Source organism: Phenylobacterium hankyongense, assembly GCF_003254505.1.
In the GTDB taxonomy this organism is placed as follows: Bacteria; Pseudomonadota; Alphaproteobacteria; order Caulobacterales; family Caulobacteraceae; genus Phenylobacterium; species Phenylobacterium hankyongense.
Map to the genome: position 1 here is coordinate 3,720,001 of NZ_QFYP01000001.1, position 56,098 is coordinate 3,776,098.

The 56,098-nt window shown below is 70.7% G+C and carries 51 protein-coding genes and 1 tRNA gene (2 of these 52 running past the window's edge); 28 read left to right on the forward strand and 24 right to left on the reverse strand.

The features are described from left to right. From pyrC to rpmG, 10 genes are all read left to right on the forward strand, one after another. Positions 1 to 734, forward strand: partial view of a dihydroorotase gene (gene pyrC / locus DJ021_RS17850; RefSeq protein WP_111458818.1) — the 3' portion only. The gene continues 556 nt to the left of window position 1, outside the view; 734 of the gene's 1,290 nt are visible here — the last part of the coding sequence; its start codon lies beyond the left edge, outside the window; its stop codon occupies positions 732 to 734. Positions 735 to 776: 42 nt separating this feature from the next. Continuing rightward, on the forward strand, positions 777 to 1,427 hold the full coding sequence (gene plsY / locus DJ021_RS17855) for a glycerol-3-phosphate 1-O-acyltransferase PlsY (protein WP_111458819.1): 651 nt from the start codon (positions 777 to 779) through the stop codon (positions 1,425 to 1,427). Then, entirely contained in the window at positions 1,424 to 2,518 is a 1,095-nt protein-coding gene (dprA, locus tag DJ021_RS17860; RefSeq protein ID WP_111458820.1) for a DNA-processing protein DprA, read from the forward strand. Before plsY ends, dprA begins: the two co-directional genes overlap by 4 nt. A 92-nt stretch (positions 2,519 to 2,610) precedes the next feature. Further along, positions 2,611 to 2,874, forward strand: a complete 264-nt coding sequence (locus DJ021_RS17865; protein WP_111458821.1) for a hypothetical protein — start codon at positions 2,611 to 2,613, stop codon at positions 2,872 to 2,874. Positions 2,875 to 3,090: 216 nt separating this feature from the next. Continuing rightward, on the forward strand, positions 3,091 to 5,736 hold the full coding sequence (gene topA / locus DJ021_RS17870; RefSeq protein WP_111458822.1) for a type I DNA topoisomerase: 2,646 nt from the start codon (positions 3,091 to 3,093) through the stop codon (positions 5,734 to 5,736). A gap of 35 nt (positions 5,737 to 5,771) precedes the next feature. Next, positions 5,772 to 6,581 carry an alpha/beta fold hydrolase gene (locus DJ021_RS17875; RefSeq protein WP_111458823.1) on the forward strand — a complete coding sequence of 270 codons (810 nt, stop codon included), beginning with the start codon at positions 5,772 to 5,774 and terminating at the stop codon, positions 6,579 to 6,581. Positions 6,582 to 6,613: 32 nt separating this feature from the next. Then, positions 6,614 to 8,941, forward strand: coding sequence for a ribonuclease R (gene rnr / locus DJ021_RS17880; protein ID WP_111458824.1), 2,328 nt, complete (start codon positions 6,614 to 6,616; stop codon positions 8,939 to 8,941). A gap of 55 nt (positions 8,942 to 8,996) precedes the next feature. Then, complete coding sequence (locus DJ021_RS17885) at positions 8,997 to 9,707, forward strand: NUDIX hydrolase (protein ID WP_111458825.1); 711 nt, start codon at positions 8,997 to 8,999, stop codon at positions 9,705 to 9,707. Positions 9,708 to 9,795: 88 nt separating this feature from the next. Next, complete coding sequence (locus DJ021_RS17890) at positions 9,796 to 10,659, forward strand: SDR family NAD(P)-dependent oxidoreductase (protein ID WP_111458826.1); 864 nt, start codon at positions 9,796 to 9,798, stop codon at positions 10,657 to 10,659. Between the two features lie 98 nt (positions 10,660 to 10,757). After that, a complete protein-coding gene (gene rpmG, locus DJ021_RS17895) occupies positions 10,758 to 10,925 on the forward strand; it encodes a 50S ribosomal protein L33 (protein ID WP_111458827.1) in 168 nt (55 codons plus the stop codon). Between the two features lie 58 nt (positions 10,926 to 10,983). On the opposite strand, the gene DJ021_RS17900 is transcribed toward rpmG, so the two are convergent. Further along, positions 10,984 to 12,348 (reverse strand): PleD family two-component system response regulator, encoded by a 1,365-nt coding sequence (locus tag DJ021_RS17900; protein WP_111458828.1) that lies wholly within the window; start codon positions 12,346 to 12,348, stop codon positions 10,984 to 10,986. Between the two features lie 4 nt (positions 12,349 to 12,352). Next, complete coding sequence (locus DJ021_RS17905) at positions 12,353 to 12,718, reverse strand: response regulator (protein ID WP_111458829.1); 366 nt, start codon at positions 12,716 to 12,718, stop codon at positions 12,353 to 12,355. Positions 12,719 to 12,828: 110 nt separating this feature from the next. Here DJ021_RS17905 and DJ021_RS17910 point away from each other — a divergent pair, with 110 nt between their 5' ends. The 5 genes from DJ021_RS17910 (at position 12,829) to clpA (ending at position 18,223) form a co-directional block, all read left to right on the forward strand. Beyond that, complete coding sequence (locus tag DJ021_RS17910; protein WP_243626087.1) at positions 12,829 to 13,512, forward strand: HAD family hydrolase; 684 nt, start codon at positions 12,829 to 12,831, stop codon at positions 13,510 to 13,512. Positions 13,513 to 13,563: 51 nt separating this feature from the next. Further along, positions 13,564 to 14,046: a hypothetical protein gene (locus DJ021_RS17915; RefSeq protein WP_111458830.1), complete on the forward strand. Its 483-nt coding sequence runs from the start codon at positions 13,564 to 13,566 to the stop codon at positions 14,044 to 14,046. 93 nt (positions 14,047 to 14,139) lie between these two features. Beyond that, on the forward strand, positions 14,140 to 15,414 hold the full coding sequence (locus DJ021_RS17920) for a DNA polymerase IV (protein WP_111459172.1): 1,275 nt from the start codon (positions 14,140 to 14,142) through the stop codon (positions 15,412 to 15,414). A 148-nt stretch (positions 15,415 to 15,562) separates the two neighbouring features. Next, positions 15,563 to 15,892 (forward strand): ATP-dependent Clp protease adapter ClpS, encoded by a 330-nt coding sequence (gene clpS / locus DJ021_RS17925; protein ID WP_111459173.1) that lies wholly within the window; start codon positions 15,563 to 15,565, stop codon positions 15,890 to 15,892. Positions 15,893 to 15,898: 6 nt separating this feature from the next. Continuing rightward, entirely contained in the window at positions 15,899 to 18,223 is a 2,325-nt protein-coding gene (clpA, locus tag DJ021_RS17930) for an ATP-dependent Clp protease ATP-binding subunit ClpA (protein WP_111458831.1), read from the forward strand. A gap of 71 nt (positions 18,224 to 18,294) precedes the next feature. Here clpA and DJ021_RS17935 read toward each other — a convergent pair whose 3' ends face one another. Then, positions 18,295 to 18,732, reverse strand: a complete 438-nt coding sequence (locus tag DJ021_RS17935; protein ID WP_111458832.1) for an HIT family protein — start codon at positions 18,730 to 18,732, stop codon at positions 18,295 to 18,297. Between the two features lie 56 nt (positions 18,733 to 18,788). Here DJ021_RS17935 and DJ021_RS17940 point away from each other — a divergent pair, with 56 nt between their 5' ends. Next, on the forward strand, positions 18,789 to 19,364 hold the full coding sequence (locus tag DJ021_RS17940; protein WP_111458833.1) for a DUF4287 domain-containing protein: 576 nt from the start codon (positions 18,789 to 18,791) through the stop codon (positions 19,362 to 19,364). On the opposite strand, the gene DJ021_RS17945 is transcribed toward DJ021_RS17940, so the two are convergent. The 4 genes from DJ021_RS17945 to DJ021_RS17960 form a co-directional block, all read right to left on the reverse strand. Next, the gene (locus DJ021_RS17945; protein ID WP_424444148.1) at positions 19,361 to 20,527 is read right to left on the reverse strand and encodes a GNAT family N-acetyltransferase; all 1,167 of its coding nucleotides are present in this window, start codon (positions 20,525 to 20,527) and stop codon (positions 19,361 to 19,363) included. The genes DJ021_RS17940 and DJ021_RS17945 overlap by 4 nt on opposite strands. Next, positions 20,524 to 21,270, reverse strand: coding sequence for a glycerophosphodiester phosphodiesterase (locus DJ021_RS17950; RefSeq protein WP_111458835.1), 747 nt, complete (start codon positions 21,268 to 21,270; stop codon positions 20,524 to 20,526). Before DJ021_RS17950 ends, DJ021_RS17945 begins: the two co-directional genes overlap by 4 nt. After that, on the reverse strand, positions 21,267 to 21,728 hold the full coding sequence (locus DJ021_RS17955) for a RidA family protein (protein WP_111458836.1): 462 nt from the start codon (positions 21,726 to 21,728) through the stop codon (positions 21,267 to 21,269). The genes DJ021_RS17950 and DJ021_RS17955 overlap by 4 nt, the downstream gene beginning before the upstream one ends. Positions 21,729 to 21,828: 100 nt before the next feature. Next, positions 21,829 to 22,263: a phasin family protein gene (locus tag DJ021_RS17960; RefSeq protein WP_111458837.1), complete on the reverse strand. Its 435-nt coding sequence runs from the start codon at positions 22,261 to 22,263 to the stop codon at positions 21,829 to 21,831. Between the two features lie 304 nt (positions 22,264 to 22,567). Here DJ021_RS17960 and DJ021_RS17965 point away from each other — a divergent pair, with 304 nt between their 5' ends. Beyond that, the gene (locus DJ021_RS17965) at positions 22,568 to 23,887 is read left to right on the forward strand and encodes a D-alanyl-D-alanine carboxypeptidase family protein (protein WP_111458838.1); all 1,320 of its coding nucleotides are present in this window, start codon (positions 22,568 to 22,570) and stop codon (positions 23,885 to 23,887) included. Positions 23,888 to 23,961: 74 nt separating this feature from the next. Here the strand turns inward: DJ021_RS17965 and DJ021_RS17970 are convergent, their stop codons facing one another. Beyond that, positions 23,962 to 24,384 carry a J domain-containing protein gene (locus DJ021_RS17970; RefSeq protein ID WP_111458839.1) on the reverse strand — a complete coding sequence of 141 codons (423 nt, stop codon included), beginning with the start codon at positions 24,382 to 24,384 and terminating at the stop codon, positions 23,962 to 23,964. Positions 24,385 to 24,388: 4 nt separating this feature from the next. Next, positions 24,389 to 25,222 (reverse strand): division plane positioning ATPase MipZ, encoded by an 834-nt coding sequence (locus tag DJ021_RS17975; protein ID WP_111458840.1) that lies wholly within the window; start codon positions 25,220 to 25,222, stop codon positions 24,389 to 24,391. Between the two features lie 160 nt (positions 25,223 to 25,382). Here DJ021_RS17975 and panC point away from each other — a divergent pair, with 160 nt between their 5' ends. The 3 genes from panC (at position 25,383) to DJ021_RS17990 (ending at position 32,000) form a co-directional block, all read left to right on the forward strand. Beyond that, positions 25,383 to 26,240, forward strand: coding sequence for a pantoate--beta-alanine ligase (gene panC / locus DJ021_RS17980; protein WP_111458841.1), 858 nt, complete (start codon positions 25,383 to 25,385; stop codon positions 26,238 to 26,240). 365 nt (positions 26,241 to 26,605) lie between these two features. Continuing rightward, complete coding sequence (locus DJ021_RS17985) at positions 26,606 to 28,744, forward strand: family 16 glycosylhydrolase (protein WP_111458842.1); 2,139 nt, start codon at positions 26,606 to 26,608, stop codon at positions 28,742 to 28,744. Positions 28,745 to 29,222: 478 nt separating this feature from the next. Then, the gene (locus DJ021_RS17990) at positions 29,223 to 32,000 is read left to right on the forward strand and encodes a type I secretion C-terminal target domain-containing protein (RefSeq protein ID WP_111458843.1); all 2,778 of its coding nucleotides are present in this window, start codon (positions 29,223 to 29,225) and stop codon (positions 31,998 to 32,000) included. A 58-nt stretch (positions 32,001 to 32,058) separates the two neighbouring features. Here the strand turns inward: DJ021_RS17990 and DJ021_RS17995 are convergent, their stop codons facing one another. Together DJ021_RS17995 and DJ021_RS18000 are read right to left on the reverse strand one after the other, a co-directional pair. Continuing rightward, positions 32,059 to 32,469 (reverse strand): DUF1489 family protein, encoded by a 411-nt coding sequence (locus DJ021_RS17995; RefSeq protein ID WP_111458844.1) that lies wholly within the window; start codon positions 32,467 to 32,469, stop codon positions 32,059 to 32,061. A 69-nt stretch (positions 32,470 to 32,538) separates the two neighbouring features. After that, a complete protein-coding gene (locus tag DJ021_RS18000) occupies positions 32,539 to 33,384 on the reverse strand; it encodes an enoyl-CoA hydratase-related protein (RefSeq protein ID WP_111458845.1) in 846 nt (281 codons plus the stop codon). A 116-nt stretch (positions 33,385 to 33,500) separates the two neighbouring features. On the opposite strand from DJ021_RS18000, the gene DJ021_RS18005 reads away from it, so the two are divergent. Next, positions 33,501 to 35,291 (forward strand): patatin-like phospholipase family protein, encoded by a 1,791-nt coding sequence (locus DJ021_RS18005; protein WP_111458846.1) that lies wholly within the window; start codon positions 33,501 to 33,503, stop codon positions 35,289 to 35,291. A gap of 287 nt (positions 35,292 to 35,578) precedes the next feature. Here the strand turns inward: DJ021_RS18005 and DJ021_RS18010 are convergent, their stop codons facing one another. Continuing rightward, positions 35,579 to 36,595: a fimbrial biogenesis chaperone gene (locus DJ021_RS18010; protein ID WP_111458847.1), complete on the reverse strand. Its 1,017-nt coding sequence runs from the start codon at positions 36,593 to 36,595 to the stop codon at positions 35,579 to 35,581. Between the two features lie 262 nt (positions 36,596 to 36,857). Between DJ021_RS18010 and DJ021_RS18015 the strand changes: the two genes are divergently transcribed. Beyond that, positions 36,858 to 39,035: an acylase gene (locus DJ021_RS18015; RefSeq protein WP_243626088.1), complete on the forward strand. Its 2,178-nt coding sequence runs from the start codon at positions 36,858 to 36,860 to the stop codon at positions 39,033 to 39,035. A 7-nt stretch (positions 39,036 to 39,042) separates the two neighbouring features. On the opposite strand, the gene DJ021_RS18020 is transcribed toward DJ021_RS18015, so the two are convergent. Next, positions 39,043 to 39,720 carry an anti-sigma factor family protein gene (locus DJ021_RS18020; RefSeq protein ID WP_111458849.1) on the reverse strand — a complete coding sequence of 226 codons (678 nt, stop codon included), beginning with the start codon at positions 39,718 to 39,720 and terminating at the stop codon, positions 39,043 to 39,045. Then, complete coding sequence (locus tag DJ021_RS18025) at positions 39,720 to 40,202, reverse strand: RNA polymerase sigma factor (protein WP_243626090.1); 483 nt, start codon at positions 40,200 to 40,202, stop codon at positions 39,720 to 39,722. Before DJ021_RS18025 ends, DJ021_RS18020 begins: the two co-directional genes overlap by 1 nt. Before the next feature lie 124 nt (positions 40,203 to 40,326). Here DJ021_RS18025 and DJ021_RS18030 point away from each other — a divergent pair, with 124 nt between their 5' ends. The 3 genes from DJ021_RS18030 (at position 40,327) to DJ021_RS18040 (ending at position 43,536) form a co-directional block, all read left to right on the forward strand. Next, entirely contained in the window at positions 40,327 to 41,892 is a 1,566-nt protein-coding gene (locus DJ021_RS18030) for a S8 family serine peptidase (RefSeq protein ID WP_111458851.1), read from the forward strand. 88 nt (positions 41,893 to 41,980) lie between these two features. Then, positions 41,981 to 42,571, forward strand: coding sequence for a hypothetical protein (locus DJ021_RS18035; protein ID WP_111458852.1), 591 nt, complete (start codon positions 41,981 to 41,983; stop codon positions 42,569 to 42,571). A 164-nt stretch (positions 42,572 to 42,735) separates the two neighbouring features. Continuing rightward, on the forward strand, positions 42,736 to 43,536 hold the full coding sequence (locus tag DJ021_RS18040) for a helix-turn-helix domain-containing protein (protein ID WP_111459174.1): 801 nt from the start codon (positions 42,736 to 42,738) through the stop codon (positions 43,534 to 43,536). Here the strand turns inward: DJ021_RS18040 and DJ021_RS18045 are convergent. The 6 genes from DJ021_RS18045 to DJ021_RS18070 form a co-directional block, all read right to left on the reverse strand. After that, the gene (locus DJ021_RS18045; protein ID WP_111458853.1) at positions 43,533 to 43,943 is read right to left on the reverse strand and encodes a DUF3574 domain-containing protein; all 411 of its coding nucleotides are present in this window, start codon (positions 43,941 to 43,943) and stop codon (positions 43,533 to 43,535) included. The genes DJ021_RS18040 and DJ021_RS18045 overlap by 4 nt on opposite strands. Continuing rightward, the gene (locus DJ021_RS18050; protein WP_165837261.1) at positions 43,940 to 45,106 is read right to left on the reverse strand and encodes an isovaleryl-CoA dehydrogenase; all 1,167 of its coding nucleotides are present in this window, start codon (positions 45,104 to 45,106) and stop codon (positions 43,940 to 43,942) included. The genes DJ021_RS18045 and DJ021_RS18050 overlap by 4 nt, the downstream gene beginning before the upstream one ends. Before the next feature lie 48 nt (positions 45,107 to 45,154). After that, positions 45,155 to 46,465, reverse strand: coding sequence for a glycoside hydrolase family protein (locus DJ021_RS18055; protein WP_111458854.1), 1,311 nt, complete (start codon positions 46,463 to 46,465; stop codon positions 45,155 to 45,157). Between the two features lie 84 nt (positions 46,466 to 46,549). Beyond that, complete coding sequence (mgtE, locus tag DJ021_RS18060; RefSeq protein WP_111458855.1) at positions 46,550 to 47,980, reverse strand: magnesium transporter; 1,431 nt, start codon at positions 47,978 to 47,980, stop codon at positions 46,550 to 46,552. Between the two features lie 61 nt (positions 47,981 to 48,041). Then, a tRNA-Leu gene (locus DJ021_RS18065) sits at positions 48,042 to 48,126 on the reverse strand. A gap of 84 nt (positions 48,127 to 48,210) precedes the next feature. Continuing rightward, positions 48,211 to 48,522 (reverse strand): FliM/FliN family flagellar motor switch protein, encoded by a 312-nt coding sequence (locus DJ021_RS18070; RefSeq protein ID WP_424444215.1) that lies wholly within the window; start codon positions 48,520 to 48,522, stop codon positions 48,211 to 48,213. Positions 48,523 to 48,546: 24 nt separating this feature from the next. Between DJ021_RS18070 and lipB the strand changes: the two genes are divergently transcribed. Further along, positions 48,547 to 49,272 (forward strand): lipoyl(octanoyl) transferase LipB, encoded by a 726-nt coding sequence (gene lipB, locus DJ021_RS18075; RefSeq protein WP_111458857.1) that lies wholly within the window; start codon positions 48,547 to 48,549, stop codon positions 49,270 to 49,272. Here lipB and DJ021_RS18080 read toward each other — a convergent pair. Both DJ021_RS18080 and DJ021_RS18085 read right to left on the reverse strand, forming a co-directional pair. Next, a complete protein-coding gene (locus DJ021_RS18080) occupies positions 49,269 to 49,679 on the reverse strand; it encodes a DUF805 domain-containing protein (RefSeq protein WP_111458858.1) in 411 nt (136 codons plus the stop codon). The two genes, lipB and DJ021_RS18080, sit on opposite strands and share 4 nt — an antisense overlap. Positions 49,680 to 49,722: 43 nt before the next feature. Then, on the reverse strand, positions 49,723 to 51,702 hold the full coding sequence (locus tag DJ021_RS18085) for an acetyl-CoA carboxylase biotin carboxylase subunit (protein ID WP_111458859.1): 1,980 nt from the start codon (positions 51,700 to 51,702) through the stop codon (positions 49,723 to 49,725). 112 nt (positions 51,703 to 51,814) lie between these two features. On the opposite strand from DJ021_RS18085, the gene msrB reads away from it, so the two are divergent. Both msrB and DJ021_RS18095 read left to right on the forward strand, forming a co-directional pair. Then, positions 51,815 to 52,348 carry a peptide-methionine (R)-S-oxide reductase MsrB gene (gene msrB / locus DJ021_RS18090; RefSeq protein WP_111458860.1) on the forward strand — a complete coding sequence of 178 codons (534 nt, stop codon included), beginning with the start codon at positions 51,815 to 51,817 and terminating at the stop codon, positions 52,346 to 52,348. Between the two features lie 563 nt (positions 52,349 to 52,911). Continuing rightward, positions 52,912 to 53,709 (forward strand): phytanoyl-CoA dioxygenase family protein, encoded by a 798-nt coding sequence (locus DJ021_RS18095; RefSeq protein WP_111458861.1) that lies wholly within the window; start codon positions 52,912 to 52,914, stop codon positions 53,707 to 53,709. A 13-nt stretch (positions 53,710 to 53,722) separates the two neighbouring features. On the opposite strand, the gene DJ021_RS19235 is transcribed toward DJ021_RS18095, so the two are convergent. Further along, positions 53,723 to 54,913, reverse strand: a complete 1,191-nt coding sequence (locus tag DJ021_RS19235) for a BON domain-containing protein (protein ID WP_243626092.1) — start codon at positions 54,911 to 54,913, stop codon at positions 53,723 to 53,725. Between the two features lie 92 nt (positions 54,914 to 55,005). Continuing rightward, a protein-coding gene (locus DJ021_RS18105; protein ID WP_111458862.1) for an acyl-CoA carboxylase subunit beta crosses the window boundary here: on the reverse strand, positions 55,006 to 56,098 show its 3' portion. It continues 434 nt past the right edge of the window; the window shows 1,093 of its 1,527 coding nt (coding positions 435-1,527); its start codon lies off the right edge, out of view — the gene reads right to left on this strand; the stop codon is at positions 55,006 to 55,008.

Consider the following 56,098-nt stretch of genomic DNA (forward strand, 5'->3'; position numbering starts at 1 on the left):
CGGCCGATCCCTGGCTGTCGGCCGGCGCGGCGGCCACCTCGGGCGAGTTCGCTTCGCGCATGGGCCTGCCCAGCGTGCCGGCCATCGCCGAGAAGATCATGCTGGAGCGCGACCTGGCGCTGGTCGAGCTGACCGGCGCGCGCCTGCTGGTCGACCAGCTGACCACCGCCGCGGCCATCGAGAGCTTCAAGCGCGCCCGCGACCGCGGCCTGCCGGTGGTCGCCACCACCTCGATCAACCACCTGTCGTTCAACGAGATCGACATCGGCGACTACCGCACCTTCTGCAAGCTGGACCCGCCGCTGCGCAGCGAGGACGACCGCCAGGCGGTGATCGAGGCCGTGGCCTCGGGCCTCATCCAGATCGTGGTCTCCGCCCACGCCCCCGCGCCGGCCGAGGACAAGCGGCTGCCCTACGACGAGGCCGCCCCCGGCGCCGTCGGGCTGCAGACCCTGCTGCCCGCCCTGCTGGCCTTCCACCACGAGGAGCGTATCCCGCTGATCGACCTGATCCGCGCGGTGACCTGCGCCCCCGCCGACCTGCTGGGCCTGCCGGCCGGGCGGCTCGCCAAGCGCGCGCCGGCCGACCTGGTGCTCTGCGACCTCAACGCCCCCCTGGTGATCGACGCCGACAAGCTGGTGTCGAAGTCCAAGAACTCGCCCTTCGACGGGCGGCGGTTGCAAGGCAAGGTGCTGCAGACCCTGGTGGACGGGCGCGTCGTCTATCGGGCGTGACGCCGGAGCCCTGCGGCGCTACCAATCGCGGCAGGGGGATCCATGTTTACAGAGCTTAATCCTGTTCTGATCGCCGCAGCCGTCATCGGCGGCTACCTGCTGGGGTCGATCCCGTTCGGGGTGCTCGTCATGCGGGCGGCGGGGGCCGGCGACCCGCGGGCCATCGGCTCCGGCAACATCGGGGCGACCAACGTCCTGCGCAGCGGCAAGCGGGGCCTGGCGGTGCTGACCCTGCTGGGCGACGGCGGCAAGGGGGCGCTGGCCGTGCTGGTCGCCTGGCTGGCCACCCGCCACGCCGTCCCCCACACCCAGGCCGTGCTCACCGCCCTGGCCGGCGGCGCGGCCTTCCTGGGCCACCTGTTCCCGGTCTGGCTGGGGTTCAAGGGCGGCAAGGGCGTGGCGACCTTCTTCGGGACGCTGCTGGCGGCGGCCTGGCCCGTGGGGCTGGCGGCCGGGGCGAGCTGGATCCTCGTGGCCGCGGTGTTCCGAATCTCGTCGCTGGCGGCGCTGACCTCCGCCCTGCTGGCCATCCTCTTCGCGCTGCTGTTCGGCCGACCGATGCCGATCGCCGAGCTGGCGCTGTTCATGGCGGTGCTGATCTACATCCGCCACATCCCCAACATCCGCCGCCTGATCAAGAACGAGGAGCCGCGCATCGGCGGCGCCAGGAAAGCCGAGGACGCCACGGCGTGAGTCGCGCCCTGACGGACGCCGAGCGGCGCGACTGGCTGCGGCTGGCGCGCACCGAGAACGTCGGCCCGGTCACCTTCGCCCAGCTGGTCGGCCGGTTCGGAAGCGCCGGCAAGGCGCTGGCCGCCCTCCCCGACCTTGCCCGGCGCGGCGGCCGGATGGGCGGGCTGAAGGTCCCCACCGAGGCCGAGGTCGACAAGGAGCTGGCCGACGGCGCGGCGCTGGGCGCGCGGCTGCTGGCGTCCTGCGAGCCGGCGTTTCCGCAGGCGCTGGCCGCGCTCGACCCGCCGCCGCCGCTGATCTGGGCCCGCGGCCGCATCGAGATCCTCAACGGGTCGTGCGTAGCGGTCGTCGGCGCTCGGGTGGCCTCGGCGGCCGGCCAGCGCTTCGCCCGCGGCCTCGCCGCCGAGCTCGGCCAGGGCGGCCAGGTGATCGTCTCGGGCCTGGCCCGCGGCATCGACGGCGCGGCGCATGAGGGCGCCCTGCCCACCGGCACGGTCGCGGTGCTCGGCGGCGGGGTGGACGACATCTACCCGGCCGAACACGCCGGCCTCTACGCCCGCATCGTCGAGGCCGGCTGCGTGGTGTCGGAGAGCGAGCCGGGCCGCACGGCGACGGCCCGCGACTTCCCGCGCCGCAACCGGATCATCTCCGGCCTGTCGCGCGCCGTCGTGGTGGTGGAGGCCGAGCTGCGGTCCGGCTCGCTGATCACCGCCCGCCTGGCCGCCGAGCAGGGGCGCGAGGTGCTGGCGGTGCCCGGCTCACCGCTCGATCCCCGCGCCAGGGGGACCAACGACCTGATCCGCCAGGGCGCAGCGCTCTGCGAAGGCGCCGAGGACGTCCTGCGGGCCATCGAGGGCCTGCGCGGCTTCCGCGAACCGGATCGCGACCTGTTCGCCGGCGCCGGGCCGCTCGACCCCGACGACGCGCTCCGCGAGCGCGTCGCCGCGCTGCTGTCGCCGACCCCGGTCTCCCGCGACGAGATCGCCCGCGCCACCGGCGCGCCGGCCCCTCTGGTGTTCGCCGCCCTGGTGGAGCTGTCGCTGGCGGACCGCTGCGAGCTGCTGCCGGGCGGGATGGTCTCGACGGCGTGAGCCGTCTGTGACCGGACCTCTCAGCTCGGAAATACGCCTGACAGCAAGCTCAGCCAATGTCGCGATCGGAAACGCAACCCGGAGACTCGACAATGAAACTGACCCCGCTGATCGTCCTCGCCGCCCTCGCGGCCGCCAGCGCCGCCTACGCCCAGGGCGGCGGCGGCATGACGCCGGAAATGCAGGCTGCGCGCGAAGCGATGACGAAGGCCTGCGCGGCCGACGCGAAGACCCTCTGCGACGGCAAGGAGAGGCGCGAGCTGATGATGTGCCTGCACGACAACGCCGCCAAGCTGAGCGCCCCCTGCACGGAGGCCATGGCCAAGGCTCCGGCCCGCCCGGCGCGCCCGCAGTAGCCCCACCGGTTGAGCCAGCGCCGCCTAGCCGCGGCGCTGGTTTCGCCCGCATTCCGACCTTGACCGACGCGGCCGACGGCGACGTCCGCAAAAAGAGCCCCTAAGGGGCTCCGCGACCTGCGCCTCCAAGGGGCGTTGACAGGGCCTAGGGGCCACCCCCACTTTCCGGCCTCTTTTGAACCGGGTTCGTCCCGCGGAATCTCAGATCATCCCTGCATGAACGTCGTCGTCGTCGAGAGTCCGGCCAAGGCCAAGACCATCAACAAGTACCTGGGCTCGGACTACAAAGTCCTGGCGTCCTACGGTCACGTCCGCGACCTGCCGGCCAAGGACGGCTCGGTCCGCCCGGACGACGACTTCGCCATGTCGTGGGAGGTGGACGCCAAGGCCGCCAAGCGCCTCAACGACATCGCCGACGCCATGAAGGGCGCCGACCACCTGATTCTGGCCACCGACCCCGACCGCGAAGGGGAAGCCATCTCCTGGCACGTCCTGGAGGTGCTGCAGAAGAAGAAGGCCGTGAAGGGCGCGACCGTGCAGCGGGTGGTGTTCAACGCCATCACCAAGGCCGCGGTCACCGAGGCCATGAAGAACCCGCGCGACATCGACATGGAGCTGGTGGACGCCTACCTGGCCCGCCGCGCGCTGGACTACCTGGTGGGCTTCACCCTCTCGCCGGTGCTGTGGCGCAAGCTGCCGGGCTCGCGCTCGGCCGGCCGCGTGCAGTCGGTGGCGCTGCGCCTCGTGGTCGACCGCGAGATCGAGATCGAAAAGTTCCGCACCCAGGAATACTGGACCGTCGAGGGCGACGTCTCCGCCGGGGGCGACCCGTTCACCGCCCGCCTGGTGAAGCACGACGGCAAGCGACTCACCAAGTTCGACCTCGGAAACGAGACGGCCGCCTTCGCCGCCCGCGACGCGGTCAAGGCCGCCAGCTTCAAGGTCTCGGCGGTCGAGAAGAAGCCCGGCCGCCGCTCGCCGCCGCCGCCGTTCACCACCTCGACCCTGCAGCAGGAGGCCTCGCGCAAGCTCGGCTTCTCCGCCCAGCGCACCATGCAGGCCGCCCAGCGGCTCTACGAGGGCGTCGACATCGGCGGCGAGACCGTCGGCCTGATCACCTACATGCGGACCGACGGCGTGCAGACCGCCCCGGAAGCCCTCGACGAGGCGCGCGGCGTGATCGCCGGCATCTATGGCCGCGAATACGTGCCGGAGAAGGCGCGGATCTACTCCACCAAGGCCAAGAACGCCCAGGAGGCCCACGAAGCCATCCGCCCCACCAGCCTGGCCCGCAATCCCGGCAAGATGCGGCTGGAGGGCGACCTCGGCCGGCTCTACGAGCTGGTCTGGAAGCGGATGATCGCCTCGCAGATGGAATCGGCCCGCATCGAGCGGACGACCATCGACCTCGACAGCGCCGACGGCCGCACCGGCCTGCGGGCCACCGGCCAGGTGGTGCTGTTCGACGGCTATCTCGCCGTCTATGAGGAAGGCCGCGACGATCCGGATGACGAGGAAGGCGGCCGCCTGCCGCAGGTCAACGACGGGGCCGACGCCCGGGTGATCGCCGCCAAGGCCGACCAGCACTTCACCGAACCGCCGCCGCGCTACTCCGAAGCCAGCCTGGTCAAGAAGATGGAAGAGCTCGGCATCGGCCGGCCGTCCACCTACGCCTCGGTGCTGACCGTGCTGCGCGACCGCGAATACGTGCGGATGGACAAGAACCGGTTCATCCCGGAGGACAAGGGCCGCCTGGTCACCGTATTCCTCGAGGAGTTCTTCCTCCGCTACGTCGAATACGACTTCACCGCCGACCTGGAAGAGAAGCTGGACCAGGTCTCGGCCGGCGACCTCGACTGGAAGGTGCTGCTGCGCGAGTTCTGGAAGGATTTCCATCCCAAGACGGAGGAGATCCTCAACGTCAGCACGCGGGAGGTCCTCGACGGCCTGGACGCCGCACTGGCCCCCTTCCTCTATCCGCAGAAGGCCGACGGCTCCGATCCGCGGACCTGCCCGACCTGCGGCTCCGGCCACCTGAGCATGAAGACCAGCCGGTTCGGGCCCTTCGTCGGCTGCTCGAACTATCCGGAATGCCGCTACACCCGTCCGATCGGGCAGGCTGAGGATGGCGACAAGCCGTCGGGCGACCGCGAGCTCGGGGTCGATCCTGACACCGGCCAGACCGTGTACCTAAAGGCTGGCCGCTTCGGCCCCTACGTCCAGCTCGGCGAAGGCGAGAAGCCCAAGCGCTCCAGCCTGCCCAAGGGCTGGTCGGCGCCGGACATGGACCTGGAGAAGGGCCTGCGCCTGCTGCGCCTGCCGCGCGAGGTCGGCCTGCACCCCGAGGACAGCCAGCCGATCCTGGCCGGCATCGGCAAGTTCGGCCCCTTCGTCCTGCACAACGGCACCTACGCCAATCTGTCGGGCGCCGACGAGGTGTTCGAGGTCGGCGTCAACCGCGCCGTCTCGCTGATCGCCGAAAAGCGGGCCGGCCGGGCGAACGGCCGGGGCGAGGCCGCGGCTCTGAAGGACCTGGGCGTCCATCCGACCGACGGCGCGCCGGTGCGCGTGCTGTCCGGCCGCTACGGGCCGTACATCAAGCACGGCTCCACCAACGCCAACGTGCCGCGCGGCTCCGACCCCCAGGCGATGACCCTGGAACAGGCGGTGACCCTGCTGGCCGAACGAGAGGCCAAGGGCGGCAGCGGCAAGAAGAAGCCGGCCCGCGCCGCCAAGGCCAAGGCCAAGGCCGAGCCCAAGGCTGCGGCGGCCAAGAAGGCTCCTGCCAAGAAGGCTCCGGCCAAGAAGAAGCCGGCGGCCAAGAAGCCCGCGGCGAAGAAGAAGGTCGCCGAGGAGGTCTGAACCGCGCCTCGGCAAGCGATGTGGGGAGCGTTCGAGTGCCCGTTGCGCAGGTGAACGGTATCGACCTCTACTTCGAGCGCGCCGGCTCGGGCCCGCCGCTGCTGTTCATCTCCGGCACCGGCGGCGACCTGCGCAACAAGCCCAACGTCTTCGACGGGCCGCTGGCGAGGTCGTTCGACCTCCTGGCCTACGACCAGCGCGGCCTCGGCCAGTCCGACAAGCCCGACGTCACCTATTCCATGGCCGACTATGCCGACGACGCCGCCGCGCTGATGGCCGCGCAGGGCTGGGACGAGGCGCTGGTGATCGGCGTCTCGTTCGGCGGCATGGTGGCCCAGGAGCTGGTCCTGCGGCATCCGCAGCGGGTGCGGCGGCTGGTGCTGGCCTGCACCTCCCCCGGCGGCGAGGGCGGCGCCTCCTTCCCCTTCCACGAGATCGAGCACCTGAAGGGCGCGGCCCGCGCCCGCTACCTGATCCCCATCGGCGACGTCCGGCGCGACGACGCCTGGGCCGCCGACCATCCCGATCAGTACGAGCAGCTGGTCGCCCTAGGCTCCGCCGACCCCTTCGCCGACGAGCCGGGACACGCGGCCGGCGCGCACCGCCAGCTGGAAGCCCGCGCCGCCCACGACACCTGGGACCGGCTGCCTCAGGTCCGCTGCCCGGTGATGATCGCCGCCGGCCGCCATGACGGCATCGCGCCGGTCGCCACCCAGGAGAAGCTGGCCGCCCGCATCCCCGGCGCGCGGCTGCAGATCTTCGAAGGCGGCCACCTGTTCATGATCCAGGACCGCACGGCCGCGCCGGCCATGGCGGCCTTCCTGCTGGAGACGAACCGGGGCTGAGCCGGCGCGTTCAAAAGTGCTAAGCAGCGCTCATGGCCCGACCTCCCCGCCCCTCGAAGACCCGCGTGCCGCAAGGCCTGCCCGACCGCGACACCCTGCTGAAATACCTCAAGGAGACCGGCGAGGCCGACAAGGCCGGCATGGCCCGCGCCTTCGGGCTGAAGGGCGCCGATCGCCGCGCGTTGCGCGAGATGTTGAAGACGCTGGAGGACGAAGGCGCGCTCGGCCGCCGGGGACGCCGGGGCTTCGCGGAGGCCGGCGCCCTGCCCGAGGTCGGCGTCGCCGACGTGGTGGAGCGCGATCCGGACGGCGACCTGCTGGTCAAGCTGACCAAGGGCGAGGACGCGCCGCTGGTGCCCCTGGCGCCGGCCCGCGACGCCGCGGCGGGCGCAGCGCCGGGCCTCGGCGACCGGGTGCTGGTGCGGTTCGTGAAGCTGGAGAGCGGCGAGTACGAGGCGCGCCTGATCAAGACCCTGGGCCAGAGCGCCCACCGGCTGCTGGGCGTGGTCCGCAAGTCACGCCGCGAGGTGCGCGTCGAGCCGGTGGACCGCCGCACCAAGGACAGCCTGCTGCTCACCGATCCGGAGGCGCAGGAGTTGCGCGACGGCGACCTGGTGATCGCCCAGGTGGGCGCGGCCGCCACCCGCTACGGCCCCAAGCGCGGCAAGCTGCTGGAGGTGGTCGGCCGCGAGGACGAGCCCCGCGCCGCCTCGCTGATCGCCATCCACGCCCACGGCATCCCCACAGGCTTCTCGGCGGCCGCCGAGGCCGAGGCGGAGGCCGCGCAGCCGCCGACCCTGTCCGGCCGCGAGGACCTGCGCGACGTCCCCTTCATCACCATCGACCCGGCCGACGCCCGCGACCACGACGACGCGGTGTTCGCCGAGCCCGACGCCGACCCGAAGAACCCCGGCGGTTGGATCGTCTGGGTCGCCATCGCCGACGTGGCCGCCTACGTCCGTTCCGACACCGCCCTGGATCGCGAAGCCCGCGACAAGGGCAACAGCGTCTACTTCCCCGACCGTGTGGAGCCGATGCTGCCGGAGCGGCTCTCCAACGGCCTGTGCAGCCTCAGGGAGGGCGAGAACCGCGCCTGCATGGCGGTGCGGATGGTGTTCAGCGCCGCGGGCCGCAAGACCTCCCACCGCTTCGTGCGCGGCCTGATGCGCTCGGCCGCCAAGCTCTCCTACGAGCAGGCGCAGGCCGCCAGCGAGGGCCAGCCCGACGACAAGACCCAGCCGCTGGTCGACAGCATCATCAAGCCGCTGTGGGCGGCCTATGCGGTGCTGAAGAAGGGCCGCGACGTCCGCTCGCCGCTGGCCATCGAGAGCCTGGAGCGACGGATCGTCATCGATCCCCAGGGCGAGGTGGCCTCCATCCAGCCGCGGCCCTCGCTCGAGGCCCACAAGCTGATCGAGGAGATGATGATCCAGGCCAACGTCTCGGCCGCCGAGACGCTGGAGGCCAAGCGCACGCCGCTGATCTACCGGATCCACGACACCCCCAGCCAGGAGAAGGTCCAGTCGCTGGTCGACTTCCTGCAGACGCTGGAGATCAACTGGTCGAAGGGCGAGGCGCCCACCACCGGCCGCTTCAACCGGCTGCTCGACCAGGTGCGCGACACCCCGCACGGCGACATCGTCAACGAGGTGGTGCTGCGCAGCCAGATGCAGGCGGTCTATTCCACCGACAACATCGGCCACTTCGGCCTGAACCTGGCCAAGTACGCCCACTTCACCTCGCCGATCCGCCGCTACGCCGATCTGATCGTCCACCGGGCGCTGGTCCGCGCCCTGGGGCTCGGCCAGGACGGGCTCACCGACCACGACATCGTCCAGCTGAAGGACACCGCCGAGCGGATCACCTACGCCGAGCGCCGGGCGATGGCCGCCGAGCGCGACGCCACCGACCGCTACGTCGCCGCCTTCCTGGCCGACCGGGTGGGCGCGACCTTCCCCGGCCGGATCACCGGCGTCACCCGCTTCGGCCTGTTCGTGCGGCTGGCGGAAACCGGCGCCGACGGCCTGGTGCCGGTGTCGAAGCTGGGCGGCGAGTACTTCATCCACGACGACAAGGCCCACGCCCTGGTCGGCGAGCGCACCGGCGCGCGGTGGCCGCTGGGCATGCAGGTGGAGGTCAAGCTCACCGAAGCCACGCCGATCACCGGCGGCCTGCTGTTCGAGATGCTGAGCGAGCCCGCGCCGGCCGACAAGACCGCGCCGCGCCCGCGACTCGGCATGCGCGCCCGCAACGACCGTCGGCCCGGCGGCGCTAGCGGCGGCGCCGGCGGCGGCGGCGGGCGTCCGCCCGGCATCCGCACCGGCCGCAAGCAGAAGATGGGCGGCAAGAAGCGGCGCTAGGACCTTCCGTCACGGCGCCCTTCCGCGCCGGGGCGGCGGGTCATACAGTTGTTTCATGTCCGAACTCGAAGCCGTGGCCCGCAAGCCCGAGGGCCCGCCGCGCATCCCCGGAGCGCGCGCCGTCCGCCCGCGCGACGCCGCCACCCTGATCATCGTCCGCCGCGACGGCCCCAGGCCGCGGGTGCTGATGGGCAAGCGGCATGGCGGGCACAACTTCATGCCCAATCTGTGGGTCTTCCCCGGCGGCCGCATCGACCGGGCCGACTTCCGCGCGCCGCACGCCACGGAGCTGAAGCCGGACGTCGCCGCCACCTTCAACGCCCACCTGAAGCCCGGCCGCGGGCGGGCGCTGGCGCTGGCGGCGATCCGCGAGACCTTCGAGGAGGCCGGCCTGCTGCTCGCCAAGTCCGCCGAGCCGCGCCCGGCCGCCGGCCCCTGGCGCGAGTTCCTGGCGCAGGGCGCCCTGCCCGACCTGGAGGCGCTGGACGTCGTCGCGCGCGCCATCACCCCGCCGATGGTCGGCAAGCGCTTCGACACCTGGTTCCTGATGGCCGAGGCCGAGCGGCTGATGAGCCTGGAGCGGCGACCGGACTGCGGCGAGCTGGAGGAGGTCGCCTGGGTGGAATTCGACGACGCCCTGGCCCTTCCACTCCCCGCGGTCACCCGGGCGATGATCAAGGAGGCGGTGGCGCGGCTGGAGGACGCCGCCCGCCCGAAGCCGTTCCTGCGCTTCCGGCAAGGCGCCATGCGGCCAGCGCACCTATAAGGGGGTCATCAGGCGTCGCCGTCTGGCGAGCTCCTGAACGGCTGCATATATGCCGCGCCTCAAGCCACCGGCAGAGGGAAACCGCCGCATGTCCGACCGCCCCGACCTTGCCCGCCTGCCCGCCCTCGCGCCCGGCGGCAGCGCCGTCATCACCGGAGCCGCCAGCGGCATCGGCCTCGCGGCCGCGACCACCTTCGCCCGCGCCGGACTGAAGGTCGTCCTGGCCGACCTCGGCGGCGCCAACCTCGACGCCGCGGCCGCCGCGGTGGCGCAGGCCGCGGCCCGTCCGGACGACGTGCTGGCGGTCGCCACCGACGTCGCGCGCTTCGAGGACGTCGAGCAGCTGCGCGACCGCGCCGTCGCCGCGTTCGGGACGCCGACCGTGCTGATGAACAACGCCGGGACCGGGGCCAACCCCGGCGGCGTCGCCGAGGACCTGCCCGGCTGGCGGCGGCTGATCGACATCAACTTCTGGGGCGTGGCGCACGGGGTGCAGGCCTTCCTGCCCCTGATGACCGCCGACGACACCCCGCGGCTGGTGATCAACACCGGCTCCAAGCAGGGGATCACCACCCCGCCCGGCAACGCCGCCTACAACGTCTCCAAGGCCGCCCTGAAGGCCTACACCGAGGCCATGGCGCATGAGCTGCGCAACACCCCCGGCCACCGGGTCAGCGCCCACCTGCTGATCCCCGGCTTCACCTTCACCGGCATCACCGGCCGCGCCGAGAAGCCGGCCGCCGCCTGGACCGCCCAGGAGGTGGTCGACTTCATGCTGGAGAGGCTGGCGCGCGACGACTTCTACATCCTGTGCCCCGACAACGACGTCGACCGCGCCACCGACGAGCGGCGGATGCAGTGGGCCGCGGAGGACGTCATCAAGAACCGCCCGGCGCTCTCCCGCTGGCACCCCGACTACAAGGCCGAGTTCGAGGCCTTCATGGCCCGCTAGCGGCCGCCATTGACTTTGGGCTGCGGATTCGTATTTTCCGCGGCTCTTTATGAACACCCGCTGGCGGTCCTTCCGCCTGCCCCGCCCAAGGACCTGCCATGGCGAAGCCCGCCTCAATCAAGATCCGCCTGAACTCGTCGGCGGACACCGGCTTCTTCTACGTCACCAAGAAGAACGCCCGCACCAAGACCGACAAGCTGGTCATGAAGAAGTACGACCCGGTCGTGCGCAAGCACGTCGAGTTCCGCGAAGGCAAGATCAAGTAGCTTCGAGACGCTACGACCATCGAAGGAAAAGCCCGGCCTTGCGCCGGGCTTTTTCGTGTCAGGCGGCGCGGGCGACGACCCGGTTGCGGCCCTTGGACTTGGCCTCGTACATCGCCTCGTCCGCGCGCTTCAGCAGCGGCTCGGAGCGGGCCTCCTCCGGCAGGCTGGACGCCACGCCGATGGAGATGGTCACGGTGAGCAGCTCCTGGCCGCCCATCACCCGGAACGGCGAGCCGGCGACGTGCAGGCGGATGCGCTCGGCGATCCGGTGGGCGTCTTCCAGGTCGGTGTCGGGCATCACCACCACGAATTCCTCGCCGCCGTGGCGCACCGGCAGGTCGATGGCGCGGACGTTGGACGCCAGGCGCACGGCGAACTCGCGCAGCACCTCGTCGCCGACGTCGTGGCCGAAGCTGTCGTTGATCTTCTTGAAGTGGTCGATGTCGATGGCCATCACCGCCACCGGCTCGCCGCCCTGGGCGGCGCGCTGCAGCAGGGCTTCGAGCTGGCCGGTCATGTAGCGGCGGTTGTGCAGGCCGGTGAGCTGGTCGGTGACCGCCAGCTCCAGGGAGTGGTCGAGGTTGTTGCGCAGGTAGTCGGTGTAGCGCTTACGGCGGATCTGGGTCTTGGCGCGGGCGGAGAGCTCGCCCGGATCGATCGGCCTCGCCAGGATGTCGTTGACCCCGATCTCCAGCGCCTTCACCAGCCGCGTGCGCTCGTCGAAGTCGACGATGGCCAGCAGCGGCAGGCTGCGGGTGGCCTCGTCGGAGCGGATCTGGGCGGCGAAGCGCAGGCCGTCGAAGCCCTTGGCCGCGGCGTTGAAGATGATCAGGTCGACGGGCCCGCGGGCGGCCATCAGCGCCTTCTCCGGCTCGGTCTCGACGATCGGCCGGTGCTCGATGGACAGCTCGGCGCAGACCCGCTCGGCCTGGCGCTGGTTGTCGTCGACGATCAGGATCCGCCCGCCCGAGCCGCCCATCCGCGAGGCGGCGCCGGCGATCACCCCCATCCGGCGGCCGGAGGCTTCCCGCTCGCGCAGTTCGTCGATCACCGCCTTCAGCCGGGTCAGGCTGCGCACCCGCGCGAACAGCATCACGTCGTCGATGGGCTTGGTCAGGAAGTCGTCGGCCCCGGCCTCCAGCCCCGCCACCCGGTCGGCGCGGCCGTCCAGGGCGGTGACCAGCACCACCGGCACGTGGCGGGTCTCGGGATCGTCCTTCAGCCGGCGGCAGACGGAGAAGCCGTCCATGCCCGGCATCATCACGTCGAGAAGCACGATGTCCGGCTTGTCGGCCGCGGCCATGGCGAGCGCGGTGGGGCCGTCATAGGCCACCAGGACTTCGTAGTATTCCGCCGAGAGCTTGGCTTCGAGCAGCCGGACGTTGGCCTCGATGTCGTCGACGACGAGGATCCGGGCGGACATGGCCTCAGTCCAGCAGTCGGCGGATGGTTTCGAGGAAGTGCGACACCGAGATCGGCTTGGAGATGTAGGCTTCGCAGCCTCCCTCCCGGATGCGCTCCTCGTCGCCCTTCATGGCGAAGGCGGTGACCGCCACCACCGGAATGGCTGCGAGCTCCTCGTCCTCCTTCAGCCACTTGGTGACCTCGAGGCCGGAAATCTCCGGGAGCTGAATATCCATGAGGATCAGGTCGGGACGATGCTCGCGCGCAAGCGAAAGCGCCTGGAGACCCTCGCGGGTCTGCAGGGTCTCGTACCCCTGGGCTTCGAGGAGATCATGAAAGAGCTTCATGTTCAGCTCGTTATCCTCGACGATGAGGACCTTCTTGGCCATTCGGGACCCGACGCTGTTATGGGCAGGACCGCGGAAGCGCGCAGTCTCCACCTTCCATGCGTTGATCACACGGATATCCTTAAACTTCGTTAGCCGCGATTGGAGCGCCCTTGGCCGAGCCCGGCCCAAAGATCGCCGCGCCGGCCTGTGCGCCGAGGCTGGAGAGCCTCGGGCTGCGCCTCGACCGGCCGCTGGTGATCGTCGACGTCGACGAGGTGCTGGGCCTGTTCATGCGCGGCTTCGGCGCCTTCCTGGAACGCCGCGGCTATGAATTCCGGGTCGACCGGTTCGCCTTGTTCCAGAACATCTACCGCCCGGGCGCCGTCGAGCACCTGGACCTCGACGAGGGCCGCAGGCTCTACGACGACTTCTTCCGCACCGGCTGCGGCGAGATCGAACCAGCGCCGGGGGCGGTCGACGCCCTGCGCCGTCTCGGCCGGCGGGCGGAGATCCTGATCCTCTCCAACGCCCCGGCCGAGGCTGAGCGCCTGCGCGCGGCCTGGCTGAAGCGCCACGGCCTGCCCGAGGCCCTGATCCTCAACGTCGGGCCCAAGGGCCCGGTGACCGCCGCCTTGGTGGCCCAGACCACGGCGCGGTCGGCCTTTGTCGACGACCTGCTGCCGAACCTCGATTCGGTCGCCGAGCACGCGCCGCAGACCGCCACCTTCCAGCACGTGGCCGACGAACGCCTGCGCCCGCTCGCCCCGCGCTCCGACCGGCACCCGCGCATCGACGACTGGGCGGAACTGGCCGCCGCCATAGAAAGCGCGATCAGTCAGCGCCGCGTCGGTTAGCGGCGGCGACGCCGGTGGCGCCCGGCCGCCCGCTGGTGGTAGGCAACGGCCATGTCCGACCCCATCCGCATCTGGATCGAAGCCTCGCACCACGCCGCCTTCGGCTGCGGCGGCTGGGCCTTTGTCCGGGCCGAGGGCGCGGCGCTGTCCGGCGTGGCGGGCGGCGAGCGGCACACCCGCGCCGGACGCATGGGGCTGGCCGGGCTGGCGGCCGCCCTGCAGGGCCTGCCCAAGGACGCCGCGCTGGAGATCCGCACCTCCGACGCCGGAGCGGCCGGCGTGGCGCGGCGGCTGGCCGGGATCGCGGCCGGCGAGGATCCGCCGACCGAGGACCTCGACCTGTGGGCGCAGATCACCACCGCCCTGAAGGACCGCCCGGCGCGCGTCCTCAAGGTCGCCGTGGAGCCGCGCACGCCGGGCGCCTTCGCCGCCGCCTGGGCGGAGCTGGCGCGCGACAAGGCCAAGGCGGCCGGCCCCTTCGCCTCGGCGATCCCGAAGCCTAACCTCGCCAAGGCCTGGGTGGCCAGCGACTAGGGCGCCCGAGACCGCAGGCCGCAGCGCCGGCGGAACAAATCAGGTATGCTCGCGCCCATGACCCGCATCGGCGAGGACACCGGCGGCCGGCGCATGCGCGCGTTCTGCCGCGACTGCTTCTGGCAGGGGGAAGAGGCCCAGCGGCGCTGCCCGGCCTGCGGTTCGCCGCGGACGGTGGCGCACGAGGAGCTGGCGGGCCTCTCCATGGCCCACATGGACTGCGACGCCTTCTACGCCTCGGTGGAGAAGCGCGACCGGCCGGAGCTGCGCGACAAGCCGGTAATCGTCGGCGGCGGCAAGCGCGGCGTGGTCACCACCTGCTGCTACATCGCCCGCATCTCCGGCGTCCGCTCCGCCATGCCGATGTTCAAGGCGCTGAAGGCCTGCCCGCAGGCCGTGGTGATCAAGCCCGACTTCACCAAGTACCGGGCCGAAAGCCGCCGCATCCTGGGCATGGCCGGGGAGCTCACCCCGCTGATCCAGAACCTTTCCCTCGACGAGGCGTGGATGGACCTCTCCGGCACCGAGCGCCTGCACGGCGCGCCGCCGGCGGTGACGCTCGCCCGGCTGCAGGCCCGCATCGAGGCGGAGACCGGCCTGACGGTCTCCATCGGCCTGGCGGCGAACAAGTTCCTGGCGAAGATCGCGTCCGACCTCGACAAGCCGCGCGGCTTCTCGGTCATCGGCCTGGCGGAGGCGCAGAGCTTCCTTGCGCCGCGCCCGGTGGGCATCCTGCCCGGCGTCGGCCCGGCCATGGTCGCCTCGCTGGAGAAGGCCGGCTACCGGACGGTCGGCCACCTGGCCGCCGCCGACGTCAAGGACCTGGCGGAGCGCTACGGCGCCCACGGCCTGCGGCTCCACGAGCTCGCCCACGGGCGCGACACCCGGGCCGTCGATCCCGACCAGGCGCGCAAGGGCATCAGCGCCGAGACCACCTTCAACGACGACCTCTCGGCCCTGGGCGACCTGGAGGATGTGCTGGCGCCGCTCTGCGAGAAGGTAGCCCGCCAGGCCCGGCAGGGCGGCGTCGCCGGCCGGGTGGTGACCCTGAAGCTGCGGACCACCGACTTCCGCATCGTCACCCGCCGGCGGACCATTCCGGTGCCCACCCAGACGGCCAAGACGTTGTTCGCGGTCGGGCGGGAACTGCTGGCCAAGGAGGCCCGCGGCCAGCCGTGGCGGCTGATCGGCATCGGCATCGCCGAGCTGGTGGACGCCGAGGGCGCAGCCTCCGACTTCTTCGCCGGCGATGAACGCCGCGCCCTGGCCGGCGAGCGCACCCTGGACGCCATCCGCGACAGGTTCGGGGCCGACGCCGTGACCTCCGGCCGGATTTTGCGCGCGAAAGCGGCGCTCAAGGCGAATTGATGTCGCTGCAGCCTCACTCTCTGTCGGCTATTTTGCCGCGATGGCGGTTATCCGCACGCCCGTGACGATTCGACCCTTTCAAATGCAAATGTTTTCCATATCTAATCCAACAAGGGCGACGTGCATGCGCCGCCAGGAGATCCGTTCGATGGCCGAACGTAAGCAGGGTGATCAGGACACCGGCATTCGGTCGTCGGTGATCACCCAGACGAAGCCCAAGACGCAGAAGCCGTCAATGTACCGGGTGCTTCTGCTGAACGACGACTACACGCCAATGGAATTCGTCGTTTATGTGCTTGAGCAGTTCTTCAACAAGTCGCGCGAAGACGCGACTCGGATCATGCTTCACGTCCACCAGCACGGTGTCGGCGTCTGCGGGGTCTTCACGTACGAAGTGGCGGAAACAAAAGTGGCCCAGGTCGTTGATACGGCACGGCGGCATCAACACCCGCTTCAGTGCACCATGGAAAAGGATTAAGGCCTCTTGCCTTCATTTTCGCGCCAGCTCGAAGAGTCCCTTCATCGCGCCGTCGCCTACGCCAACCAGCGAAAGCACGAATACGCGACGCTTGAGCACCTGTTGCTCTCCCTGGTTGACGACGAAGACGCCGCCGGTGTGATGCGCGCCTGCGATGTGGACCTGGGGTCCCTTCGCACCACCCTGACCAATTACGTCGACAACGAGCTGCGCTCGCTGGTGGTCGACGATGGCGAGGACGCAAAGCCGACGGCCGGCTTCCAGCGCGTGATCCAGCGCGCGGTGATCCACGTCCAGTCCTCCGGCCGCGAGGAGGTCTCCGGCGCGAACGTGCTGGTGGCCATCTTCTCCGAGCGCGAAAGCCACGCCGCCTACTTCCTGCAAGAGCAGGACATGACGCGCTATGACGCGGTGAACTACATCGCCCATGGCATCGCCAAGAAGGCCGGCGCCGCCGAGGCCAAGCCCGTCAAGGGTGCGTCCGAGGACGAGGAGAAGCCCACCGTCAAGACCGGCGGCGAGGCGCTCGAAGCCTACTGCGTGGACCTCAACGAGAAGGCCAAGCAGGGCAAGGTCGATCCGCTGATCGGCCGCTCCAGCGAGGTCGAGCGCTGCATCCAGATCCTCTGCCGCCGGACCAAGAACAATCCGCTGCTGGTGGGCGACCCCGGCGTCGGCAAGACCGCCATCGCCGAAGGCCTGGCCCGCAAGATCGTCAACAAGCAGGTCCCCGAGGTCCTGTCCGGCTCGACCATCTTCTCGCTCGACATGGGCGCGCTGCTGGCCGGCACCCGCTACCGCGGCGACTTCGAGGAGCGCGTGAAGCAGGTCGTCAAGGAGTTGGAGAACCACCCCGACGCGATCCTGTTCATCGACGAGATCCACACCGTCATCGGCGCCGGCGCCACGTCCGGCGGGGCGATGGACGCCTCCAACCTGCTGAAGCCGGCGCTCGCGTCCGGCACGCTGCGGTGCATGGGCTCCACCACCTACAAGGAGTTCCGCCAGCACTTCGAGAAGGACCGCGCCCTGGTGCGCCGGTTCCAGAAGATCGACGTCAACGAGCCCACCGTCGAAGACACGATCAAGATCCTCAAGGGCCTGAAGACCTACTACGAGGACTTCCACAAGCTGCGGTACACCAACGACGCCATCAAGGCGGCGGTGGAGCTCTCGGCCAAGTACATCACCGACCGCAAGCTGCCCGACAAGGCGATCGACATCATCGACGAGGCGGGCGCCAGCCAGATGCTGCTGCCCGAGGGCAAGCGGAAGAAGATCATCGGGCTGAAGGAAGTGGAATCGGTGGTCGCCAAGATCGCGCGCATTCCGCCGAAGTCGGTCTCCAAGACCGACACCGAGGCGCTGAAGCAGCTGGAGACCGACCTGAAGCGGGCGGTCTACGGCCAGGACAACGCCATCGAGCAGCTCTCCGCGGCCATGAAGATGGCCCGGGCCGGCCTGCGCGACGCCAACAAGCCGATCGGCTCCTACCTGTTCTCCGGCCCGACCGGCACCGGCAAGACCGAAACGGCCCGCCAGCTGGCCTCCACGCTCGGCATCGAACTCCTGCGGTTCGACATGAGCGAGTACATGGAGCGCCACACGGTCAGCCGCCTGATCGGCGCCCCTCCGGGCTATGTCGGCTTCGACCAGGGCGGCCTCTTGACCGACGCCGTCGACCAGCATCCGCACGCCGTGGTCCTGCTGGATGAGATCGAGAAGGCCCACCCGGACGTCTACAACATCCTCCTGCAGGTCATGGACCACGGTCAGCTGACCGACTCCAACGGCAAGAAGATCGACTTCCGCAACGTGGTCCTGATCATGACCACCAACGCCGGCGCCGCCGACGCCCAGCGCAACTCGATCGGCTTCGGCCGCGGGAAGCAGGACGACGAGGCCGAGGAGGCGATCAAGCGGGTGTTCACGCCGGAGTTCCGCAACCGCCTCGACGCGGTGGTGGCCTTCCGCTCGCTCACCCCCGAGATCATCCGGCTGGTGGTGCAGAAGTTCATCATGCAGCTGGAGGCCCAGCTGGCCGATCGCCACGTCACCATCGAGACCGACGACGACGCCTCCGACTGGCTGGCCAAGAACGGCTTCGACGAACTCTACGGGGCGCGGCCGCTCGGCCGGGTCATCCAGGAGAACATCAAGAAGCCGCTGGCCGACGAGATCCTGTTCGGCCGGCTGATCAAGGGCGGCCACGTCCGCGTGGTGCTCAAGGACGGCAAGCTCGGCTTCGAGATCGAAGGCGAGGACCGCGAACGCGGCGCGCCGATCATCGAGACCCCGACCGAAGACGCCGCGGTCGAGCCGGTCGAGTAGCCAGCTCTAAACCACCAGAAACCCGAAGCCCCGGACCGCAAGGTTCGGGGTTTTTGGCATCCGGCTCCAGCTCAGGCGATCTTCGCGGCGATCTGCTCGGCGAGGACTTTCAGCTCCGCCGGATCGGCCATGCCGCCGGCGGCGTGCCGACCCAGGGGCTGGCCCTCCCAGCGCGGGATGATGTGGAAGTGCAGGTGGTAGATGGTCTGCCCGGCCGTCGCGCCATTGTACTGGGTGACCACGATGCCGTCCGGGTTCAGCGCCGCGCGCACCGCTCGGGTCACCCGCTGCACCCCGAGGATCAGCTCGCTGAGCACCTGCGGCTCCTCCTCCAGCAGGTTGCGCGCCTGGGAGTGCTTGGGGATCACCAGGGTGTGGCCGCGGGCCTGCGGGAAGACGTCCATGAAGGCATAGACGTGCTCGTCCTCGAACACGCGCGCCGCCGGCATCTCGCCCCGCAGGATCTTGGCGAAGATGTTGCCGCGGTCGTAGGTCCCGTCCAAGCTCATGGCGTGCTCCTGATCCCTGAGCCCGTTCGTAGCAAATCAGCCTGGAGGGTGGAACGATGGGCGTGGATCCGGCCGGGCTCACCGAACGCCAGCAGAAGTGGTTCGCCTCCGTGCAGGCGAGCCTCGAGCGCGACACCGGCAAGTCGATGGACGAGTGGATCGCCATCGCCAGGACGTGCCCGGAGACCCGGCCGCGAGCCCGCAGCGCCTGGCTGAAGGAACACCATGGCCTGGGCGCCAACCGGGGCGCCGTCGTGCTCTCCGCCGCCTTCCCGGACACCGGCTGGGACCAGCCGCAAGCACTGCGCGCCGCCCTGTGGGCCGATCCGCAATCCGCGGCGATCCTCGAAGCCGTCGAAGCGGCGGCATCCGCCCTGCCGGAGGTCGTCACCGGCCAGCGCAAGCAGTTCACCGCCTTCTCGCGCAAGGTGCAGTTCGCCGCCGCCCGGCCCGTGAAGGGCGGCAAGCTGATGCTGGGCCTGGCGGTCGAGCCCGGCGCCGATCCGCGCCTGGAGCCGCCCAGGAACGAGGCCTGGTCGGAGCGGCTGAAGGCGCGCCTGCTGCTGGAGAATCCGGACCAGGCGGACGCCGCGATCGCCGCGCTGCTCAGGGCGGCCTGGGCGCGGTCCTAGGCCTCGCCCTCGCGGAACGGGGAATACTCCTCCGCCAGCCATTCCATCTGCGCCTCCACCCCTTCGCGCTCCCGCATCACGAACTGTTCGACCGGACCGCGCAGGGCCGGGTCGGCGATGTAGTGGGCGGAGTAGACCGGCGCCGGCAGGTAGCCGCGGGCGATCTTGTGCTCGCCCTGGGCGCCGGCCTCCACGCGGGCCAGGCCGCGGCCGATGGCCCATTCGATGGCCTGGTAGTAGCAAAGCTCGAAATGCAGGAAGGGGACCTCTTCCAGACAGCCCCAGTTGCGCCCGTAGAGGCAATCGTCGCCGATCAGGTTCAGGGCGCCGGCGATCCACCGCCCATCCCGCCGCGCCATGATCAGCAGCACCCGGTCCGCCATCCGCTCGCCGAGCAGGGAGAAGAACGGCCGCGAGAGGTAGGGCCGGCCCCACTTGCGCGAGCCGGTGTCCATGTAGAAGGCGAAGAAGGCGTCCCAGTGGTCCTCGGTCAGGTCCGCGCCGGTGATCGCATGGATCTCCAGGTCGGCCTGGGCGTCGCGACGCTCGCGGCGGATGGTCTTGCGACGGCCCGATGACAGCGCGGCCAGGAAGTCGTCGAAGGTGGCGTAGCCGCGGTTCTGCCAGTGGTACTGCTGGCCTTCCCGCAGGGCGAGGCCATGGCCGCCCATCCAGCGCCACTCGTCCTGGGTCGGGAAGTTCACGTGCAGCGAGGAGGCCCCATAGCGCTCGCACAGGGTGACCGCCCCGCCGATCAGCAGACCCCTCGCCGCCTCCGCGTCGACGTCCGGCCGCACCAGCAGCCGCGGGCCGGTGGCCGGCGTGAACGGCGCCGCCGACAGCAGCTTCGGATAATACCGCCCGCCCGCCCGCTCGTAGGCGTCGGCCCAGGCGTGGTCGAAGATGTATTCGCCCTGGCTGTGGGACTTCAGGTAGAGCGGCATCACCGCCGCCACCCGCCCCTTCCCGTCCTCGACCGACAGGTGCTGCGGACCCCAGCCGGTGCGCTCGACGGCGCAGCTGGCGGCCTCCAGGCTGTCCAGGAAGTCGTAGCGGACGAACGGATTGCCGGCGTAGGCGGGATTTCCGGCGCAGGCGTCCCAGGCCTCGCGCCCCACTTCGGCGACGCGGCGGTGGACCTGGACCGCCGGCTTCAGGGTCACGCCAGGAAGCCCTCGAAGATCAGGTTGTCGCATCCGTCCTTGACGGCGTCCCACTGCGCCGGGTCCCTCACCGTCCAGGCGACGATCGGCAAGCCGTCCGCGCGGCGCTGGGCGGCCAGCGGACAGGGCAGCATGTCCAGGCCCAGCGCCAGGAAGTGCGGCCGGGCGATCGCCACGTGCTCGAGGCCGGCGTAGGCCGCGCGCTGAGCCTCCGACATCTTCGGCGCGTCCTTGTAGGAGTAGCTGTCCAGCCCCCGCAGGACGCCCGGGAACCGGTCGGCGAACCAGGCGTGCGAATAGGGATTGAAGCCGATCACGCAGACCGGGCCGTTGTGGTCGATCAGGACGTCATGGACCCGCTGCTCCAGGGGCCCGACCTGGCCGACGGGGGTCTTCAGTTCCACGTGCACCAGGGCGCGGCGGCCGACCAGGGCCAGGGTCTCCAGGAGGGTCGGGATGCGTTCGTCGGTCCCGGCCAGGCGCAGTTCGGCGAGGTCGGCGGCGCTGAGGTCCGCGAGCTGCGCGTCCACCCCGGTCATCCGCTTCAGGTTGGCGTCGTGGAACACCATGGCTTCGCCATCGGCGGAGAGCTGGACGTCGAGCTCGATGCCGTAGCCCGCGGCGCAGGCGGCCTGGAAGGCGCCCAGCGAGTTCTCCGGCGCGCCGTCCGGGCTCCACAGTCCGCGGTGGGCGACCGGCGGGTGGAACAGCCGTTCCCAGGCCTCGCCGAAGCGCGCCGTCACGACAGCAGGACCACCGCATCCACCTCGACGGCGAAGTTCAGGGGCAGGCGATAGACGCCGACCGCCGAGCGGGCGTGGCGCCCCGCGTCCCCGAACGCCTCGACCATCAGGTCGGAGGCGCCGTTCACCACCTGGGGGATGTCGAAGAAGGTCGGACCGGCCTGGACGAAGCCGCCGAGCTTCACCACCCGCACGACCCGGCCGAGGTCGCCCTCGCAGGCGGCCTTCATCTGGGCGATGAGGTTGATGGCGCAGAGCCGCGCGGCGCGCTTGGCGGTCTCGGCGTCGACGTCCTCGCCGACCACCCCCTTGATCCCGCCGGTGGCGTCCAGCGACACCTGTCCGGAGATGTGCAGGAGGTCGCCGGCCCGCACGAAGGGCACGTAGTTGGCGACGGGAGCGTTGGGCTGCGGAAGCGTGATTCCCAGCGCGGCGAGGCGGTCTTCGATGTGTGACATGGGAGACCTCTAGCGCCCGCGCATCCATGAGAAAAGGCCCGGACCTCTCGGTCCGGGCCTTCTGACGCCCCCGGCCCTTTCGGGCCGTCTCTGGGATGTCTTAGCGAGCGGCCTGCAGGCGCTCGACCATGGCGGTCACGCGCTCGTTCAGCGGCTTCATGGAGTCCTTCACCGAGGCGGAGACGGTCTCGGACATCTGGCCGACCTGGGCCATGTAGGATTCGAGCGCGCTCTTGGCGAAAGCGGTCTGCAGTTCGACCACTTCCTGCACGCTCTTGGCGCCGGCCAGCGACTTGGCGGCGGCGACCTGGTTCTCGAAGCTGCTCTTGGAGAAGGCCATGGCCTGCGCGCCGAGGGCTTCAGCGCCCTTGGTCGCGGCGGTGACCGAGGCCACCACGGCTTCGAGGTTCTTCTTGGAATGGGTGTTGGCTTCGTTCAGCGTCGCCAGGGTCTTTTCCACGCCGTCCTTGAAGGCGACGTTGGAGGCGGCGGTGAACTGCTCGACGGTGGACTTCACGGCTTCGGCGGCGGCCATCGGTTGGACTCCTGGAAACGGGCGACGGTGGGCGGCATGAACGCCGCAATGCAGAAGGGCCGGAGGAGGCCCTGAAACGCAGTGGATTTCTCTCATGTTGCAGTGCAGCAGTCAATCGGATTTTGTGCACTGCACAATGATCAGGTAGCCTTCCCGATCACGCTTGCGTGAGATAGCCCCCACAACCGCGACAATTGGGCCTGTTCAACAGCTGTTTACTCTCGCGCAACCGTAGCGGTGTCATGCTACGTGGGATTCACGGCGGCGGGCCGCCGCCACAACCTTTTGATTCGACGGACGAAGCATGTTGAAGCACGCCCGCCGCCTGTTTGTTTCCCTAGGCCTGGCCGCCGCGACCCTGGTCGCGACGATCGCGCCGCCGGCCCAGGCGCAGATCCCCTATTTCCAGAACCTGCTGGCCGCGTCGCAGACCAAGTACGCCGCCATCGTGGTGGACGCGAAGTCCGGCGAGGTGCTGTACGCCAAGCACGCCGACAGCCCGCGCTACCCGGCGTCGATCACCAAGATCATGACGCTGTACCTGACGTTCGAGGCCCTGGCCTCGGGCAAGCTGCGCCCCGACGACCGGGTGGTGTTCTCCCCCCACGCCGCCGCCCAGGCCCCCACCAAGCTCGGCATCCGCGCCGGCGAGTCCGTCACCGTGTCGGAAGCCATGCAGGCGATGGCGGTGAAGTCCGCCAACGACGCGGCCGTGGCCATGGCCGAGAAGCTCGGCGGCTCCGAGAGCCGCTTCGCCGCGCTGATGACCCTGCGCGCCCAGGAACTGGGCATGCAGAACACCCATTTCGTGAACGCCAACGGCCTGCCGGACAGCCGGCAGCTGACCTCGGCCCGGGACATCGCCATCCTCTCGCGGGCGGTGATGCGCGACTATCCGCAGTACTACCGGCTGTTCAGCCAGCAGTCGTTCACCTTCCGCGGCCAGACCATCTCCAACCACAACCACCTCCTGGGCCGCATGCCCGGCGTGGACGGGCTGAAGACCGGCTTCACCAACGCCTCGGGCTTCAACCTGGCGGTCTCCGCCGTGCGCGACAACCGCCGCCTGATCGCGGTGGTCATGGGCGGCCCGACCACCGCTCAGCGCGACCAGAACGCCGAGGACCTGCTGCTCACCGGCTTCGACGTCATGAAGCGCCGCTCGCTCGGCGAGAAGATCACCGTGGCGCAGAACCTGTTCGAGCCTGAACCCACCGGGCCCGTGGTCCGCGGCGGCAGCGACCAGGGCGACGGCGACCAGGACCAGCTGAAGATCGTGCTGGCCTCCGCCACGCCGCCGGCCCGCGCCTCCAACATCCAGATCGTCGAGCCCAAGCGCGCCGCCCGGATCGAAAAGGCCGAGCCCAAGGGCCGCAAGGCCGCCGCCAAGGCCGATGCGTGGTCCGTCCAGGTGGGCGAGTTCCGCCGCAGGTCCGACGCCAAGGAGCAGATCGCCCTGGTGGAGAAGAAGTTCGGCAAGCACCTGGGCGACGCCAACGGCGACGCCAACCGCGCCGGCCGCCGCTATCAGGCCCGTTTCGACGGCATGTCGGAAGCCGAGGCGAAGAGCACCTGCCGGGCGATGAAGGCCAAGCGCCTCGCCTGCGAGGTCATCCGGAGCTGATCCGCCCCTACATCGCGATGTTGGAAAGCCCCGGGCTCGCGCCCGGGGTTTTCTGTTTCAGGGGATTTTCTGTTTCAGGACTTGAGCAGCCGGTCGCGGGCGGCGTTGAGTTGGGCGGCCAGTCCTGAGGTGCCGCCCTTGTCGGGATGGGCGAGCCGCATCAGCCGCGAATAGGCCGCCTGGATCTCCTCCGGCGTAGCGTCGGGGCCGACGCCGAGGATCGAGCGCGCCTCGTCGAGGCTCATGCGGCCCCCCGGCGTCGGCTGGGCGGCGAGGCCCGTGCGCCGCGCCGACACCGCCAGCCACAGGCCAAGGACCACCAGCACGATCGCCGGCTCCCACGCCCCGCGCAAGCCGGCGTAGGCGGCTCCCGCAAGGGCGACGATGGCGAAGGCGGCCGACAGGAATCGCCATTCCCGGCGTTTCAGGATCGGCTTGCCGCCGCTCGCCCACAGGATCAGCCAGAGCGCCGCGCAGCCGAGGGCGAGGTAGAGCATGCGGCTATTCCGCCGCCATCCTCTGGCTCTCGTCCAGGCCGGAGAACCCCATGGCGCCCATCAGCGCCCGCAGCTCCTGGCGGGCCGCCACATGCTGCAGGGACATGGCCACCGGACGGATGGTCGGCGACAGGTCGGCGATGGTCAGGCCGAACGGGAACAGCTCCCGATAGATCACCCGGTCGCGGAGGCCCGGCCCGACCCGGAAGCCGACCTTGCGGGACAGCGCGTTGACCCGCTCGTCCAGGCGCTTGCGGTTGCGCGCCTCGGTCGGCGCCAGGCGGTTGCGCAGCACGATCCAGTCGATCTGCTTGCGTTCGTTGGTGGCGCGCGCCTTGCGGCTGTTCCAGACGGTTTCGGAATAGAGGCTGTGGCGGGTCAGCTCCAGGGTGACCGGATCGACCACGCCCAGCATGTCGAAGTCCACGAAGCTGTCGTTCATCGGGGTGACGATCAGGTCGGCCTGGCCGTGGGCGGCGCGGCTGATCGCCGTGTCGCTGCCCGGGGTGTCGATCAGCAGGAAGTCGGCCTGGTCGAGCAGCTCGGCAATGGCGTCGCCGAACCGCGCCACGGCGTCGGCTTCGGAGGTCTGGGCCAGGGCCGCGCCGTCGGCGCTCAGCGGGTGCTCGATGGGCATGGGCGCGGCGACGCCGTTGGCCGCCAGCCACGCGCGGCGATTGGCGAAGAAGTGGCCGGTGGTCTGCTGCCGCAGGTCGAGGTCCAGCACCGCCACCTTGGCGCCCCCGTGCATCAGGGCTGTGGCGGTATGGATGGCGATGGTGGACTTGCCCGCCCCGCCCTTTTCATTCCCGACCACGATGACGCTGGCCTGCGACATTCGACACGCTCCACCCCAGGCCGGCGATCGCGCCGACTCGAACGCGGCTACGTGAGCCCGTTGTGGGGAGTCGCGTCAACGCGCGCCTTGTCGCCGCCTGTGGATGGACGCCCTCGCCTGCCTCCGCCATAAGCGGCGCCGACCGGCCGGAGCCTACGAAATGTCCGAACCCCCGCTGTCCGTCGTCCGCACCGTCGCCGACCTGCGCGCCCACGTGAGAACCTGGAAGGCGCGCGGCGAGCGGGTCGGCTTCGTGCCCACCATGGGCGCTCTGCACGAGGGCCATCTGTCGCTGGTGCGGCTGGCCCGCGAGCGCGCGGACCACGTGGTCGCCAGCGTCTTCGTCAACCCGACCCAGTTCGGCCCCAACGAGGACTTCGACGCCTATCCGCGCACCGAAGCCCGCGACGCCGAACTGTTGGCCTCCGCCGGCTGCGAGCTGCTGTTCGCGCCCGATGTGGCCGAGATGTACGCTCCCGGCTTCTCGACGACCGTCACCGTCGCCGGCGTCTCGGAGCCGTTGGACGGCGCCGCACGGCCGGGCCATTTCGCCGGCGTGGCGACGGTGGTCAGCAAGCTCCTCATGCAGGCCGCCCCCGACGTCGCGGTGTTCGGGGAGAAGGACTATCAGCAGCTGCAGGTGATCCGCCGGCTGGTGCGCGACCTGGACATTCCCGTGGAGATCGTCGGCGGCCCCACGGCGCGGGCGCCGGATGGCCTCGCCCTGTCCTCGCGCAACGCCTACCTCTCGGTCGAGGAACGCGCCGCAGCCCCCGCCCTCGCCCGCGCCCTGACCGCCGCCGCTGAGCAGCTCCGGGCCGGCGCAGCCGTCGACCAGACCGAGGCCCAGGCGCGCGCCGCCCTCGAGGCCGCAGGCTTTCGCAAGATCGATTACGTGGAGGTCCGCGCGGCCGACGACCTCGCCCGCCTGGGCCCCGGCCCGGTCGCGGCCCCGGCCCGGATCCTGGCCGCCGCCTTCCTCGGCCGGACGCGGTTGATCGACAACATCGCCGTCTGAGCCCGCCGGGCTGGCCCACGGCCGACACCTGCACTGTGGCGCGTCGTCGCATGGCCAAGCTGTGACTGCTCGCCGCAGACAAGGGGCGAAAGACGCTGCCGCGAGCAGTCTACAGCCAAGCTCCAAGTCGTTTGTTCCAGGCAGCTTAGCACCGCGACGGCGAAGCTTCCGAGGCGGGACGCAGACCTGGTAAGCGCAAGCGCGACCACATGATCTTGCTGGCGATCTACTGGCAACACCAAGTTATGCGACACCGTGTCGGCACGTGCTCTTAAGCCTGTCCGCGTACGGTTGGGGCCTGCGTGACTGTCGGGGTCGGGCGGCGTGCGGCGGCGGGGCGCCGGCACCAGAATACCGGGCGTTCCATGTCTTATCTGAAGTACGACGGCACGCTGGCCGCTGAAACGGCTGCGCCGGTGACGGGTCTCTACGGGACCGACGGCGTCGATACGCTGACCGGGACCAGCCAGGCGGAGAGCCTGTGGGGCGGCCAGGGCGACCTGCTGACCGGCGGCCTCGGCGACGACACCTACTACCTGAAGTCGGCCACCGACCAGGTGGTCGAGCTGGCCGGCGGCGGCACGGACAAGATCGTCGCCTGGACCAACGTCTACCTGCCCCACTACGCCAACGTCGAGAACCTCGAGGTCGACGGCGACAAGACCTACGGCGCCGGCAATGCCGGCGACAACGTCATCCAGGGCGGCGCGGGTTCGCAGCAGCTCTACGGCGGCGGCGGCCAGGACGTGCTGATCGGCGGCGCCGGCGCCGACACCTTCATCGTCGTCAAGGGCCAGGGCAACGACGCCATCCAGGACTTCACCCCCGCCGACGGCGACGTGGTCCGCCTGACGGCCGGCTTCACCAGCTTCAGCCAGGTGCAGAGCCACCTCACCCAGGTCGGCGCCGACGTGAAGCTCGACCTCGGGAACGGCGACGGCCTGGTGTTCCGCAACCTGCAGGTCTCCCAGCTCAGCGCCGCCAACTTCCAGCTCCAGCTCGACCCCTCGAAGCTCGGCGCCATGACCTTCGACGACGAGTTCTCCGGCAAGCTCTCCATCTGGGACGCCGAGAGCAACCCCACCGGCACCTGGCGCCCCGACTTCGGCTACCAGGGCAGCCAGGGCCTGGGCAGCTACACCCTGTCCAGCAACAACGAGCAACAGATCTACACCTCGCCCTACTTCCGCGACCACAACGGCGACTTCGCCGAGAGCCCCTTCACCTCGAACGCCGACGGCACCCTCTCGATCACCGCCAAGCCCTCCGCCAACCCCGAGATCTTCGGCTACGGCTACACCTCCGGCCTGATCTCCACCCAGCCGACCTTCTCCCAGACCTACGGCTACTTCGAGATGCGCGCCGAGCTGCCGCAGGCCGCCGGCGCCTGGCCCGCCTTCTGGCTGATCCCCGCCAACGGCGCCTGGCCGCCGGAGCTCGACGTCATGGAGACGCTGACCTCCGACCCCCACGCCGACTGGACCACCGAGCACTCCGGGGTCGGCGGCGTCCACACCTCCAACGGCGTCGCCTCCTTCATCCCCGACACCACCTCCGGCTTCCACACCTACGGCGTGCTGTGGACCCCCACCGACCTCGTCTGGTACGTCGACGGCGTCGAGACCTTCCACACCGCCACCCCCGCCGACATGAACACCCCCATGTACATGATCGCCAACATGGCGGTCGGCGGATGGGGCGGCGCCGTCGACAACGCCGACATGCCCGCCACCATGACCATCGACTACATCCACGCCTACGCGCTCGCCGGCGACACCTCCAGCAGCACAGGCGGAGCCACCACCACGCCGACGCCGCCGCCGGTGAGCACGCCTACGCCAGCGCCCACGGGCTCGGGCGGGAGCTCGGCGGCCGCGCCTGGGCTCTCGCTGATCGCCGTCCAGGGCGGCGACACGCTGAACGGCGGCTCGGGCAACGACACCCTGGTCGGCGGCTCCGGGCCGAACCAGCTGTGGGGCCAGGAGGGCAACGACTCCATCGTCGGCGGCTCAGGCTTCGACAACATCAACGGCAACAAGGGCGACGACACCATCGACGGCGGCTCCGGCGGCGACGACTGGCTGGTCGGCGGCCAGGGCGCCGACCTGATCACCGCCCACGCCGGCGGCAACATCCTCTACGGCAACATCGGCGCCGACACGCTGAACGGCGGCTCGGGGAACGAGATCCTCCGCGGCGGCCAGAACGACGACGTCATCTACGGCGGCGCGGGCAATGACTGGCTGTCGGGCGACCGCGGCAGCGACACCCTCACCGGCGGCGCCGGCGCGGACATCTTCCACAGCTTCGCCGGCGCGGGCCTCGACCGGGTGCTCGACTTCAGCCAGGCGGAAGGCGACCGGGTTCAGCTGGACCCCGGCACGACCTATTCGGTGAGCCAGGTGGGCGCCGACACCGTGGTCGACATGGGCAATGGCGACCAGCTCGTGCTGGCCAACGTGCAGCTCGCGTCGCTGCATGACGGCTGGATCTTCGGGGCCTGAGCCCCCTACGGCGGCGCTCTGCGGCGACCCGACGCGGCAGGCGCGGCGCCCCGCCGCAGAGGTCGCATGCCGAACTGCGACGTCCGCGCACACCTTCACTGTGACAAGTCGCCACAGCAGCGCTTCCCCGGATCCCTTCCGGGGCAACGCTCATCGTCCCTATAGCAACGATTCTCGAAGCTTCAGTATACGCCCCTACGGTAGAGCTTGTATGGCAGGATCTTCGTTGTTCATCCACGCCTTATGAAACAAGCTTGACCATTAGCGCCAGCTTCCGGACGGCCCTCCAATGACCCTCAACCAGGGGTGGCGCAGAGACATCGTCGTCCGTCAAGACCGCGGCAGAACAGCGATCTGCGACAACTTGGGGAAGCTTTTGAAAACCGTGATGTCGGTAGGTTCCGGCCTGTCGCAGGGCTGTCGGGGCCGGGCGGCGGACGGCGGGTTGGTCCCGCCATCTCAGGACGGGAAATCTTAGATGTCTTATCTGAAGTACGACGGCACGCTGGCCGCTGAAACGGCTGCGCCGGTGACGGGTCTCTACGGGACCGACGGCGTCGACACGCTGACCGGGACCAGCCAGGCGGAGAGCCTGTGGGGCGGTCAGGGCGACCTGCTGACCGGCGGCCTCGGCGACGACACCTACTACCTGAAGTCGGCCACCGACCAGGTGGTCGAGCTGGCCGGCGGCGGCACCGACAAGATCGTCGCCTGGACCAACGTCTACCTGCCCCACTACGCCAACGTCGAGAACCTCGAGGTCGACGGCGACAAGACCTACGGCGCCGGCAATGCCGGCGACAACGTCATCCAGGGCGGCGCGGGTTCGCAGCAGCTCTACGGCGGCGGCGGCCAGGACGTGCTGATCGGCGGCGCCGGCGCCGACACCTTCATCGTCGTCAAGGGCCAGGGCAACGACGCCATCCAGGACTTCACCCCCGCCGACGGCGACGTGGTCCGCCTGACGGCCGGCTTCACCAGCTTCAGCCAGGTGCAGAGCCACCTCACCCAGGTCGGCGCCGACGTGAAGCTCGACCTCGGGAACGGCGACGGCCTGGTGTTCCGCAACCTGCAGGTCTCCCAGCTCAGCGCCGCCAACTTCCAGCTCCAGCTCGACCCCTCGAAGCTCGGCGCCATGACCTTCGACGACGAGTTCTCCGGCAAGCTCTCCATCTGGGACGCCGAGAGCAACCCCACCGGCACCTGGCGCCCCGACTTCGGCTACCAGGGCAGCCAGGGCCTGGGCAGCTACACCCTGTCCAGCAACAACGAGCAACAGATCTACACCTCGCCCTACTTCCGCGACCACAACGGCGACTTCGCCGAGAGCCCCTTCACCTCGAACGCCGACGGCACCCTCTCGATCACCGCCAAGCCCTCCGCCAACCCCGAGATCTTCGGCTACGGCTACACCTCCGGCCTGATCTCCACCCAGCCGACCTTCTCCCAGACCTACGGCTACTTCGAGATGCGCGCCGAGCTGCCGCAGGCCGCCGGCGCCTGGCCCGCCTTCTGGCTGATCCCCGCCAACGGCGCCTGGCCGCCGGAGCTCGACGTCATGGAGACGCTGACCTCCGACCCCCACGCCGACTGGACCACCGAGCACTCCGGGGTCGGCGGCGTCCACACCTCCAACGGCGTCGCCTCCTTCATCCCCGACACCACCTCCGGCTTCCACACCTACGGCGTGCTGTGGACCCCCACCGACCTCGTCTGGTACGTCGACGGCGTCGAGACCTTCCACACCGCCACCCCCGCCGACATGAACACCCCCATGTACATGATCGCCAACATGGCGGTCGGCGGATGGGGCGGCGCCGTCGACAACGCCGACATGCCCGCCACCATGACCATCGACTACATCCACGCCTACGCGCTCGCCGGCGACACCTCCAGCAGCACAGGCGGAGCCACCACCACGCCGCCCCCCGTCGTGACGCCTCCGGCGGCCCCGGCGACGCCGGGCGTCGTGCTAACCTCGGCGGTCTATGCCGACACCCTCGCCGGCGGCGCCGGCGCGGACACGCTCAACGCCGGCCAGGGCCCGGACAAGCTGACGGGCGGCGCGGGCGCCGACACCTTCGTGTTCAAGAACCTGCCGTGGAACGCCGGCCACATCACCGACTTCAAGGTCGGCGTCGACAAGCTCGACATCTCGGCGCTCTACGCCAACGGCTACCACGGGAGCGATCCGGTGGCCGACGGCTACGTCAGCTTCGTCTCCGACGGCGCCGGCGGGACCAAGGTCCTGCTGGACACCGACGGCAACGGCTCGGCCAACACCATCAAGTTCCAGATCGCCACCCTGGACGGCGTCTCGCCGACCGGGCTGACCGCGGCCCAGGTGTTCGGCGGGGCCGCCTCGACGACGCCGGCCACCCCCGTCACCCCCACGCCGCCGGCGACGCCGGGCGTGGTGCTGACCTCCTCGGTCTACGCCGACACCCTCGCCGGCGGCGCCGGCGCGGACACGCTCAACGCCGGCCAGGGCCCGGACAAGCTGACGGGCGGCGCGGGCGCGGACACCTTCGTGTTCAAGAACCTGCCCTGGAACGCCGGCCACATCAGCGACTTCCAGGTGGGCGTCGACAAGCTCGACCTCTCGGCGCTCTACGCCAACGGCTACCACGGGACGGATCCGGTCGCCGACGGCTACCTGTCCTTCGTGTCCGACGGCGCCGGCGGAACCAAGGTGATGCTGGACATCGACGGAGCGGCGACGGCCAACCCGTGGCCCTACACCATCGTCACCCTCGACGGCGTGGCGCCGGCCGGCCTCACGGCCGCCCAGGTGCTCGCCGGGCAGACGGCCGCCACGCCGACCGCCCCGGCCGTGGTCGCGCCGCCGGTGATCCCCGGGCTGGCGCTGAGCTCGACCACCTACGGCGACCACCTGACGGGCGGCGCCGGCGCGGATACGCTCGCCGCCGGGCAAGGCCCCGACATACTCACCGGGGCGGCCGGCGCGGACCACTTCGTGTTCGGCGCCCTGCCCTGGAACGCCGGTCACGTGACCGACTTCACGCCGGGCACGGACGTCCTCGACCTGCGCCCCCTGTTCGCGCAGAGCGGCTATACGGGGTCGGACCCGATCGCCGATGGCTACCTGAAGCTGGAATCCGACGGCGCCGGCGGCACCAAGGTGCTGTTCGACTCCGACGGCCCTGGAACGGCGAACCCGTGGCCGTTCCAGATCACGACCCTGGACGGCGTCGCCCCTTCGAGCCTCCACCCCTCGGACTGGCTGTTCCACTAGGGTCAGGGCGGGCTCTCTCCCGACAAGGGAGCCCGCTACCTCTGCGTGGAGCCGGGCGCTACCAGGCGCCGAGCTCGCGCAGTTGTCGGGCGAGTTCGGGCGGCGCCTCGCCGAAGGCCTCCAGGCTGAGGTCTTCGGGCGCGTCGCGGGTCTCCAGATAGCGCCAGCCCTGGAAGGCCCGCCGTGGCGTCGGGGCCACGCGCACCACCTCGGCGTCGAGGGTCACCTCGCAGCGGGCGTTGACGCCCTCGCCCACCGTTTCGACGTGCAGGATCCGCTGGCGGCAGAGGATCACGCCCTTGAACACCCGGTAGAGCGAGCCGCCGTCGATCATCTCCGCCGCGCGCTTGGGCGTCTGCCGGGTGCGCATGATCCAGGGCCTGCCGTCGCCCGCCTCCGCGAGGCGCCAGGCGACCAGTTCCTCGACCGTGTCGAGACCGACGCAGAGCTTGATCATGTGCAGAGGCATCGGCCCTGGATTAGGACGCGGCGGCCGGCTTGAACAGTGCGGCGGGCGGCCTCATTCGCCCCGAGGCGCCTACTCGCCGGTCGCCCAGGACGGCTTGCGGCGTTCGAGGAAGGCCCGCACGCCCTCCTGCCCTTCCGGACCGACGCGGGCGCCGGCGATCCGCCGGGCGGTGTCCTCCATCAGCCCGTGGTCGATCTCCTGGGCGTAGACGTCGGCCACCAGCCGCTTGGCCTCGGCCACCGCGCCGGGCGCGCAGTCCATAATCTCGCGCGAGATGCGGTCGCGGGCGGCCTCCAGCGCCGCGGTGTCGGCGACCACCTCGCTGACCAGCCCGATGCGCTGGGCGTGGGCTGCGTCGAACACCTGGCCGGTGGCGAACAGGCCCCGGGCGGTGCGCGGTCCGATCGCCTGCACCACATAGGGGCTGATGGTCGCCGGGATCAGGCCCAGCCGCACTTCCGAGAAGCTGAACCGGGTCGCCGCGGTGGCCACCGCCAGGTCGCAGGCCGCCGCCAGGCCCACGCCGCCGCCGAACGCCGCGCCCTCGACCAGCGCCACGGTCAGCGCCGGGATGTCCCAGAGCTGCTTGAGCATCTTGGCCATCTGGAAGGCGTCGTCGCGGTTGTCGGCCTCCGAACGGTCCGCAGCCGCCCGCATCCAGTCCAGGTCCGCGCCCGCGCTGAAGGTCCCGCCGGCGCCGCGCACGAAGATCACCCGCACGCCTTCCGCGCCCTGCAGGGTCTGGAACGCCTCCTCCAGCGCGGAGATCAGGTCGGCGTCGAAGGCGTTCTTCCGCGCCGGGCGATTGAGCGTCACGGTGACGGCGCCGTCGGCGGTCGCGTCGATGTCGACGAGCTCGGAGGTCGCGCTGGTGTCGACCACCTCCACGAGCGGATCGACGATGGGATTGGACATGGTGGCCTCCTCAGGGTTCGCCGGTGGCGAAACGCCGGACGGCGGCGAAGGTGGCGGCCTGAGCCGCACCGTGAAGGCATAGCCGCCGGGCGGCCCAGGCGCTAGGCTCCCCGTCCGTGGCCAGGCTCCCCGAAATTGCGACCGATTCGGCGCTGGCGCGGCTCTTCACCCAGGAGCGCGCGCAGGACGAGGCCACGTGGTTCTCGCTGCCCGGCGGCCAGAGGCTCTATGGCGCCGGCGACCCGGCCGACCATCTCTATTTCCTGCGCACCGGCCGGCTCGGGGCGTTCCGCCGCGAGGAGGGCCATGAGACCCAGTTCCTGGGGGTGATCCGGCCCGGCGAACCGGCCGGCGAGATGGCGCTGGTGGCCGGCGCGCCGCATTCGGCCGACGTGGTGGCGCTGAGGGACTCCGAGATCTTCGCCCTGCCGCGCGACGTCTTCTTCGACGCCTGCGAGGCCGACGGTTCGGTGATGAACGAGCTGGCCCGGCTGATGATCCTGCGCACCCGCCAGGCGGCGCGCAGCGGGACCATGGGCGAGCCCTCGGTGTTCGGCTTCGTGCCGGTCGGCCAGCCCGGCGCGCTGCGGCCTATGGTGGACCGGCTGGGCGCGGAGGTGAGCCGGCTGGGCTATTCGGTCACCGTGGTGGGCGTCGAGGCGTCCAGCGCCCCGACCGAATGGTTCTCCGACGTCGAGCGGACCCACGACTTCGTGCTCTATGTGGCCGAGGCGACCGACACCGGCTGGCGTCAATCGGTGTCGCGGCAGGTCGACCGGCTGTTCCGCGTCGGGCGCGGCGACCGCAAGCCGCCCGCCAACATGCCGAGCCACTACCTCGCCGCCCCGCTGCAGGCGCAGCAGCTGGTGGACCTGATCCTGCTGCAGCCGGCCGACGCGCGGGCGCCTTCGGGGTCGGAGGCGTGGATGGACGCCACCAACCCGGCGCGGCTGTTCCACATGCGGCGCGACAACCCGGACGACGTGCGCCGGATCGCGCGGGTGCTGACCGGCCAGTCCGTGGGCCTGGTGCTCTCCGGCGGCGGCGCGCGCGCCTACGCCCACATCGGCGCCATCAAGGCGCTGCGCGAGCGCAATATCCCAATCGACTTCGTCGGCGGCGTTTCCATGGGCGCGATCATCGCCGCCGGCGCGGCCATGGGCTGGGACGACGCGGAACTGGATCGCCGCATCCGCGAAGCCTTCGTCGACACCAGCCCGCTCGACGACATCGCCCTGCCGATCCTCGCCCTGACCCGGGGCGAGAAGGTCAGCGAGCGGCTCGCCCAGCACTTCGGCGACACCGAGATCGCCGACCTCTGGCTGCCGTTCTTCTGCCTGTCGTCCAACCTGACCACCGGCGCCTATCACCTGCATCGTCGCGGCCTGCTGCGGCAGGCGCTGCGGGCCACCATCGCCCTGCCCGGGGTGATGCCGCCGGCCACCCTCGACAACAACGTGCTGGTCGACGGCGCGGTGATGAAGAACTTCCCGGCCGACGTGATGCGCGCCTCGCAGCTCGGCCCGATCGTCGGCGTCGACGTCACCGCCGGCCGCAGCATCACCGCCGACGACGTGGCGCGGCCCGAGTCCGCCTGGCGCTGGATCTGGTCCGGCCAGTGGAAGAAAGGACCGCCGATCGTCTCGCTGCTGATGCGCGCGGCCACCGTCTCCACCGGCCGGGACCTGGCGGCGGCCCGCGAGGCCACCGACGTACTGGTCCTGCCCGACACCACCAAGGTGGAAATCCGCGACTGGAGCGCCTACGCCCCGGCCGTGGCCGAGGGCTACCGCGCCATGCTGGCGGCGCTCGACAAGCTCGACCGGCCCGTCCAGGAACTCCGCCGTCGCGCCAGCCTGCAGGACGAGGACGCGACCGTCACAGCCCGGACGGCGTCCGCCGGCTGACCGCGCGCCGGAAACCCTCAGGGCGGGGTTTGCACACCGGCAGGAACCGCCCCATATTCGTCATCCCTGTTCAACAGTTGAAAGGAGGTGATCCAGTGTCTCATTTGTCATTCGCCGACGCGCTGGAAATCTCCGTTGAGAATCAAGGTCGTAACTGACCCCAGCGCTCACGCGGACAAATGCTGGGTGTCAGACGGCCGTCGGCGACGACGTCCTGCGGCAGCCCAACAAAGCGGAAGCCCCGGCGGAGACGCCGGGGCTTCTTGCATTCCGGCGCCTGCGACGCTTCAGCGCCGGGCTATGGCCACGGCGTCCGACTTCCGCGGCGCGACCGGCAGGTTCGGTCGATAGGCCAGGGTGTGGGTCGCCAGCACCCGGCCGGGCATGGTGTCGTCGTCGGTGAAGGTGATCCTCAGAAGCTCGTCGCCGAACGGCTCCCGGTTCAGCGCCAGGCGTACGCGGCGGCGCTCGATCTCGGGGTAGACGCCGACCCCCTTGGCGAGGCTGAGCGGCGCCTCGTCGGAGCGGCGGCCGCGGACCTCGATATTGCCGAACAGGGAATTGGCCCCGACCCGCACGAGGTCGAACGAAAGCACCGGCGTGGAATCGGCGGAGCCGCCGCCGCCCGGCGTCTCCAGGGTGAGGTTCTCGATCTGCGCGCGGACGTCGGCGGCGGCCGGCCGCACGATCACCGGCAGGCTGGTGGTGAACAGCGCCAGCACCCGGAAGGCGAGCCCCCGCTCGCCCGCCGCGGCGGCGTCCGCGGTCAGCCCGGCTTCGGGCGGCGGAATGGCGGTGATCGACAGGTGGGTGCGGACCTCGCCCGCTATGGCTGCGGACCGCGGGACGCTGATCCGGACGGTCTCGCCCGACTTCGGCTCCAGGGTGATGCGCCGGGGCATGAACTTCAGCACCGGCTTCGCCGAGCGCATCCGGTCCGCGACAGTCCTCTGCGCCGGGTCGGCGGCTGCGTCGGCGAGTTCCACGAGACGCCCGTCCGGCAGCATCACCCGGTCGACCAGGGTGACGTCGAAGGTGGTGCGCGGCCCCGTGCGGTTGAAGATGTAGACGCTGGCCGAGCGGCCGGGGGTCAGCGTGAGGCGCCTGGGCGAAACGTCTAGCCCCGCCCCGAGGGTGTCGAGGCGGGCCGCATCGCGTCGGTCCAGCGGGGTCGGCTGGGGTTGCGACCAGGCCATCGGCGCCGCAGCCGCGGCGATCAATACGCCCGCCACGAGGATTCGCCGGACATCGGCAAGGCCGGCGTCGGCGCGACTCCGCCCCCGGTGCGCCATCGCCTGCAGCATCCTGTCAGAATCTCCCAATTCGCGCCGGCTCTGGAGGCCCGCGTCAGGCGTCACGACTCGACGCCTATGTGATGAAGCCGACAGACCACGACGACCGGAGGTTGCGCAACGTCTTCCCGGCGACGACACCCCTTTCGCGATCTGGCGCGCCGCCCGCCCAGGAACGAGGCGCCGCGGGGAGGCGCTGCGGAATCGCGGAGCGCCAGGCTGTACCTTGCGCGCCGAATGGTCTGTAAGGGGCGCGAGACGAACGGGGGTGCGCGTGAGGACTATCGGCGTTTTTCTGGTGGTGGCCGGTCTTGTCGCCTGCGCGGCGCCGGCCGCCGCCGACGATCTCTCGCGCTGGAAGCAGGAGGCCGCCGACGTCAGCATCGTGCGCGACGACTGGGGGATCGCCCACATCCACGGCAAGACCGACGCGCAGGCGGTGTTCGGGGCGAGCTACGCCCAGGCCGAGGACGACTTCAACCGCGTCGAGGCCAACTACCTGACCGCGCTGGGCCGCACCGCCGAGGCGGAGGGCGAGGCCGCCATCTGGCAGGACCTGCGCCAGAAGCTGTTCATCGATCCCGCAGACCTGAAGGCGAAATACGCCGCCAGCCCCGCGTGGCTGAAGGCGCTGATGGACGGCTGGGCCGACGGGCTCAACTACTACCTGGCGACCCACCCCAAGGTGACGCCGCGGGTGATCCGGCGGTTCGAACCCTGGATGGCGCTCAGCTTCAGCGAAGGCAGCATCGGCGGCGACGTCGAGCGGATCTCCCTGCCCGAGCTCAAGGCCTTCTACGGCCAGCCGCGCACGGCGGCGCTCAGCCCGGAAGAGACCGGCGCGCGGTTCGTCGAGCCCACCGGCTCCAACGGCTTCGCCATCGCGCCGTCGAACACCGCCGGCGGCCACGCCCTGCTGCTGATCAACCCGCACACCTCGTTCTTCTTCCGCTCGGAGCTGCAGATGAGCAGCGACGAGGGGCTCGACGCCTATGGCGCGGTGACCTGGGGCCAGTTCTTCATCTACCAGGGCTTCAACGCCCATGCCGGCTGGATGCACACCTCGAGCGGCGTCGACGTGGTCGACGAGTTCGCCGAGACCATCGTCAGCCGCGACGGCAAGCTCTTCTACCGCTACGGCGGCGAGGAGCGGCCGGTCGCCGTCTCCACCATCGCCGTGCCCTATCGCGCCAAAGGCGGGGCGATGGCCAGCCGGACCTTCACCGTCTACCGCACCCATCATGGCCCGATCGTCCGCGCCGCCGACGGCAAGTGGATCGCCATGGCGCTGATGAACACGCCCGTGCCGGCGCTGGAGCAGTCGTTCCTGCGCACCAAGGCCACCGACTATGCGTCGTTCATGAAGATCGCCGAGCTGCGCGCCAACTCGTCCAACAACACCATCTTCGCCGACTCCAAGGGCGAGATCGCCTACCTGCACCCGCAGTTCATTCCCCGGCGCGACGACCGCTTCGACTACACCAAGCCCGTGGACGGCGCGGACCCGGCCACCGACTGGAAGGGGCTGCATGCGCTGGACGAGGCGCCGCACCTGCTCAACCCGCCGAACGGCTGGATCTTCAACACCAACGACTGGCCCTACTCCGCCGCGGGTCCGTACAGCCCCAAGCTCGCGGACTATCCCCGCTACATGGACACCCACGGCGAGAACCCGCGTGGGATCCATGCCACCCGGGTGCTGCAGGCGCGCAAGGACTTCACCCTGCCGACCCTGATCCAGGCGGCCTACGACCCCTACCTGCCGGCCTTCGCGACGCTGATCCCGGCGCTGCTCCAGGCCTACGACGAGACGCCGGCGGGGGATCCGCTGAAGGCCCGGCTGGCCGACCAGGTCGCGGCGCTGCGGGCCTGGGATTGTCGCTGGTCGACGGACTCGGTCCCGACCTCGCTGGCGGTGTTCTGGGGCGAGGCCCTGTGGGCCGTCGCCGCGCCGGAGGCCATCCGCGAGGGCCGTTCGCCCTATGACGAGATGCTCAGCCGCACGACCGCGGCGCAGAAGCTGCAAGCGCTGGCGCAGGCGTCCGATCGCCTGAAGGCGGACTTCGGCCGCTGGCGCACGCCCTGGGGCCAGATCAACCGCTTCCAGCGCCGCACCGGCGACATCGTCCAGCCGTTCAAGGACGCCGCCCCGAGCATTCCGGTGGCTTTCACCTCGTCGCAGTGGGGCTCGCTGGCCGCCTTCGGCGCCCAGCCCTACGAGGGGACGAAGCGCTACTACGGGACCAAGGGAAACTCGTTCGTGGCCGTCGTCGAGTTCGGCGACAGGGTCCGCGCCATGGCCATCTCGGCCGGCGGCGAGAGCGGCGATCCGAAATCCCCGCACTTCGACGACCAGGCCGTCCGCTACACCCAGGGCGCGCTGCGGGAGGTCTACTTCTATCCCGAGCAGCTCACCGGCCACACCGAGCGGCGCTACCACCCGGGCCAGTGACCGACCCTCAGGGCCGCCAGGCCTTGGCCCGCGCGGCGCGTTCCGCGGCCGCGTCGAGCGGCTCGCCGGCGATCATCGCGTCGACCGCGGCCAGCACCTCGGGCGGCGCGTCGCTGCCGGCGGTGCGGTAGTCGGGGCTCGCCGACGGCGTCCAGGCGGTGGTGGTGCGCGCCACCCAGCGGTCCGCTTCGCGGCAGGCCACGCCGGCCAGCCGGTCCGCGGCGCTCTGGAAGCTGCGGCAATAGCGGCCGTCGCCGCTGCGGAAGCTGACCCCCAGCTTCACCGGTCCAGACTCCGCGGCGAGCTGGGTCGTCAGCGCCTGCGCCAGCCCGCCCCGCGCCACCAGCGCCCCGTCGCGGACCACCAGCGGCCCGGGCTGCGGCATCGCCGCACGTCCGGCCAGCACGCCCACCACCAGGCAGGCGGCCATCGCCGCCCACTGCGCTATTCCGAACCTCGGCCGCCCCCGGTCGTTGGCGACGGAGGCCGCCGCGACCAGCCCGGCGGGCACGGGCTCGTCGAGCACCGGCGCATAGGCCTCGGCGATCCGCGCGCCCAGGCGTTGCTGCAACGCCACCTCGGCGGCCAGCGCAGGGTCGGCGGACATCTCGCGCTCGAAGGCGGCGCGGTCGGCGGCTTCGAGCTCGCCGTCCACGTAGGCGACCAGGCGTTCCTCGCGGGACATCACGCCACCTCCTGCAGATGACCCAGCAAGGCTGCGCGGCCGCGCACCAGCCGGCTGGTCAGGGTGCCCTCCGGCACCTCCAGCACCTGGGCGGCTTCCTTGTAGGAGAGGCCCTCGACCAGCACGAGGGCGACGGCCAGCCGCTGCTCGTCGGGGAGCTTGGCCATGGCGCGGTCCACGTCGGCGGCTTCGAGCCTGGCCTGCATGGCGCCGGCGCCGTCGTGGCCGACGTGCTCGCCGGCTTCCTCGGGGGCGAAGACGGCGCTACGCCTCGTGCGGGCGCGGCTCTCGTCGATCCAGGCGTTCTTCATGATCCGAAACATCCAGCTGTCGAGGCGGGTCCCTGCGACCCACTGGCCCTGGCGGGCGAGCCCCCGCTCCACCGTCAGCTGCACCAGGTCGTCGGCGTCGGCCGGGTTGCGCGCCAGCACGCGGGCCAGCCGGCGCAGGCGCGGCAGCAACTCGACGATCTGGCGCTGCATGGGCTCCAAGAATCCGCCTTCGAAGGATGAAACGAACCGAACGCCACGTTTCATCCTTTAAGTCACAACAAATGCCGATCTGCGCCGCAAGCCCCGACGCGCGGGCACAGGAGTGCGACCACCGATGCCACCGCCAAAGCCGATCCGCACCGCCCTCGCCGCCGGCCTCGCCTTAGCGCTCGGCTGCAGCGCGCCGGCGCCGGCGCAGATCCTCGGCGGCGGCGGCGGCCTGGGTGGCGGCGGCCTGCCATCCCTGCCGTCGAGCGGCCTGCCGTCCGTGGGTTCGCCGTTCCCGGACACACGGGCGCCGGCCAGCCGGATTCCCGACGCTCCGCGCCCCGGCCGGTCCACTCTCCCGACGCCGTCGTCTCTCCCGCAGGTCGTGGCTGCGCCCCCGGCGCCCGCCCTGCCCCAGGTCGGCCCGCAGGTGGGCGGCGTGCTCAGCAGCGCGCTGCCGGCGCAGGGCGCGCCCCAGGTGGTGACGGATGCGCTGGGCGCTGCTGCCGGTGTCGCCGGCGCAGCCCTGACCGAGGCGCGCCGCGTGCAGGCCCAACAGCTGATCCGCGACCACCCCGACGTCGTCGAGGCCGACGATCACGGCGCACCGGTGGTGCGAGGCGAGATCCTGGCGCTGTCGCCCAGCCCCGCGGCTCTCGCCCGCGCCCGCCAGGCCGGATTCGGAGTGCGGGCGAGCGGCGCGCTGAGCGCGCTGGGCCTGCAGAGCGTGACCCTGACTGCGCCGCGCGGCCTCTCGGCGCCCGAAGCAGTGCAACGGCTGCGCGCCCTCGATCCGCAAGGGCAATACGACTTCGACCACATCTACCAGGAGAGCGGCGCGGTCGGCCGAGGCGGCGAGACGGGCGGCCCGGCCGGCGGCTCGATTGCGGTGACCGGCGGCGGCGGCGCCATGCGGCTGGGGCTCGTCGACGGCTCGGTGGCCGCCGGCCAGCCGGCGCTGAGCGGCGCGCGGCTGGTCCAGCGCGCCTTCGCCCCCGGCGGCGCCCGGGTCACGGCCCACGCCACCGCGGTGGCCTCGCTGATGGCCGGCGCGCGCGGCGCGTTCCGGGGCGCAGCGCCCGGCGCGACGCTGATGGTCGCCGACGTCTATGGGCCGACGCCGACCGGCGGCTCGGCCAACGCCATCGCCCAGGCGCTGGCCTGGCTGGCGCAGACCCGCACGCCGGTGGTCAACATCAGCCTCGTCGGTCCGCCCAACCTGCTGCTGGGCGCGGCGGTGAAGGCGATGATCGACCGCGGCCATATCGTGGTGGCGGCGGTCGGCAACGACGGCCCGGCGGCCGCGCCGCTCTATCCGGCCGCCTATCCCGGCGTGGTCGCCGTCACCGCCGTCGACGGCCGGCGGCGAGTGCTGCCGGAGGCCGGGCGCGGCACCCACGTGGACTTCGCCGCGCCGGGCGCGCAGATGGCCGCCGCCGGCCTGGACGGCGGCTTCGTGGCGGTGCGCGGCACCTCCTTCGCCGCCCCGATCGTCGCCGGCGAGCTGGCGCGGAGCCTGCCGCAGCCCGATCGTGCGGGCGCCGCGCGGGCGATGCAGCGCCTGGCCCACGACGCCGACGACCTGGGCGCCCGCGGGGCCGACCCGGTCTATGGCCGCGGCCTGGTGGGCTTCGAGCTGCGCACCGACCCGGCCGCCGTGGGCGCCCGCACCCTGGCGCTCCGCGGGCCATAAAAAAGTTCCCGCTCGCGGGATGAACCGGCCAAGCCTGGTCGTTGGACCCTGTCGGAAGCGCAAGCTTTTCGGAAATCAGGAGACAACCATGCGCAAGACCTCACTCATGCTCGGCGCCCTGGGCGCGGCCCTGCTGTTCGCCGGCGCGGCGAACGCCCAGCTGCTCGGCGGCGGCCTGGCGGGCGGCGGCGGTCTGGGCGGCGGCCTCATGGGTGGCCTCGGCGGCGGCGGCCTCGGCGGCGCCAGCGGCGCGCTCGGCGGCTCGATGAGCGGCGCAGGCCAGCTGGGCGCCGACACCGGCGGCCTCACCTCGCACATCCGCAACACCGCCGGTGGGGCGCGCTCCACCGCGACGGGTGCGGCCCAGACCGGCGCTCAGACGGCCGGCGCCGGCGCCCAGAAGGCCCGCGGCGCGGCGCGCAGCGGCGTCAGCCAAGCCCAGTCCGGCGTCGGCCAGGCGCAGGCGGCGGGCGGTCAGGCGCTCGGCACGGCAGGATCCGCGGCCAATCAGTCGGCGTCCGCGAACGGCCAGGCCTCGGGCGGCGCGAACGCCAGCCCCAGCGGCGCTTCGGGCGGCGCCCAGGGCTCCGGCGGCCTCAGCCTCGGCGGCTCGGCCAACGCCTCGGCCAATGCCTCGGGGTCCGGCTCGGCCAGCGGGTCGGCCTCGGCTCCGCACTAACCGGAAACTGGGGGAGTCGCGACCGGCTTTGGAGAGCTCATCAGAGTCGCCGGGCGCACGCCCAGTAGAGGGGCCGTCGGAGCGATCCGGCGGCCCTTCGCCGTTTGCGGCCTATTACCTGTGAGGTCATGGAGCCGCCGCGGAGCCGCAGCTATGGTCGCGGCATGCTGGGAACCGCCCGCACCGTCGGCGATCATCTGCGCGAATGGCGTCAGCGCCGCCGCATGAGCCAGCTCGACCTCGCCTGCGAGGCGGAGATCTCCACCCGCCACCTGAGCTTCATGGAGACCGGCCGCGCCCAGCCCAGCCGGGAGATGGTGCTGCACCTGGCCGACCAGCTCTCGATCCCGCTGCGCGAGCGCAACGTCATCCTGGTGGCCGCCGGATTCGCCCCGGTGTTCCCCGAGCGGCCCCTCGACGATCCGGCGCTGCAGGCCGCCCGCCGCGCGGTGGAGGTGATCCTGGCGGGCCACGAGCCCTATCCGGCGCTGGTGGTCGACCTGCGCTGGAACCTGGTGGCGGGGAACCGCGCGCTGGCGCCGCTGCTGGAGGGCGTCGCGCCGGAGCTGCTGGCCGCGCCCACCAACGTCATGCGCCTGGCCCTGCATCCCCAGGGTCTCGCCCCGCGGATCGTCAACCTGGCGGAATGGAGGCTACACCTGCTGGAGCGTCTGCGCCGACAGGTCGACCTCACCGCCGATCCGGGCCTCATCGCGCTGGTGGAGGAGCTGAAGTCCTATCCGACGCCGCCGGCGCCCGACCGCCGCCCCGAGGACTTCGGCGGCGTCGCGACGCCCCTGCAGCTGCTGAACGGCGATAGCGTCCTGTCGTTCTACAGCACGACCACCGTGTTCGGGACGGCGGTGGACATCACCCTGTCCGAACTGACCCTGGAGACCTTCTTCCCCGCCGACCCGGCCACCGCCGAGACGCTACGCCAGCTCCAGGCCGCGCGCGGCGATTAGAACGAGACGCAGGACGCCTGGGTGATCAGCAGCACCGCGTCCTGCTGGAAGCGGGTCTTGTAGGCGGCGCGGACGGTGTCGACCCGCTGGCCGGCGTCCTTGGTCTTCGGCAGCACGATCAGCACCACCTTGGAGGCCTCGCGGATCAGCTGGTTCTCCGGCCCCCGCCACTGGCCGCCGCCGTCGAGGATGGTGAGCCCGTCCGGGAAGCGCGGCGTCAGCTCATCGTCGACGAACTTGCGGAACGCCGCGTCGCTGACGCCGGGCTTGTCGCCGATGTTGCGCCCGAAGAACAGCTGGGCTGTGCGCAGCCGCTCCTGCCCCGCCGGACAGGTCGGCAGCGGCGCCGTCGCGCAACCGGCCAGCGCCAGGCCCGCGGCCAGCAGTACGCCCCCCAGTATCCTCATGCTCCCACCAGTTCCCGCCCGATCAGGAACCGCCGGATCTCGTTGGTGCCTGCGCCAATGTCGTAGAGCTTGGCGTCGCGCAGGTAGCGCTCCACCGGATAGTCCTTGGTGTAGCCGGCGCCGCCGAGCGCCTGAATCGCCTCCAGCGCCACCTTCACGGCGTTCTCCGACGCCATCAGGATCGCGCCGGCCGCGTCGAACCGGGTGGTCATGCCGGCGTCGCAGGCCTTCGCCACCGCATAGACGTAGGCGCGCGCCGAGTTCAGGGCGACGTACATGTCGGCCACCTTGCCCTGCATCAGCTGGAAGGAGCCGATCGGCCGGCCGAACTGCTTGCGTTCGCGGACATAGGGCAGGACCACGTCCATGCAGGCCTGCATGATCCCCAGCGGCCCCGCGGCCAGCACCGCGCGCTCATAGTCCAGCCCGCTCATCAGCACGCCCACGCCGCCGTTCTCCGGCCCCATGACGTTGTCGGCCGGCACCTCGCAGTCCTCGAACACCAGCTCGCCGGTGTCCGAGCCGCGCATGCCCATCTTGTCCAGCTTCTGCGAGACGCTGAAGCCCTTCATGCCCTTCTCGACGATGAAGGCGGTGATGCCCTTGCTGTCCTCGCCCGGCTCGGTCTTGGCGTAGACCACCAGGGTGTCGGCGTGCGGCGCGTTGGTGATCCAGAACTTGGTCCCGTTGAGGACGTAGCGGTCGCCCTGCTTGCGGGCCACGAGGCGCATGGACACCACGTCGGAGCCGGCGCCCGCCTCGCTCATCGCCAGGGCGCCCACGTGCTCGCCGGAGATCAGCTTCGGCAGGTAGCGGCGCTTCTGCTCCTCAGTGCCCCAGCGGCGGAGCTGGTTCACGCAGAGGTTGGAGTGGGCGCCGTAGGACAGGCCCACCGAGGCCGAAGCCCGGGACACCTCCTCCATGGCCACCACGTGCTCCAGGTAGCCGAGGCCGAGGCCGCCGTAGGTCTCCTCGACGGTGACGCCGTGCAGGCCGAGCTCGCCCATCGGCGGCCAGAGCTCGCGCGGGAAGCTGTTGGTCTCGTCGATCTGCGCCGCCAGCGGCGCGATCTTGTCGGCGGCGAAACGCGCGGTGGTCTCGCGGATGGCGTCGGCGGTCTCGCCGAGGCCGAACTCCAGCGTGGGTCCGTGGTTCGGGATCATGGCGCGAGGGTTAGCATGCGTCGCCGCGCCTCGCGAGAGGGCGGGTTTTCAGATGCGCGGGTTGTCGGTCCGACGCTCCGCCGCCCGGCCCAGCCGCCGCAGCAGCAGGTAGATAGCCACGCAGAAAAACGCCACGCCGGCGACGCTCGCCAGCCCGCCCACCCAGCGCGCGTCCAGCATCATCCCGTCGGCCCGCGGCTGGGCGTTGACCACCCAGAAGATGCCGCCGCCGAAGAAGGCGAGGCCCAGCACCGCCAGGCTCACCAGCGTCAGCAGCCCGTCCTTCGGCTGTTGCGGCAGCGGCTGCACGGTCGGCGCGATGAAGTCGTAGGGCACGGTGTCGTCGATCACCACCCGGCCGGAGGTCTCGGCCGGCGGCTCCGCCGCGGCCTCCGCCTCGCGGGCGTCGTTGGCGGCGGTTGGCGGATCGAACAGGTCGGGCCCGGTCGCCTCCTCCGCCACCGGCTCGCCGCGCGATTCGGCCTGCTGCTCTGCCGGCGTCTCGTCGAGCTCTTCCACGGGAGCGGTGAGTTCGAACGCCGGCTCAGGGGCAGGCCCCGGCGGCTCGCCCACGGTGATCGGCGGCGCAAAGTCGGCCTGCGGGCGCGGCTCCTCGGCCACCGGCTCCGGCGACGGCCCGACTTCGGTCGGCTCGCCGGTCTCGGGGAAGATGGTCTGCAGCCGGGCGGAGACCTGTTCCGCGACGGCCTTCATCGGATTTTCGGCCTCCGACGGCTCCGGCTCCGCCAACGCGGCGGTCGGCCGGTCCTCGCGCACGACCAGCACCCGCTCGCCGTCCAGCGTGGTCGCCATCGGCGTCGGGGTCTGGCGCGGCGTGGTGTCGAAGCCGTCGAGGTCGAGGACGGGCTTCAGGATCGGCGACGGCGCGATCGTCCAGGCGCCGCCCGGCGGGGTGAGGAACAGCAGCTTCTCGGCGGCCCGGCGGCGCACCAGGGCGTCGACCACGATCCGCTCGCCCTCGAACTCCGCCTTGCGCCACAGCTCCATGGCGAAGGCCGCCTGGATCGCGGCGCCCTCGTTGAGCCGCTTCAGGACCGCGGAGCGGCGGAAGTTGTCGAGGCCGATGTTGAACGCGAAGGCGCACAGCGCGTCGAACTGGTTCTGCGAGAGCGGCGCGTAGGCCTGTTCGTTGACCACGTGGGCGACGGCGATCAGGTCGTAGAGCAGCAGCGCCTCGGCGTCCTCCTCGGACACCTCCGCCCCCTGGCGCGCGGTCAGGGTATGGCCGTAGCCGATCGTCCAGCGCCCGTCAGGGAGCTGTGCGGCCTTGCGGCGATAGCCCTCGAACCGCTTGATCAGCTCGATCGCGGTTCGGGAGACCTGGTGGCGCGGCTTCATGCCCTCTGACCCAGTTTGACACAGACGCGCGGGCGTCATGCCTCGCAAGGCAAGAGCCAGGCCGTGTCATAGCCCAACGGAGGTTTACAACAGGATGAGGGCGGCGATGCCCAGCAGGGCGAGGAATCCGAAGAAATCGGTCATGAAGGTGACCACCACCGACGAGGAGACGGCCGGGTCGCGCCCGAACCGCTCGAGCACGATGGGCGCCAGGATCCCGCCGAGCGCCGCCACGAACAGGTTGGCGATGATCGCCAGGAAGACCACCAGCGACAGCTTCCAGTCGTGTTGCCAGAGATAGAGCGCGCCGCCGAGCATCAGGCCCACGGCGCCGCCGTTGAGCAAGCCCACCGCCAGCTCGCGCATGATCACGCGCATGGCGTTGGCGGCGTTCAGCTCCTTGGTGGCGATGGCGCGCACCGCCACGGTCAGGGCCTGGGTGCCGGCGTTGCCGCCGAGCGACGAGACGATGGGGATCAGCATCACCAGCACGACGATCTTGGCGATCATCGGCTGGAAGGGGCCGATGACGGTCACCGCGACCGCCTCGGTGACCAGGTTGACCAGCAGCCACGGCAGCCGTGACTTCACGATGCCCAGGAAGCCGGCGTCGCGGCCGGCGTCGGAAACCCCGGCCAGGGCCAGGATGTCCTCCTCGGTCTCCTCCTGGATGACGCCGACGATGTCGTCGACGGTGATCTGGCCCACCAGCCGTCCGCCGGGCTCGACCACGGGGGCGGAGATCAGGTGGTATTTGTCGAAGATGTAGGCGACCTCTTCCTGGTCCATATCGACCGGGATTTCGGTGACCTGCTCCATGATCTGCGCCAGCGGCGTCTCGCGGCGGCTGCGCAGCAGGTGGCTGACCGGGGCGGCCCCGACCGGCTTGTAGGCCGGGTCGACCACATAGACGTCGAAGAACAGCTCCGGCAGCTCGTCGCTCTCGCGGCGCAGGTGGTCGATGGTCTGGCCGACGGTCCAGAACTGCGGCGCGGCCACCACCTCGCGCTGCATCAGGCGCCCGGCGGTCTCGTCCTCATAGGCAAGCGTGTTCTCGATGGCCGCCCGCTCGACGTCGGGCATGGCGGCCAGCACCTGGGCCCGCTTGTCGGCCTCCAGGTCGTCGACGACGTCGGCGGCGTCGTCCGATTCCATCTCGCCGAGCGCCTTGGCGAGCGTCGCCGAGGGCACGTGCTCGAGGATTTCCTCGCGGATCTCGGTGTCGAGCTCGGAGAGGATCTCGGCCAGCGCCTCGGGATCGAGGTGCGGCAGCAGCTCCTCGCGGTCGTCCGCCGACAGGAAGCCCATCAGGTCGGCGATGTCGGCCGGATGCAGGGCGCCCAGCAGGTCGCGCAGACGCTCGGTGTCGCCGCGATCGAGCGCGTCGGCCACCATCGGCACGTATTCGGGATTTAGGGCGTAGTCCTCGCCGAGGGCGAGGTCTTCAAGGTCTTCTTCCGTCTCGGGATTCTGTCGCCGGGCCAGGTCCATGAGGTCGTCCGTTTCGCGGCTCATGCGGACCTCCCTGGCTTATGACGGACGTCTCGTTCCTATCCGGTTGAAAACCCTGATTCACTGGTGCGGTCGAGAAGACTCGAACTTCCACGGGTTGCCCCACAGCGACCTCAACGCTGCGCGTCTACCAATTCCGCCACGACCGCTCGTGGTGAGCGGCGGGGGTTAGCAAACACCTGAGGCTTTGTGAAGGGCGCGTGGCCACGGCCACGCAAAGCACCGCAGTTCGTTCAGGCTTCCCCGGCCATGTAATCGTAGACGTTGGCTTCGCGGGTGACGGCGATGGAAATGCGGTCTTCGTTGATCTGGATCTCGCCGCGGGCGATCGGATGGTTGTTGGCGAGGATCCAGACCTCCTCGTTCACCGTGGTGTCCAAGGGAATCACCGCGCCGCGGCCCATGCGCAGGAGCTGTTGCATCGGGAGCGTCGAGCGACCCAGGACGACCTGGATCTCCACGTTTACCGCCTTGACCTGGCTCAAGAAACTACGCCCCCGCGGACTATGCGCGAAAAACCGCGCCGCCGGCTTTGCCAGAGGCAGGCCGGACGCCCACATTGGAGCGACATGCTTGACCGCACGTTAAATCCGCCGGCCACGGCCCCGCTTTTCGCGCGCGACGACCGCGCCCCCGCAGGCTGGGCGGTTTCGCGCGATCCGGTGGCCTATCCCGAGGCGGTGGCGGCCATGGAGGCGCGGGCCGCCGACATCGCCGAAGGCCGCGCCGGCGAACTGGTCTGGCTCCTGGAGCATCCGCCGCTCTACACCGCCGGCGTCTCCGCCAAGGCCGGCGACCTGCTGCAGCCCGACCGATTCCCGGTCTTCCAGAGCGGCCGCGGCGGGCAGTTCACCTATCACGGCCCCGGACAGCGGGTGGCCTATGTGATGCTGGACCTGACGCGGCGGCGGCGCGACGTGCGCGCCTTCGTCGCCGCGCTGGAGGCCTGGACCATCGGCGCGCTGGCCCGCTTCAACGTCCGCGGCGAGGTCCGCGAGGGCCGGGTCGGCGTCTGGGTCGAGCGCAAGGTCCCCGGCCTGCCAACCCGCGAGGACAAGATCGCCGCCATCGGGGTGAAGCTGCGCCGCTGGGTGTCCTTCCACGGCGTCTCGCTGAACGTCGAGCCGGACCTGACCCACTTCGGCGGCATCGTGCCCTGCGGCGTCACCCAGCACGGCGTCACCAGCCTGGTGGACCTCGGCCTGCCGGTGACCCTGGACGAAGCCGACGCCGCCCTGCTGGCCAGCTTCCGCGAGGTGTTCGGCGAGGTGGCCGAGGCGCCGCCGCCTCTCTAGGCCGCCGCGGCCACGGGGCGCAGCGGGTTGGGGCCATAGCGGTTGGTCCCCGGCTCGCCGGCCAGCACGCCCAGCTCGACCGCCGCCCAGATCAGCACCAGGACGAACAGGAAGTTGAAGAAGCCGTTGGGGTGCGGCCAGACCGCGAGGGTGGCGAACAGGATCGCCGCCGCCCACCAGCCGGAGCGCCCGCGGTCGTGCAGCCGCTTGGAGAGCACGCAGGCCCCGCAATAGAACAGCGCCGGATAGGCCAGCCAGCCGGTCAGCCAGTGCAGGGTCGGCCCGACGATCGCCTCGTACAGGGCGGCGACGGCGATCAGGATGGCGGCGGCCACCAGCGAGGGCGTCCGCGCCGCCCGCCCCTCGGCGGAGAAGAACAGCTCCGCCCAATCGATCTGGCCGTTCATCACCGCTCCCTGTCCGACGCACGCACTATAGCGAGCTTCGCCGTCAGGCGAACTCCACCAGCACTTCGTCGGCCGCGACGCTGTCGCCGGCCTTGGCGTTCACCGCCTTGACCGTGCCGTCGCGCTCGGCGCGGATGATGTTCTGCATCTTCATGGCCTCGATGACCGCCACCGGCTCGCCGGCGCGGACCTCCTGGCCGAGGGTGACGTCGAGGGTCACCACCAGGCCCGGCATCGGCGAGAGCACCATCTTCGAGGTGTCGGCGGCGGTCTTCGGCGGCAGCTTCTCGTGCAGCTCGGCCGAGCGCGGGGTGAGCACCAGCACATGGGCCTGGGCGGCGCGGTGGCGGATCATGAAGCCCTCCGCCGCCGGCTTGACCTGCACGGTGAAGGCCCGGCCGTCGAGGACGCCGGAGAAGGTCGGCTTGCCCGGCCGCCACTCGATCCCGTCCAGCCGCAGCGTGCGGTCCTCGTCGACGAAGGCGATGGTGAAGCCGGCGTCGCCGTTGGTCACCCGCACCGGGCGGCGCTCGCCGGCCTCGACGACGATCCAGTCCTGCCTGAGCAGCTCCGGCGCGGCGCGGCGTGTGATGGTGCGGTGCATGGCGCAGGCCACCGCCGCCATCACGTCGCGCTGGAACGCGGTGGGTGCGGTCCCATGGAAGCCGTCCGGGAACTCGTCCTTGATGTAGTTGGTGGAGAGCTGGCCGGAGCGGAACCGCTCCTGGTCCATCACCGCGGCCAGGAACGGGATGTTCTGGCCCAGGCCCTCGATGTGGAAGTCCTCCAGCGCCCGGCCCATGGCGTCGATGGCCGCCAGCCGCTCGGGCGCCCAGGTCGACAGCTTGGAGATCATCGGGTCGTAGTACATCGAGATCTCGTCGCCTTCGCGCACGCCGGCGTCGTTGCGCACCTTGGCGCCGTGAACGTCGCCCTCCTGCGGCGGGTCGTAGCGCACCAGCCGCCCGATCGACGGCAGGAAGCCGCGGTAGGGGTCTTCGGCGTAGATCCGGCTCTCGATCGCCCAGCCGTTGATCGTCAGCTCCTGCTGGGCGAAGGGAAGCGGCTCGCCGTAGGCCGAGCGGATCATCTGCTCCACCAGGTCGACGCCGGTGATCAGTTCGGTGACCGGGTGCTCCACCTGTAGGCGCGTGTTCATCTCCAGGAAGAAGAAGCTCTTGTCCTGCCCGGCCACGAACTCGACGGTGCCGGCGCTGTCGTAGTCGACCGCCTGGGCCAGCCGCACCGCCTGCTCGCCCATGGCGGCGCGGGTGTCGGTGTCGAGCAACGGGCTCGGCGCCTCTTCGATGACCTTCTGGTTGCGCCGCTGGATCGAGCATTCGCGCTCGAACAGGTGGACCACGTGGCCGTGCTTGTCGCCCAGCACCTGGATCTCGATGTGGCGCGGGCTTTCGATGAACTTCTCGATGAAGATCCGGTCGTCGCCGAAGCTGGCCTTGGCCTCGGCCTTCACCGCCGGGAAGCCTTCCTCGACGTCCTGGCGGTTCCAGGCCACCCGGATGCCCTTGCCGCCGCCGCCGGCCGAAGCCTTGATCATCACCGGATAGCCGATCTCCTCGGAGATCCGAATCGCGTGCGCGGTGTCGTCGATCTCGCCGACGTGGCCGGGCACGGTGGAGACGCCGGCGGCCTGGGCGAACTTCTTGGATTCGATCTTGTCGCCCATCGCCTCGATGGCGCGGGGATTGGGGCCGATGAAGACGATCCCCTCCTCGGCCAGGCGGCGGGCGAAGCCGGCGTTCTCCGACAGGAAGCCGAAGCCCGGGTGCACCGCCTCGGCGCCCGTCTCGCGCACCGCAGCGACGATCTTGTCGGCCACCAGATAGGACTGCGCGGCCGGCGCCTCGCCGATGAACACCGTCTCGTCGGCCATCTCCACGGCCAGGGAGTCGGCGTCCGCCTCGGAATAGACCACCACCGTGGCGATCCCCATTCGCCGGCAGGTCTTGATGATGCGCACCGCGATCTCGCCGCGGTTGGCGATCAGGATCTTCGAGAACATCAGGCGCGCCTCGCCGCAGCGGGCCCGGGCGGTGTCGTCGTCACCAAGCTTTGAGTCTCCCTAAGGCCTTCGAGTCTTCCGAACGGAAGGGCGCGACCTTAGATTGGCGGCCATGAGCACGCCAGCCGTCTCCCCGTCCGGTTTCGACCTGACCCCGCCTACCCCCGAGGAACGCAAGCGCCTGGAGGCCTCGCTGACCCGCGAGGAGGCCGAGGTGCTGCTGCACCATGGCACCGAGGCGCCGTTCTGCGGCGGCCTGCTCGATCAGAAGGACGACGGCGTCTACTGCTGCCGCCTCTGCGGCCTGCCGCTGTTCGAGCACAAGACCAAGTTCGAGAGCGGCACCGGCTGGCCGTCGTTCTGGGCGCCCTTCGACGAGACCCACGTCACGGCGATCAGGGACGTCTCCTACGGCATGGTCCGCATCGAGACGACCTGCGCGCGCTGCGGCAGCCACCAGGGCCACGTCTTCCCCGACGGCCCGCCGCCGACCCGGCTGCGCTACTGCATCAACTCGGTGTCGCTGGAGTTCGTCCCCGGCGGCGCGCCGCTGCCCGACCGGCTCGGCCGCGGCGAGTCCTTCCCCTCGCCGTCCGGGGCCTCTTCCTCGATCTCCTCGGCGATGGCGCCCTCCGGCAACGGGTGACCTTCGTCGGTCTGCAGGATCCGGTGCAGGGTCTGGAACAGGAAGGCCGTCGACCAGCCCAGCAGCAGCATGCCGTTGAGCGATTCCAGGGCCGGCAGCAGCCGCCAGCCCTCGGGCGTCTGCACGCCGGGCCAGCCGGCCGTGGAATAGGCGCCGGCCGACAGGTAGAGCGCCTTCTCCCAGCCGTGGGTGGCGTGCAGCAGCTGGTAGGCGGCGGCGTAGAGCCAGACCTCCGCCCCGTGCAGCGCGAACAGCCCCGTGGCGATGCCCAGCGGCACGAGCATCCGATCGAGGGCGAGCCAGGGCGTCCGGAAATGCTTGATATGCAGCTGCGTGAGCTTGATCAGCCCCATCAGGCCGAGCAGGTGCATGATCACGGTCGCGACCACCATGACGAAGGCCGCCAGTAGTGCGCGCTCCAGGTCGTTCATGAGCGCTCCTGCGTCGCCATCGGAGCTTGAGCGTCCGCGGCGTCAGGCGGTTCCCATGCGAGGATCCGCCCTGCGAGCGCGACCGGAGGCCGGGGTTTAGCGTTCCCTCCACGGAATTTGCGGAGGCCCGCCATGAACCTCACCCCCACCGAAGCCAGGGCCCGGGCCGACGAGGTCCGCGAGACCAGCCTGACCATCCTGCGCGGCCTGATCCCGGTCGCCACCATCGACGCCTGGAACGAGGCCTTCCAGCCGCTCCTGAATGCCGCCATCGCGCGGGAGGGCGACGACCCGAACCGCGGCGCCAACCGCCACTACGTCACCCTGCCCTTCCAGGACCTCTGGGCCGACGCCGGCATCATCGACAACGACGCCATCATGGCCGTGGTCGAGGAGCTCGTGGGCGCGGACGGCGTCATGTGCCAGCTGGCGAGCGACACCCCGCTGATCGGCTCGGACTATCAGGACCTGCACCGCGACACCCAGCTGCTGTTCCCGGAGAGCGGTGCGGAGACCCCGCCCTACCAGCTGGCGGTGAACTTCGCCCTGGTGGACGTCACCGACGAGAACGGCCCGATGGAGTACGCGCCCGGCACCCACATGACCGCCAAGGCCGAGGGCATGCGCCGCATCGAGAGCGGCGAGGTCCCGCTGGTACGCGCCTACATGAACCGCGGCGACGTGATGATCCGCGACGTGCGCCATATCCACCGCGGCACGCCAAACCGCACCGCGGTCCCGCGGCCGATGGTGGTGATCGGCTACTCCCGGCGCTGGCTGTATCGGCCGGAGGTCAACATCCGCGTGCCCGCCGAGGTGCTGGTCGGCCTGCCCGAGCGCGCCCGCCGCTGGCTGCGGTTCAACCCGGTGTTCGAAACCAAGGCCGAAGCCGCCCGGCAGGAAGAGAGCTACCGGGCGTTCGCCTACTAGCCGTCGGGCCGCCTCAGGTCTTCTTGCCGGCCGTGGACTGGCCGCCGCCGACGCCGCCGGAGGCGTTGGCGGTCGGGTCATCCTTGCGCATCTGCGATTCCAGCACGCTGTCGCCGTAGCCGCTGGCCGGACTGGTCAGGAAGCTCCCGCGGTCGACCCGCAGGTTGTTCTGCACGTGGTTGACGCCGGAGATGTCCTCCACCACCCGCTCGGCCCGGTGCTTGGCCTCGCGGTTCTCCACCGTACCCGACAAGGTGATCTCCCCGCCGGAGACGGTGATGGTGATGTTGGTGGCGTCGAGCCAGCTGTCGTCGGTGAGCCGCTCGTGCGCCTCCTCGTTAATCCGCTCGTCCGGGCGTTTGTAGTTCTTCGGCCCCAGGCCGCGGCGGCCGCGGTCGGCTTCCATGATGCGGTGTTCGCGCTCGTAGTCGTTGCGTTCGTCGGGGCGGCTGCCGTGCATCAGGTGGTCGCCCTTGAACCAGCTGGAGATCCGCTCGCCGGCCTTGCGCATGAACTCGACGCCTTCGCCGCCGCGGTTGTCGCCGCCGCGCTCGTCCCAGCGCTCGCGGTCGCGACCCATCGGACCGCGCCCGGCGTCGCCGTAGCCGCGCTCGTAGTCGTAGCCGCCGGTGCCGCCGGAAGCCCGCCGGTCGCTGGTCGGGCCGGTGCGCTCCGGGTAGCCGCCGGCCCCGCCTGGGCCGCCGGAATTGCGGGCGTCGTAGCCGCGCGGCACGTCGCCGTATTCGACGCCGCCCTGGCCGTATTCCTCGCGGTAGATCGGCTCGCGCTCGTCGTCGCCGTAGAAGCGGCCGCCGCCGGTGTAGTCCTGGGGCGCGATCCGCGGCGCCGGGCCGCGATAGCCGCCGCCCTGGCGTCCGGTCGATTGGTAGCCGGCGGGCCGGCCGGCCCCGCCGCTGCGGCCATAGCTCTCGCCGCCGCCATAGGCGCCGCCGCCGGCGGTTACACCCGTGCCACGCGTGTAGTTGGCGCCGGTCTCGCGCTCCCCGAACACCCGGTCACGATCGGATCCGCCGCGCGGCACGCCACGGGTGGCGTCGTCGTCCTGGTCCCAGCTGCGCGCCTCGCCGGGGCCGGCCGCATAGTCCTCGCCGCCGTAGTCGCCGCCGCGGCCGTACTGCTCCGACCGGCGCCGGTCGCGCTCCCGCATCTGGCGCTCGCGCTCTTCCGTCCACTTGTCGGCCATGACGCAGTCCTCCGCTCTTGCTGAGTTTCTTGGGCATCTCGCCCTGAGGGCGAAACCCGAAGCTGCGGCGGTTGTTCCGGCGGCGCGGTCGCTCAGAGCGGAATGTTGTCGTGCTTCTTCCAGGGGTTGGTCAGCTGCTTGCCGGCCAGGTTCTTCAGCGCCTTGACGATGCGCCGGCGGGTGCCGTGCGGCATGATCACGTCGTCGATGTAGCCGCGCGAGGCGGCGACGAACGGGTTGGCGAAGCGGGCCTTGTATTCGGCCTCGGCTTCGACCAGCTGCTCGGGGCTCTGGTTGCGGAAGATGATCTCCACCGCGCCCTTGGATCCCATCACCGCGATCTCGGCGGTGGGCCAGGCGTAGTTGATGTCGCCGCGGATGTGCTTGGAGCTCATCACGTCGTAGGCGCCGCCGTAGGCCTTGCGGGTGATCAGGGTGATCTTCGGCACCGTGGCCTCGGCGAACGCGAACAACAGCTTGGCGCCATGGCGGATCAGCCCGCCCTGCTCCTGCTTGGTGCCCGGCATGAAGCCCGGCACGTCGACGAAGGTGATGATCGGGATCTCGAAGGCGTCGCAGAAGCGCACGAACCGCGCGCCCTTGCGGCTGGCGTCGATGTCCAGCACCCCGGCCAGCGCCAGCGGCTGGTTGGCGACGATGCCCACCGGCTGGCCGTCCAGGCGCGCGAAGCCGACGACGATGTTCTTGGCGAAGTCCGGGCTGATCTCGAAGAAGTCGGCCTCGTCGACGACCTTCAGGATCAGCTCCTTCATGTCGTAGGGCTTGTTGGGGTTGGCCGGCACCAGAGTGTCGAGCGACGGCTCGTCGCGATAGGGCTCGTCGAAGCTCTCGCGCACCGGCGGCTTCTCGCGGTTCGACAGCGGCAGGAAGTCGATCAGCCGGCGGACCTGGGTCAGCGCCTCCAGGTCGTTCTCGAAGGCCCCGTCGGCGACGCCGGACTTCATGGCGTGCACCCGGTAGCCGCCCAGCTCCTCGTGGCTGACGTCCTCGTGGGTGACCGTCTTCACCACGTCCGGGCCGGTCACGTACATGTAGGAGGTGTCCTTCACCATGAAGATGAAGTCGGTGATCGCCGGGGAGTAGACGTCGCCGCCGGCGCAGGGGCCCATGATCACGCTGATCTGCGGGATGACGCCGGACGCCAGGGTGTTCTCCAGGAAGATG

Excerpts from the sequence above, each read along its gene's own strand:
- DJ021_RS18020 (WP_111458849.1), bottom strand. The coding sequence starts at position 39,720 with ATGTCCCGCGAGGAACGCCTGGTCGCCTACGTGGACGGCGAGCTCGAA.
- mgtE (WP_111458855.1), bottom strand. The coding sequence starts at position 47,980 with ATGAGCCGCGAAACGGACGACCTCATGGACCTGGCCCGGCGACAGAAT.
- DJ021_RS17920 (WP_111459172.1), top strand. The coding sequence starts at position 14,140 with ATGCGCGCGTTCTGCCGCGACTGCTTCTGGCAGGGGGAAGAGGCCCAG.
- DJ021_RS17965 (WP_111458838.1), top strand. The coding sequence starts at position 22,568 with ATGTTGAAGCACGCCCGCCGCCTGTTTGTTTCCCTAGGCCTGGCCGCC.
- lipB (WP_111458857.1), top strand. The coding sequence starts at position 48,547 with ATGCTTGACCGCACGTTAAATCCGCCGGCCACGGCCCCGCTTTTCGCG.
- DJ021_RS18040 (WP_111459174.1), top strand. The coding sequence starts at position 42,736 with ATGCTGGGAACCGCCCGCACCGTCGGCGATCATCTGCGCGAATGGCGT.
- DJ021_RS17905 (WP_111458829.1), bottom strand. The coding sequence starts at position 12,718 with ATGGCCAAGAAGGTCCTCATCGTCGAGGATAACGAGCTGAACATGAAG.
- DJ021_RS18095 (WP_111458861.1), top strand. The coding sequence starts at position 52,912 with ATGAACCTCACCCCCACCGAAGCCAGGGCCCGGGCCGACGAGGTCCGC.
- DJ021_RS17915 (WP_111458830.1), top strand. The coding sequence starts at position 13,564 with ATGTCCGACCCCATCCGCATCTGGATCGAAGCCTCGCACCACGCCGCC.
- DJ021_RS17900 (WP_111458828.1), bottom strand. The coding sequence starts at position 12,348 with ATGTCCGCCCGGATCCTCGTCGTCGACGACATCGAGGCCAACGTCCGG.
- DJ021_RS17885 (WP_111458825.1), top strand. The coding sequence starts at position 8,997 with ATGTCCGAACTCGAAGCCGTGGCCCGCAAGCCCGAGGGCCCGCCGCGC.
- DJ021_RS17975 (WP_111458840.1), bottom strand. The coding sequence starts at position 25,222 with ATGTCGCAGGCCAGCGTCATCGTGGTCGGGAATGAAAAGGGCGGGGCG.
- DJ021_RS17970 (WP_111458839.1), bottom strand. The coding sequence starts at position 24,384 with ATGCTCTACCTCGCCCTCGGCTGCGCGGCGCTCTGGCTGATCCTGTGG.
- rnr (WP_111458824.1), top strand. The coding sequence starts at position 6,614 with ATGGCCCGACCTCCCCGCCCCTCGAAGACCCGCGTGCCGCAAGGCCTG.
- plsY (WP_111458819.1), top strand. The coding sequence starts at position 777 with ATGTTTACAGAGCTTAATCCTGTTCTGATCGCCGCAGCCGTCATCGGC.
- DJ021_RS18055 (WP_111458854.1), bottom strand. The coding sequence starts at position 46,465 with ATGAAGCCGCGCCACCAGGTCTCCCGAACCGCGATCGAGCTGATCAAG.
- DJ021_RS19235 (WP_243626092.1), bottom strand. The coding sequence starts at position 54,913 with ATGGCCGACAAGTGGACGGAAGAGCGCGAGCGCCAGATGCGGGAGCGC.
- DJ021_RS18000 (WP_111458845.1), bottom strand. The coding sequence starts at position 33,384 with ATGTCCAATCCCATCGTCGATCCGCTCGTGGAGGTGGTCGACACCAGC.
- DJ021_RS17985 (WP_111458842.1), top strand. The coding sequence starts at position 26,606 with ATGTCTTATCTGAAGTACGACGGCACGCTGGCCGCTGAAACGGCTGCG.
- DJ021_RS18085 (WP_111458859.1), bottom strand. The coding sequence starts at position 51,702 with ATGTTCTCGAAGATCCTGATCGCCAACCGCGGCGAGATCGCGGTGCGC.
- topA (WP_111458822.1), top strand. The coding sequence starts at position 3,091 with ATGAACGTCGTCGTCGTCGAGAGTCCGGCCAAGGCCAAGACCATCAAC.
- DJ021_RS17935 (WP_111458832.1), bottom strand. The coding sequence starts at position 18,732 with ATGAGCTTGGACGGGACCTACGACCGCGGCAACATCTTCGCCAAGATC.
- DJ021_RS17940 (WP_111458833.1), top strand. The coding sequence starts at position 18,789 with ATGGGCGTGGATCCGGCCGGGCTCACCGAACGCCAGCAGAAGTGGTTC.
- DJ021_RS17960 (WP_111458837.1), bottom strand. The coding sequence starts at position 22,263 with ATGGCCGCCGCCGAAGCCGTGAAGTCCACCGTCGAGCAGTTCACCGCC.
- DJ021_RS17990 (WP_111458843.1), top strand. The coding sequence starts at position 29,223 with ATGTCTTATCTGAAGTACGACGGCACGCTGGCCGCTGAAACGGCTGCG.
- DJ021_RS18030 (WP_111458851.1), top strand. The coding sequence starts at position 40,327 with ATGCCACCGCCAAAGCCGATCCGCACCGCCCTCGCCGCCGGCCTCGCC.
- DJ021_RS17865 (WP_111458821.1), top strand. The coding sequence starts at position 2,611 with ATGAAACTGACCCCGCTGATCGTCCTCGCCGCCCTCGCGGCCGCCAGC.
- DJ021_RS17890 (WP_111458826.1), top strand. The coding sequence starts at position 9,796 with ATGTCCGACCGCCCCGACCTTGCCCGCCTGCCCGCCCTCGCGCCCGGC.
- clpS (WP_111459173.1), top strand. The coding sequence starts at position 15,563 with ATGGCCGAACGTAAGCAGGGTGATCAGGACACCGGCATTCGGTCGTCG.
- DJ021_RS18045 (WP_111458853.1), bottom strand. The coding sequence starts at position 43,943 with ATGAGGATACTGGGGGGCGTACTGCTGGCCGCGGGCCTGGCGCTGGCC.
- DJ021_RS17955 (WP_111458836.1), bottom strand. The coding sequence starts at position 21,728 with ATGTCACACATCGAAGACCGCCTCGCCGCGCTGGGAATCACGCTTCCG.
- DJ021_RS18080 (WP_111458858.1), bottom strand. The coding sequence starts at position 49,679 with ATGAACGGCCAGATCGATTGGGCGGAGCTGTTCTTCTCCGCCGAGGGG.
- rpmG (WP_111458827.1), top strand. The coding sequence starts at position 10,758 with ATGGCGAAGCCCGCCTCAATCAAGATCCGCCTGAACTCGTCGGCGGAC.
- DJ021_RS18010 (WP_111458847.1), bottom strand. The coding sequence starts at position 36,595 with ATGCTGCAGGCGATGGCGCACCGGGGGCGGAGTCGCGCCGACGCCGGC.
- panC (WP_111458841.1), top strand. The coding sequence starts at position 25,383 with ATGTCCGAACCCCCGCTGTCCGTCGTCCGCACCGTCGCCGACCTGCGC.
- DJ021_RS18025 (WP_243626090.1), bottom strand. The coding sequence starts at position 40,202 with ATGCAGCGCCAGATCGTCGAGTTGCTGCCGCGCCTGCGCCGGCTGGCC.
- DJ021_RS18035 (WP_111458852.1), top strand. The coding sequence starts at position 41,981 with ATGCGCAAGACCTCACTCATGCTCGGCGCCCTGGGCGCGGCCCTGCTG.
- DJ021_RS18050 (WP_165837261.1), bottom strand. The coding sequence starts at position 45,106 with ATGATCCCGAACCACGGACCCACGCTGGAGTTCGGCCTCGGCGAGACC.
- DJ021_RS17995 (WP_111458844.1), bottom strand. The coding sequence starts at position 32,469 with ATGCCTCTGCACATGATCAAGCTCTGCGTCGGTCTCGACACGGTCGAG.
- msrB (WP_111458860.1), top strand. The coding sequence starts at position 51,815 with ATGAGCACGCCAGCCGTCTCCCCGTCCGGTTTCGACCTGACCCCGCCT.